The 51,941-nt window shown below is 61.6% G+C and carries 69 protein-coding genes, 1 tRNA gene and 1 pseudogene; 32 read left to right on the top strand and 39 right to left on the bottom strand.

Annotation, left to right across the window (positions count from 1 at the left end):
• Window positions 1–91: 91 nt before the first annotated feature.
• The 22 genes and pseudogenes from CAG34_RS14940 to CAG34_RS14840 form a co-directional block, all read right to left on the bottom strand.
• Complete coding sequence (locus tag CAG34_RS14940; protein WP_085590895.1) at window positions 92–391, bottom strand: phage tail assembly protein; 300 nt, start codon at window positions 389–391, stop codon at window positions 92–94.
• Window positions 392–423: 32 nt separating this feature from the next.
• Complete coding sequence (locus CAG34_RS14935; RefSeq protein WP_085590893.1) at window positions 424–933, bottom strand: phage major tail tube protein; 510 nt, start codon at window positions 931–933, stop codon at window positions 424–426.
• 12 nt (window positions 934–945) lie between these two features.
• Window positions 946–2,124 carry a phage tail sheath family protein gene (locus CAG34_RS14930; RefSeq protein ID WP_085590891.1) on the bottom strand — a complete coding sequence of 393 codons (1,179 nt, stop codon included), beginning with the start codon at window positions 2,122–2,124 and terminating at the stop codon, window positions 946–948.
• Window positions 2,125–2,206: 82 nt separating this feature from the next.
• Window positions 2,207–2,611, bottom strand: coding sequence for a phage tail assembly chaperone (locus CAG34_RS14925; protein ID WP_256573558.1), 405 nt, complete (start codon window positions 2,609–2,611; stop codon window positions 2,207–2,209).
• 954 nt (window positions 2,612–3,565) lie between these two features.
• Window positions 3,566–4,051: pseudogene (locus tag CAG34_RS29480) on the bottom strand (phage tail protein); the annotation flags it as partial.
• Window positions 4,044–4,652: a phage tail protein I gene (locus tag CAG34_RS14915; protein ID WP_085590885.1), complete on the bottom strand. Its 609-nt coding sequence runs from the start codon at window positions 4,650–4,652 to the stop codon at window positions 4,044–4,046. The pseudogene CAG34_RS29480 and the gene CAG34_RS14915, both read right to left, overlap by 8 nt.
• Window positions 4,652–5,533, bottom strand: a complete 882-nt coding sequence (locus CAG34_RS14910) for a baseplate J/gp47 family protein (protein WP_085590883.1) — start codon at window positions 5,531–5,533, stop codon at window positions 4,652–4,654. Before CAG34_RS14910 ends, CAG34_RS14915 begins: the two co-directional genes overlap by 1 nt.
• The gene (locus tag CAG34_RS14905) at window positions 5,530–5,856 is read right to left on the bottom strand and encodes a GPW/gp25 family protein (RefSeq protein ID WP_085590880.1); all 327 of its coding nucleotides are present in this window, start codon (window positions 5,854–5,856) and stop codon (window positions 5,530–5,532) included. Before CAG34_RS14905 ends, CAG34_RS14910 begins: the two co-directional genes overlap by 4 nt.
• A 4-nt stretch (window positions 5,857–5,860) precedes the next feature.
• Entirely contained in the window at window positions 5,861–6,070 is a 210-nt protein-coding gene (locus tag CAG34_RS14900; protein ID WP_143516490.1) for a hypothetical protein, read from the bottom strand.
• A gap of 59 nt (window positions 6,071–6,129) precedes the next feature.
• Window positions 6,130–6,270, bottom strand: a complete 141-nt coding sequence (locus CAG34_RS28890; protein ID WP_158091099.1) for a hypothetical protein — start codon at window positions 6,268–6,270, stop codon at window positions 6,130–6,132.
• Window positions 6,231–6,431 carry a hypothetical protein gene (locus CAG34_RS14895; protein WP_085590876.1) on the bottom strand — a complete coding sequence of 67 codons (201 nt, stop codon included), beginning with the start codon at window positions 6,429–6,431 and terminating at the stop codon, window positions 6,231–6,233. Before CAG34_RS14895 ends, CAG34_RS28890 begins: the two co-directional genes overlap by 40 nt.
• Window positions 6,432–6,438: 7 nt before the next feature.
• Entirely contained in the window at window positions 6,439–6,999 is a 561-nt protein-coding gene (locus CAG34_RS14890; RefSeq protein ID WP_085590874.1) for a phage baseplate assembly protein V, read from the bottom strand.
• The gene (locus tag CAG34_RS14885; RefSeq protein ID WP_085590872.1) at window positions 6,996–7,559 is read right to left on the bottom strand and encodes a hypothetical protein; all 564 of its coding nucleotides are present in this window, start codon (window positions 7,557–7,559) and stop codon (window positions 6,996–6,998) included. The genes CAG34_RS14890 and CAG34_RS14885 overlap by 4 nt, the downstream gene beginning before the upstream one ends.
• The gene (locus tag CAG34_RS14880) at window positions 7,534–7,884 is read right to left on the bottom strand and encodes a hypothetical protein (protein ID WP_256573557.1); all 351 of its coding nucleotides are present in this window, start codon (window positions 7,882–7,884) and stop codon (window positions 7,534–7,536) included. The genes CAG34_RS14885 and CAG34_RS14880 overlap by 26 nt, the downstream gene beginning before the upstream one ends.
• Before the next feature lie 35 nt (window positions 7,885–7,919).
• Entirely contained in the window at window positions 7,920–8,234 is a 315-nt protein-coding gene (locus tag CAG34_RS14875; protein ID WP_085590868.1) for a DUF2190 family protein, read from the bottom strand.
• A 66-nt stretch (window positions 8,235–8,300) separates the two neighbouring features.
• The gene (locus CAG34_RS14870) at window positions 8,301–10,385 is read right to left on the bottom strand and encodes a ClpP-like prohead protease/major capsid protein fusion protein (RefSeq protein ID WP_178080889.1); all 2,085 of its coding nucleotides are present in this window, start codon (window positions 10,383–10,385) and stop codon (window positions 8,301–8,303) included.
• Window positions 10,315–11,865 (bottom strand): phage portal protein, encoded by a 1,551-nt coding sequence (locus tag CAG34_RS14865; protein ID WP_085590864.1) that lies wholly within the window; start codon window positions 11,863–11,865, stop codon window positions 10,315–10,317. Before CAG34_RS14865 ends, CAG34_RS14870 begins: the two co-directional genes overlap by 71 nt.
• Window positions 11,862–12,092, bottom strand: a complete 231-nt coding sequence (locus CAG34_RS14860) for a primosomal replication protein PriB/PriC domain protein (protein ID WP_085591071.1) — start codon at window positions 12,090–12,092, stop codon at window positions 11,862–11,864. The genes CAG34_RS14865 and CAG34_RS14860 overlap by 4 nt, the downstream gene beginning before the upstream one ends.
• Entirely contained in the window at window positions 12,080–14,122 is a 2,043-nt protein-coding gene (locus tag CAG34_RS14855; RefSeq protein ID WP_085590862.1) for a phage terminase large subunit family protein, read from the bottom strand. Before CAG34_RS14855 ends, CAG34_RS14860 begins: the two co-directional genes overlap by 13 nt.
• Window positions 14,085–14,630, bottom strand: coding sequence for a terminase small subunit (locus CAG34_RS14850; RefSeq protein WP_256573556.1), 546 nt, complete (start codon window positions 14,628–14,630; stop codon window positions 14,085–14,087). Before CAG34_RS14850 ends, CAG34_RS14855 begins: the two co-directional genes overlap by 38 nt.
• A 179-nt stretch (window positions 14,631–14,809) precedes the next feature.
• A complete protein-coding gene (locus CAG34_RS14845; RefSeq protein ID WP_085590858.1) occupies window positions 14,810–15,541 on the bottom strand; it encodes a hypothetical protein in 732 nt (243 codons plus the stop codon).
• A gap of 12 nt (window positions 15,542–15,553) precedes the next feature.
• Window positions 15,554–15,874 carry a phage holin family protein gene (locus CAG34_RS14840; RefSeq protein WP_085590856.1) on the bottom strand — a complete coding sequence of 107 codons (321 nt, stop codon included), beginning with the start codon at window positions 15,872–15,874 and terminating at the stop codon, window positions 15,554–15,556.
• A 352-nt stretch (window positions 15,875–16,226) separates the two neighbouring features.
• Here CAG34_RS14840 and CAG34_RS14835 point away from each other — a divergent pair, with 352 nt between their 5' ends.
• Together CAG34_RS14835 and CAG34_RS28140 are read left to right on the top strand one after the other, a co-directional pair.
• A complete protein-coding gene (locus tag CAG34_RS14835; RefSeq protein WP_085590854.1) occupies window positions 16,227–17,282 on the top strand; it encodes a DUF262 domain-containing protein in 1,056 nt (351 codons plus the stop codon).
• A gap of 2 nt (window positions 17,283–17,284) precedes the next feature.
• Window positions 17,285–17,968: an MAE_28990/MAE_18760 family HEPN-like nuclease gene (locus CAG34_RS28140; protein WP_143516489.1), complete on the top strand. Its 684-nt coding sequence runs from the start codon at window positions 17,285–17,287 to the stop codon at window positions 17,966–17,968.
• A 54-nt stretch (window positions 17,969–18,022) separates the two neighbouring features.
• On the opposite strand, the gene CAG34_RS14825 is transcribed toward CAG34_RS28140, so the two are convergent.
• The 6 genes from CAG34_RS14825 to CAG34_RS14800 all read right to left on the bottom strand — a co-directional run bounded on the left by CAG34_RS14825 (window position 18,023) and on the right by CAG34_RS14800 (window position 22,098).
• The gene (locus CAG34_RS14825; RefSeq protein WP_178080888.1) at window positions 18,023–18,412 is read right to left on the bottom strand and encodes an antiterminator Q family protein; all 390 of its coding nucleotides are present in this window, start codon (window positions 18,410–18,412) and stop codon (window positions 18,023–18,025) included.
• Between the two features lie 4 nt (window positions 18,413–18,416).
• A complete protein-coding gene (locus CAG34_RS14820; protein ID WP_085591067.1) occupies window positions 18,417–18,746 on the bottom strand; it encodes a hypothetical protein in 330 nt (109 codons plus the stop codon).
• Window positions 18,709–20,034: a site-specific integrase gene (locus CAG34_RS14815; protein ID WP_085591065.1), complete on the bottom strand. Its 1,326-nt coding sequence runs from the start codon at window positions 20,032–20,034 to the stop codon at window positions 18,709–18,711. The genes CAG34_RS14820 and CAG34_RS14815 overlap by 38 nt, the downstream gene beginning before the upstream one ends.
• A 37-nt stretch (window positions 20,035–20,071) precedes the next feature.
• A complete protein-coding gene (locus tag CAG34_RS14810; RefSeq protein WP_085590850.1) occupies window positions 20,072–20,884 on the bottom strand; it encodes an ATP-binding protein in 813 nt (270 codons plus the stop codon).
• Window positions 20,874–21,731, bottom strand: a complete 858-nt coding sequence (locus CAG34_RS14805; protein ID WP_085590848.1) for a replication protein — start codon at window positions 21,729–21,731, stop codon at window positions 20,874–20,876. Before CAG34_RS14805 ends, CAG34_RS14810 begins: the two co-directional genes overlap by 11 nt.
• Before the next feature lie 136 nt (window positions 21,732–21,867).
• The gene (locus tag CAG34_RS14800; protein WP_080563748.1) at window positions 21,868–22,098 is read right to left on the bottom strand and encodes a YdaS family helix-turn-helix protein; all 231 of its coding nucleotides are present in this window, start codon (window positions 22,096–22,098) and stop codon (window positions 21,868–21,870) included.
• A gap of 30 nt (window positions 22,099–22,128) precedes the next feature.
• Between CAG34_RS14800 and CAG34_RS14795 the strand changes: the two genes are divergently transcribed.
• The 7 genes from CAG34_RS14795 (at window position 22,129) to CAG34_RS14770 (ending at window position 25,695) form a co-directional block, all read left to right on the top strand.
• Window positions 22,129–22,860, top strand: a complete 732-nt coding sequence (locus tag CAG34_RS14795; protein WP_084296955.1) for a LexA family transcriptional regulator — start codon at window positions 22,129–22,131, stop codon at window positions 22,858–22,860.
• A gap of 145 nt (window positions 22,861–23,005) precedes the next feature.
• The gene (locus CAG34_RS14790; protein ID WP_084296979.1) at window positions 23,006–23,254 is read left to right on the top strand and encodes a DUF1654 domain-containing protein; all 249 of its coding nucleotides are present in this window, start codon (window positions 23,006–23,008) and stop codon (window positions 23,252–23,254) included.
• Window positions 23,255–23,868: 614 nt separating this feature from the next.
• On the top strand, window positions 23,869–24,252 hold the full coding sequence (locus CAG34_RS14785) for a response regulator transcription factor (protein ID WP_085590846.1): 384 nt from the start codon (window positions 23,869–23,871) through the stop codon (window positions 24,250–24,252).
• Between the two features lie 17 nt (window positions 24,253–24,269).
• Entirely contained in the window at window positions 24,270–24,602 is a 333-nt protein-coding gene (locus CAG34_RS14780) for a hypothetical protein (RefSeq protein ID WP_085590845.1), read from the top strand.
• Entirely contained in the window at window positions 24,599–25,096 is a 498-nt protein-coding gene (locus tag CAG34_RS14775) for a single-stranded DNA-binding protein (protein ID WP_085590843.1), read from the top strand. Before CAG34_RS14780 ends, CAG34_RS14775 begins: the two co-directional genes overlap by 4 nt.
• A gap of 2 nt (window positions 25,097–25,098) precedes the next feature.
• Window positions 25,099–25,260: a hypothetical protein gene (locus CAG34_RS29030; RefSeq protein WP_178080887.1), complete on the top strand. Its 162-nt coding sequence runs from the start codon at window positions 25,099–25,101 to the stop codon at window positions 25,258–25,260.
• 81 nt (window positions 25,261–25,341) lie between these two features.
• Window positions 25,342–25,695 (top strand): hypothetical protein, encoded by a 354-nt coding sequence (locus CAG34_RS14770; RefSeq protein ID WP_085590841.1) that lies wholly within the window; start codon window positions 25,342–25,344, stop codon window positions 25,693–25,695.
• Here CAG34_RS14770 and CAG34_RS14765 read toward each other — a convergent pair.
• Window positions 25,685–25,912 (bottom strand): hypothetical protein, encoded by a 228-nt coding sequence (locus CAG34_RS14765; protein ID WP_085590839.1) that lies wholly within the window; start codon window positions 25,910–25,912, stop codon window positions 25,685–25,687. The two genes, CAG34_RS14770 and CAG34_RS14765, sit on opposite strands and share 11 nt — an antisense overlap.
• A 113-nt stretch (window positions 25,913–26,025) precedes the next feature.
• Between CAG34_RS14765 and CAG34_RS14760 the strand changes: the two genes are divergently transcribed.
• Both CAG34_RS14760 and CAG34_RS14755 read left to right on the top strand, forming a co-directional pair.
• The gene (locus tag CAG34_RS14760; protein ID WP_085590837.1) at window positions 26,026–26,571 is read left to right on the top strand and encodes a hypothetical protein; all 546 of its coding nucleotides are present in this window, start codon (window positions 26,026–26,028) and stop codon (window positions 26,569–26,571) included.
• 14 nt (window positions 26,572–26,585) lie between these two features.
• Entirely contained in the window at window positions 26,586–27,053 is a 468-nt protein-coding gene (locus CAG34_RS14755) for a hypothetical protein (RefSeq protein ID WP_085590835.1), read from the top strand.
• Between the two features lie 46 nt (window positions 27,054–27,099).
• On the opposite strand, the gene CAG34_RS14750 is transcribed toward CAG34_RS14755, so the two are convergent.
• The gene (locus CAG34_RS14750; protein ID WP_085590833.1) at window positions 27,100–27,756 is read right to left on the bottom strand and encodes a hypothetical protein; all 657 of its coding nucleotides are present in this window, start codon (window positions 27,754–27,756) and stop codon (window positions 27,100–27,102) included.
• 43 nt (window positions 27,757–27,799) lie between these two features.
• On the opposite strand from CAG34_RS14750, the gene CAG34_RS14745 reads away from it, so the two are divergent.
• Window positions 27,800–28,723, top strand: coding sequence for a DNA cytosine methyltransferase (locus CAG34_RS14745; RefSeq protein WP_085590831.1), 924 nt, complete (start codon window positions 27,800–27,802; stop codon window positions 28,721–28,723).
• Between the two features lie 3 nt (window positions 28,724–28,726).
• On the opposite strand, the gene CAG34_RS28135 is transcribed toward CAG34_RS14745, so the two are convergent.
• Window positions 28,727–29,404: a hypothetical protein gene (locus CAG34_RS28135; protein ID WP_143516488.1), complete on the bottom strand. Its 678-nt coding sequence runs from the start codon at window positions 29,402–29,404 to the stop codon at window positions 28,727–28,729.
• 38 nt (window positions 29,405–29,442) lie between these two features.
• Here CAG34_RS28135 and CAG34_RS14735 point away from each other — a divergent pair, with 38 nt between their 5' ends.
• A complete protein-coding gene (locus CAG34_RS14735; RefSeq protein WP_143516487.1) occupies window positions 29,443–29,970 on the top strand; it encodes a hypothetical protein in 528 nt (175 codons plus the stop codon).
• Window positions 29,971–30,025: 55 nt separating this feature from the next.
• Here CAG34_RS14735 and CAG34_RS29225 read toward each other — a convergent pair whose 3' ends face one another.
• Window positions 30,026–30,325, bottom strand: a complete 300-nt coding sequence (locus CAG34_RS29225; RefSeq protein WP_085590827.1) for a hypothetical protein — start codon at window positions 30,323–30,325, stop codon at window positions 30,026–30,028.
• 164 nt (window positions 30,326–30,489) lie between these two features.
• Between CAG34_RS29225 and CAG34_RS14725 the strand changes: the two genes are divergently transcribed.
• The 7 genes from CAG34_RS14725 to CAG34_RS14695 all read left to right on the top strand — a co-directional run bounded on the left by CAG34_RS14725 (window position 30,490) and on the right by CAG34_RS14695 (window position 33,883).
• Window positions 30,490–30,957, top strand: coding sequence for a hypothetical protein (locus tag CAG34_RS14725; RefSeq protein ID WP_085590825.1), 468 nt, complete (start codon window positions 30,490–30,492; stop codon window positions 30,955–30,957).
• Entirely contained in the window at window positions 30,954–31,205 is a 252-nt protein-coding gene (locus tag CAG34_RS14720) for a hypothetical protein (protein WP_069017417.1), read from the top strand. The genes CAG34_RS14725 and CAG34_RS14720 overlap by 4 nt, the downstream gene beginning before the upstream one ends.
• 193 nt (window positions 31,206–31,398) lie before the next feature.
• Window positions 31,399–31,794, top strand: coding sequence for a DUF2591 domain-containing protein (locus CAG34_RS14715; protein ID WP_085590823.1), 396 nt, complete (start codon window positions 31,399–31,401; stop codon window positions 31,792–31,794).
• Window positions 31,791–31,991 (top strand): hypothetical protein, encoded by a 201-nt coding sequence (locus tag CAG34_RS14710; protein WP_085590822.1) that lies wholly within the window; start codon window positions 31,791–31,793, stop codon window positions 31,989–31,991. Before CAG34_RS14715 ends, CAG34_RS14710 begins: the two co-directional genes overlap by 4 nt.
• A gap of 50 nt (window positions 31,992–32,041) precedes the next feature.
• Window positions 32,042–32,539 carry a hypothetical protein gene (locus CAG34_RS14705; RefSeq protein WP_085590820.1) on the top strand — a complete coding sequence of 166 codons (498 nt, stop codon included), beginning with the start codon at window positions 32,042–32,044 and terminating at the stop codon, window positions 32,537–32,539.
• A 39-nt stretch (window positions 32,540–32,578) separates the two neighbouring features.
• Window positions 32,579–32,815 (top strand): DUF4224 domain-containing protein, encoded by a 237-nt coding sequence (locus CAG34_RS14700; protein WP_085590818.1) that lies wholly within the window; start codon window positions 32,579–32,581, stop codon window positions 32,813–32,815.
• 3 nt (window positions 32,816–32,818) lie between these two features.
• Window positions 32,819–33,883, top strand: a complete 1,065-nt coding sequence (locus tag CAG34_RS14695) for a tyrosine-type recombinase/integrase (RefSeq protein ID WP_085590816.1) — start codon at window positions 32,819–32,821, stop codon at window positions 33,881–33,883.
• Window positions 33,884–33,985: 102 nt separating this feature from the next.
• Here the strand turns inward: CAG34_RS14695 and CAG34_RS14690 are convergent.
• Together CAG34_RS14690 and sohB are read right to left on the bottom strand one after the other, a co-directional pair.
• Window positions 33,986–34,059 (bottom strand) — tRNA-Cys (locus tag CAG34_RS14690).
• A 154-nt stretch (window positions 34,060–34,213) separates the two neighbouring features.
• The gene (gene sohB, locus CAG34_RS14685; RefSeq protein ID WP_023662815.1) at window positions 34,214–35,233 is read right to left on the bottom strand and encodes a protease SohB; all 1,020 of its coding nucleotides are present in this window, start codon (window positions 35,231–35,233) and stop codon (window positions 34,214–34,216) included.
• A 197-nt stretch (window positions 35,234–35,430) separates the two neighbouring features.
• Here sohB and CAG34_RS14680 point away from each other — a divergent pair, with 197 nt between their 5' ends.
• The 4 genes from CAG34_RS14680 (at window position 35,431) to CAG34_RS14665 (ending at window position 38,681) form a co-directional block, all read left to right on the top strand.
• A complete protein-coding gene (locus tag CAG34_RS14680; protein ID WP_085590814.1) occupies window positions 35,431–36,141 on the top strand; it encodes a histidine phosphatase family protein in 711 nt (236 codons plus the stop codon).
• 56 nt (window positions 36,142–36,197) lie between these two features.
• Window positions 36,198–36,515 (top strand): SCP2 sterol-binding domain-containing protein, encoded by a 318-nt coding sequence (locus tag CAG34_RS14675; protein WP_003257405.1) that lies wholly within the window; start codon window positions 36,198–36,200, stop codon window positions 36,513–36,515.
• 294 nt (window positions 36,516–36,809) lie between these two features.
• On the top strand, window positions 36,810–37,877 hold the full coding sequence (locus tag CAG34_RS14670; RefSeq protein WP_085590812.1) for a phosphotransferase family protein: 1,068 nt from the start codon (window positions 36,810–36,812) through the stop codon (window positions 37,875–37,877).
• 36 nt (window positions 37,878–37,913) lie between these two features.
• A complete protein-coding gene (locus CAG34_RS14665) occupies window positions 37,914–38,681 on the top strand; it encodes an SDR family oxidoreductase (RefSeq protein WP_015270905.1) in 768 nt (255 codons plus the stop codon).
• Here CAG34_RS14665 and CAG34_RS14660 read toward each other — a convergent pair whose 3' ends face one another.
• A complete protein-coding gene (locus tag CAG34_RS14660; protein WP_085590810.1) occupies window positions 38,682–39,503 on the bottom strand; it encodes a bifunctional 2-polyprenyl-6-hydroxyphenol methylase/3-demethylubiquinol 3-O-methyltransferase UbiG in 822 nt (273 codons plus the stop codon).
• 214 nt (window positions 39,504–39,717) lie between these two features.
• Complete coding sequence (locus tag CAG34_RS14655) at window positions 39,718–40,068, bottom strand: hypothetical protein (RefSeq protein ID WP_085590808.1); 351 nt, start codon at window positions 40,066–40,068, stop codon at window positions 39,718–39,720.
• Between the two features lie 114 nt (window positions 40,069–40,182).
• Between CAG34_RS14655 and CAG34_RS14650 the strand changes: the two genes are divergently transcribed.
• The 5 genes from CAG34_RS14650 (at window position 40,183) to CAG34_RS14630 (ending at window position 44,869) form a co-directional block, all read left to right on the top strand.
• The gene (locus tag CAG34_RS14650) at window positions 40,183–40,473 is read left to right on the top strand and encodes an RcnB family protein (RefSeq protein ID WP_025339702.1); all 291 of its coding nucleotides are present in this window, start codon (window positions 40,183–40,185) and stop codon (window positions 40,471–40,473) included.
• A gap of 125 nt (window positions 40,474–40,598) precedes the next feature.
• Entirely contained in the window at window positions 40,599–40,793 is a 195-nt protein-coding gene (locus CAG34_RS14645) for a hypothetical protein (protein WP_085590806.1), read from the top strand.
• 74 nt (window positions 40,794–40,867) lie between these two features.
• Complete coding sequence (locus tag CAG34_RS14640) at window positions 40,868–41,251, top strand: glycine zipper domain-containing protein (RefSeq protein ID WP_025339704.1); 384 nt, start codon at window positions 40,868–40,870, stop codon at window positions 41,249–41,251.
• Between the two features lie 224 nt (window positions 41,252–41,475).
• Window positions 41,476–43,305, top strand: coding sequence for an SLC13 family permease (locus CAG34_RS14635; protein ID WP_085590804.1), 1,830 nt, complete (start codon window positions 41,476–41,478; stop codon window positions 43,303–43,305).
• Between the two features lie 139 nt (window positions 43,306–43,444).
• On the top strand, window positions 43,445–44,869 hold the full coding sequence (locus tag CAG34_RS14630) for a GGDEF domain-containing protein (protein ID WP_085590802.1): 1,425 nt from the start codon (window positions 43,445–43,447) through the stop codon (window positions 44,867–44,869).
• A 1-nt stretch (window position 44,870) separates the two neighbouring features.
• On the opposite strand, the gene CAG34_RS14625 is transcribed toward CAG34_RS14630, so the two are convergent.
• The gene (locus CAG34_RS14625; RefSeq protein ID WP_085590800.1) at window positions 44,871–45,632 is read right to left on the bottom strand and encodes a TSUP family transporter; all 762 of its coding nucleotides are present in this window, start codon (window positions 45,630–45,632) and stop codon (window positions 44,871–44,873) included.
• Between the two features lie 97 nt (window positions 45,633–45,729).
• Between CAG34_RS14625 and CAG34_RS14620 the strand changes: the two genes are divergently transcribed.
• Complete coding sequence (locus CAG34_RS14620) at window positions 45,730–46,635, top strand: LysR family transcriptional regulator (protein WP_085590798.1); 906 nt, start codon at window positions 45,730–45,732, stop codon at window positions 46,633–46,635.
• Between the two features lie 573 nt (window positions 46,636–47,208).
• On the opposite strand, the gene CAG34_RS14615 is transcribed toward CAG34_RS14620, so the two are convergent.
• Window positions 47,209–47,562: an SH3 domain-containing protein gene (locus CAG34_RS14615; protein ID WP_085590796.1), complete on the bottom strand. Its 354-nt coding sequence runs from the start codon at window positions 47,560–47,562 to the stop codon at window positions 47,209–47,211.
• A gap of 207 nt (window positions 47,563–47,769) precedes the next feature.
• Here CAG34_RS14615 and CAG34_RS14610 point away from each other — a divergent pair, with 207 nt between their 5' ends.
• Entirely contained in the window at window positions 47,770–48,813 is a 1,044-nt protein-coding gene (locus CAG34_RS14610; RefSeq protein WP_085590794.1) for an alpha/beta fold hydrolase, read from the top strand.
• A 294-nt stretch (window positions 48,814–49,107) separates the two neighbouring features.
• On the top strand, window positions 49,108–49,293 hold the full coding sequence (locus CAG34_RS14605; RefSeq protein WP_025339711.1) for a hypothetical protein: 186 nt from the start codon (window positions 49,108–49,110) through the stop codon (window positions 49,291–49,293).
• A 301-nt stretch (window positions 49,294–49,594) separates the two neighbouring features.
• On the opposite strand, the gene CAG34_RS14595 is transcribed toward CAG34_RS14605, so the two are convergent.
• A partial coding sequence (locus CAG34_RS14595) for an immunoglobulin-like domain-containing protein (protein WP_143516025.1) occupies window positions 49,595–51,941 on the bottom strand: 2,347 nt, incomplete at its 5' end.

Genomic DNA, 51,941 nt, shown 5'->3' with positions numbered 1-51,941 from the left:
CATGTCCGCGAAGGACATGCCGGATATCTCAGCGGCCGAGAAATTCAGCTCGGCGGCCAGCCGCTTGGCCAGCCGCTTCTGCGTGGCCGCATCAAACGTCGTCGTCTTGCACCAGGCGAAAATACGCGGTCTGCAGGCGGGTGTAGTCCTTGAGGGCCATGCCCTCCAGGTCCTTGGCGCTTACCTCGGCCAGCGAGGCGAACAGGTTCAGCTCGCGCTGCTCGTCATCGTCGCCGGCGCCACGCTGCGCCGCGCGAATGTCGCGCACGGTTGGCGAGCGCAGGCTGATGGCGTCGACGAACACGCTATTGAGTTCGGTGGGCTTGCTCAGCGTTACGGTAACGCGATCAGCCGAAATGGCCAGCCAGGCCGGGGTTTTCTTGGTAGTCATGCGGGTACGTCCTTAAATTCGGGGAAAGGGAATTACAGGCCGAGCGCGGTGCGCTGCTCGGCCAGTTGGTCGACGCCATCAATGACGCGGCGCATGCCCAGCGCATCGATCTCGTAGACAGTGCGGCCGTCGACCTCCAGCTTGTAGTAGGTCAGGCTGGCGTTGTGCTTGATCTCGGCCTTATCGCCGGCCTTCCAGTCACCCATGTCGACTTCTTTGAGGCTACCGCGCAGGGTGACGATCACCGGGTTGATCCGGCCCTTGAGGCCCTTGAAGGCGCCCCGGAATACGCCGTTGAAGGCGGTACCATCGGCCAGGCCAAAGAACTTCAGCGACTCGCGGCGCACACCGGTGGTGGTGAAGCCGGCCTCCATCTTCTCCATGCCCTGATCCATCTCCACCGGCATATCCATACCACCGGGACGGTGCTCCTCCATCTTGAGGGTGAGCTTGGGCAGGGTCAGGCTGGGCACATCGCCCTGGAAGCTGATGCCATCCACGAACAGGTTCAGGTTGGCCAGGGTTTCGGGAATCATTGACATCTAAAACGCTCCTTATGCCGCCGAGTCGAGAACTTCGGTCAGCCATTGATTGGTGATTTCAACGCGGAAATTCGGGTTTTCCGCTGGCGGCACGTCGGTGAAACGGATGTTCCAGTACACCTTGCCCTGCTCCAGCTGGCTGGCGGTGTTCAGCTCGGTGTCCGCGTACACCTCGAAGTTGATGATCGCGCCCTGGTTCTTGAGGTCGCGCATGAACGCCTGCAGGCCCTCGGTCACATCCTTGATGTAAGTCGCGGTGATCGAGCGGTCGACCGCCCACTTGTGGCCGTACAGGATCGCGTCCATGACGATATCCATGGTCCGAACGCGGGTGACAAAGGCCCACTTCGGATCGCTCGACAACGTGCGGTTGCCCCACAGGCGGTAGCCGTCGTCGCGAATGATGGTGGTGATATTGGCGTTGTTCAGCAGGTTGGCCCGGCAGGTCTCGTCGCCGTCCAGGAACTCCACCGAGCGGGTGGTGCCGGTGATGCCGACAAATTCCTTGTTCGACGGCGAGGCCCAGAAACCGTATTCAGCATCGGTCCAGGCGAACAGGCCGGCCACCCAGGCCGACGCCGGGGCATCCACCGTGGCGGAGGCGGTGGTGTCCCAATACTTCACGCCCGGGTCGACCATGAACGCACGCCTGGCGCCGAACTCGGCGGCGTAGGCCTGGGCGGCCTCGTCGGTGGTACCGGGGCCGTCGATGATGGCGAGGCCGCGCAGCTTATCGGCCAGGGCCACCAGCGCGGTGCCGACCGCCTGGGTCGCACTGTGCTTGGGGGTCACCAACAGCCGCGGCTGGGCGTTGAAGCGGCTTTTGCCATCGAGCAGCGCCTGCAGGCCGGTACGGGCACCGCCGGCCAGCACGCCACCGATGATCGCGGAGGTTTGCGCGGCCGCATCCTCCACCTTGGTCACGCCACAGGCGACGATCACCGCCTTGGCGCGGGTGTAGATCGCCTGGCAGGCCTTGGCGATGGCCGAGCCCGCACCAAAGGCTGCGATGGCCTCGCGCTCGCTGGTGATCAGCACCAGCTCGTTCGCTTGGGCGGTGGGGGTGCCATCAGCACCAGGGCCAGGGGTGAAGGTGTCAACCAGACCAATGATCGAGGACGACGGCAAGGCGATGGTGCGCGCGCCGGCGTCGACGTTCGTTACGGTAACGCCGTGAAAGAAATCAGCCATGTTTACTCCAGATGTAAAAAGGCCCCGCAGAGCAGGGCCAGGTGGTACAGCGGAAAAGAAAACGCCCCGTCAGTGCGGGGCGTTATTGGGTGTACTGGTCGATCCAGTTGGGCGGCTCTGGCCGCTGCTGCATGTCAGGGAAGGCTTCAGTCTGGGGCCAGTCGCGCAAAGCTTGTCGGTAGACCAACAACTCAGCGAATTGCTCAGCAGTGATCGTGGTAGCTCGCTGCATGTCCAGCTCGTCGCGGTGACGGTTCACCAGCCACTCGCTCGAGCTTATCTCACCGTCCCGCCAGGCGCGCTCAGCGGCGATACGGTCTGTGGCCAGCATGGCTGGCGGCGCGAACTTCTCGCCATCAAACGACCACCCGACCTGGACGGCTTCTGGACATGGCGCCCAAACCAACGATTCATGAAAACGTCCCGCCGGGTCAATTTGGGCGATTTCACGCACAGCGCCATTGACAACTAATGCCCACATATTCATCACCATTCAATTGCAATGAGTCCGTCTCCGCCCTTAGCGGGGGCAGTGTTTCCACTTTGCCCAACTCCCCCCCCCGCCCGAGCCGTACTGCCCAGCATATGGCGGAGCCGTAGTAGTAGTTGAGCCCGCGCCGCCAACTCCAGACGACGATCCGCCGCCAGACGCTACCCCAGCACTTGGGGCATCGCCCAATCCGCCGAGCACGTTGATATCTCCGCCTACCCCATCGCCTGCAGCGGCGCGCCCAATAGACGCCGAACCGGTGATGCTGCCCGAGCTTCCTCCTGTAGCGCTGCAATACGCTCCAAATGAAGACGCACCGCCACTACCTGGGGCACTCATTGATCCGACGCCGCCAGCCCCGACCGTCACGGACACTGACGGCACGCCCGCAAGCGACTGCCGCTTGATCGCCGTGCCCGCCCCGCCGCCAGCACCATAAGCGCCACCGCCACCACCGCCCACGACAGTGAACTTGGCGACCCGGCGCCCACTGCGAAGCACCGGCGGCACGCTGAAGGTAAACGCCCCGGCCGCTTTGTACACGAACAGGCCCGTCGCAATATCGCCTGGCAACGGCGCTTGGCCAACGCACCACCACTTACCCGCGCCATCGGAGCGCAACCGCAAGTAATCCCCGGAAAACAGCAGCTCGGTGGTGGCCAGGCCATTCGGTGATGCCGACGTGTCCAGCATGATCTTGTCGGCGCCCGCCGCCGCAATGGTCAGCGCGTTGGTCGTTACGTCAATGCGGCGCAGCACACATTCATTGACGCCGAATTCAGCGTTAGCCACCGGCAGCGTGAACGTCCGCGCCCCAGCCGAGACATCCAGCAACACCAGGCCCATCTGCGTCGCCGTGATGGCTGCCGTCTGCTGCAGCGCCGTGACAGCACCCCGCAGCTGATACTGCGGATGCGGGTTGGCAGCCTGGACATGAATCAGCAACGCATTGTCGACGTAGGCCCGCGTCGCAAGCACAACGCTTGGGTCAATCTTGAGCAACACGTTGCTGGAACTGCTGACGATAAGGTTAAGGCGCACCACCTGGGTGCGCCCTGAGCCCTGACTCAGCAGCGGCTTGAAGGTCGGCGGGCAGTTGGCCACCGCCACCATGTCGCCGTCCGCATCGTAAAGCGCAATCTCGCGAATCCACTTACCGCCCACGTCGGCGGGAATGACCTGCTCGGCGATGATCACTGCCGCGTTGTTGGGGTCAACCGTAAGCTGATTGAGCGGCGCCCGGCGCCACTCATTGAGCAGCGCCGGCTGCGTGGCTGTCGGCAGGGGAAGCGGCGGATTATCCAGGCCGGTTGGATTGCCGTCGCCTACGGCCATCTGTGTAAACGTCCAAGGGATACCCAGGGCATCCGCATTGGCCTGCTTTGCGGCCCCGATATCAGTCAGGATCGCGTAAAACTGTGAAGTCTGGTCAACCATAGTTAATGTCCAGATAGTCAATGGTGTGGTCGCGACCGCCACGGCCAATTTCGCCGGAGACCTCAAGGTCAACCGATTGCAGCGGATACACGTCCAGCTCGTTGCCGTCGTAGACGGCCGGGGTCAGATACAGACCGCCGGTGGTTTCCAGGCTGATGGCCAGCCCGGTCATGTGCCGACTGACCGGCCGAGCGTCATCGATCAGCCACGACAGTTCCTGATAGGTTTCTTCGCTGATGCCCTGATCGGCTACGCCGACCTTGAGTGCGAAGGTGCCCGGCACGCCCTCGGGTACGGTCTGCCACCACTCGGTAACCTCGATCAGGTAGCCGAACGGCTCGACCACGCGGCGCAGCGCGCCGATGGTGCCCTTATGCGCGTGGATGTAGAACGACGAGCGGATCACCGAGCGCTTGACTGCCTCCGACCACCGGTCATCCCAGCGGTCAACCGACCACGCCCAAGCCAGCAGATACAGCAGCCCGGCCGGGCAGGTGTCGGGGTTGTAGAGACAGCGCAGCATGGTCGCCAGGTCCTCGGTATTGGCGGCCTCGATAGCGGCTTCCAGCGGCGTTCGGTTGAGCGGTAGCAGACTGCTCATCAGCCACCCCGCTCAACGGTAAACCCTGTACACCAGGCCGCTTGCGACTTGGTCGGGCGGATATCTGCCCACCCCGTCAGCTCGACGCGGCTCACCCCGTCAATATGCAACTGGGCGTCAACCGCCGACCGGGGCACCTCCACCCCCAGCCGGCGCCGGGGGTTGATCCAGGCGGCCAAGCGCGCCTCGCACTGAGCCAGTACGCCCTCGCTTTCCGGGCCCGTGCTGGCCATGTACAGCTTGGCGTTGATCTGATACGGCAGAATCTCGGCACTCTGCACGATCACCCGATCAGCCACCGGCCGCACATCGTCATCGCTCAGGTAAGCATCGACTGTCGCCAGCAGCTCGGCCGAGGCCGTGCCGTCTCCCTCCAAGGCCAGCACGGTCACCTCGACCACCGCCGGTGACGGGCTTTCGGCCGTGGCGTCGGCCACCAGCCCCGAGGCGTTACGCGCGTGCAGGATGTAGCTGTTACGGGGGCCGGCCGTGGTCAGCCCCTCGTAGACCAGCTGCACCCGCTCGCGCAGGGCGTCATCCTCCTCCAGCACCTCAGCCTGCGGCGGCACCGCCGTCAGGTCCTCGGCCTGGACCACCAGGCGCGACAGGTTGACGTTGGCCGCCAGCTGGTCGAGGTCCGCTTTTTCGGCATAAGCCAGCATCAGCGCCTTGGCCGCGTCGTTGACGCGCGAGCGGTTGAGCAGCTTGCGGTAGGCCCCGACCTCCAGCAGCTTGGTGACCGGGTCGCTTTCCAAGACCGCGCTCCAGTTGTCACCCATGTGCGCACGGAAGGTCGCCAGATCGGCCTGATACAGCTCCTCATAATCCAGGTCTTCCAGCACCTGCGGTACCGGCAACTGGGAAAGGTCGATTGCGCTCATGCACTCACCTCCAATACAACGCTGTCACCGAGGTAGATACCCGACAGCGACAGCGTGATTTGCCCGCCGACCACCGCCACCACGCGCACGCGCTCCAGCTTCAAGCGCGGCTCCCAGCGCCCCAGGGCGCGCGCCACCTCGGCCTGCACTGCGCTTTTCCAGCCCTCGTTAACCGGCAGGTCGACGTAACGGCGCAGGTGGCTGCCGTACTCCGGGCGCATGCGCCGACTGCCGACAGGCGTGGTCAAAATGTCCTCAATGGACTGTTTCAGGTGGGCAACGCCGGATAGCGGCTGCCCAGTGCGGCGATCCAGCCCGATCATGGCCTTACCCCGCCGGGGTCAGGCGCTCGAAGTCTGCGCGCGCATCCAGGTAGGCCAGCGCCTCGGTATCGCCCTCCTCGACCTGCAGCTGGCCGCCGGCCACATTCAGCTCACGCTTGCCCAGGATCAGCACGCGCGAGGTGTAGGTTTTGTCGCGGTAGGTCACGGCCGCCGACGCGCTGGGCGCGGCATCCGGGGTTTTCTTGGTAGCCATAGGGCCCTCCAGATATGAGAAAGCCCGCAAAAGCGGGCCTTTAGGGGTGGATGGTAGGGTTACAGGGTTGCGGCCGGGCTACCGGTCAGCGCGCTCTTGAGCGTGCTGGCCAGCACCTCGGGGTCGACGTTGCCCGATATGTTCAGCGTGACCTGCGGCGCTACCTGTTTGCGCGAGAAACCGCCGTGCGAAAGGGCCATACACATCCCCCGGCCATCTCGGCCGGGTCGATGTTGGCCACCACGCGCTCCCAGGCCTGGCGCATGCGAAAGCGGTCATACACCTGGTCAATCTGCTGCTCGATCAGCTTGGCCACCGTGAAGCGGTCAGGCTTCGCCGGCAACGTTTCAAGTTGGCTCATGAATCCCTCAGTGCGTGTGGTTGGCCGTGTTACCGGCCGTGTCGATGATCCGGCCGCCGCCATTGATATCGCCCGTTACTAGTAACGTGCCATTGATGGTGACGGGTCCGTTGATGGTGACCGCACCGGACTTGGCGACAATCGCGTTATCCGTAACGACCACCTCGCTGCCGCCAACCTTGACCGTGGCCGTGCCACTGGGGAGCGTGATGGTGTAGCTCTTGGCCTGCCAGTCGTAGACCAGCGAGCCGCCATCATCGAAACGCCACACCTCGACATGGTCGCGGTTATCCGGCGGCGCGCCGGCGTTGCCGTACAGCCCTGCCACGAATGTGCCTTGAGCCGGCTCACCGCTCGGACTGACCAACACGCCCTGCTCGTTCAAGCTTGGCGCACGCCAGTGGCGAGCCTTGCCGGCGGCCAGGGCATGCCAGCGCACCCAGGCGCTCGTCCAGTCGCCACCGTCGGAGACGCGCACGCGAGCGGCCACCAAGTCGACGGCCACCACATAGCAAGGAATCACCAGGCCGGCCAAAATGCGGTCGTGCTGCCCTGCCACATAGCTCATGCCATGGCCTCCGGCGACTGGTACTGATCTTCACTGCCAGGCCCGCTGTCGGGGTCGAAGGCGAACACCAGCGAGCCCGGCGGCTCGTCGGCCCAAGGCCAGGTGGTATCACCCAGATAAACGTCCTGCTGCCATTGCAGCGCCCACCCCACGCACCGCACCAGCTCGGGCAGCGCCTCGGCCGGCATGGCTTGGATGCTCTCGACGCCCCCGACAAAGTCGAGGTCCCAATATTGATCATCAAGCAGCTGCATGACCTTGGCCGCCAGAATGGCCGCCTGCAGCGGCGCTAGCGCCCGGCTGGACTCCAGCAGCACCACCGCCTCGAACGTCACCTTGATGCACAACCGGCCATCGCCAGGCTTGATGCCTGGGGCAAAGTTCGTCGCCGCGTACAGCAGTGCGGGCAGCTTCATGCCCTCTTTGAGCTTCGGGTAGGCCTCGACCACCTGGAACAGCGGCAAGCGCTCCCGCATGGTCGCGGTCATTACGTCGTGCAGCTCTTTCAACTCGCTGGGGATCACCGGCGGGTCGTCAGAAGATATCGGCGGTTCGTGCATGCTCTTGCTCCAGTACCAGGGCGACCATGCCGTCGCCGGTCGGCTCATGGCGCACCACCGTATAGCGACCGCCACCCTCGGCCGGCGGCAGCTCGATGGTCAGCGCCTCCCCCTCGGGCAAGCGCTGGGCAACATCAGCCAGCACCGAGAAACGCGGCTCGCCCAGCTCAGCCGCGTCGACCTGGGTAGCCAGGCCGCGACCCTTGCCGCCACTCTTGCCGCCAAACTGCGGATCAAGAAACGGGTTGTCGAATGTGCCCATGATCGCGGTACCGCCCTCCAAGGTCGCGCGGTCACCCACGCGATCAAGGATTCGGGCACTCATTACGGCCATGCGCTCGCGAAAGCTCGGCCTGCGCATCACTGCACAATCAACACATCGGCGAAGCCGTCGACGGTGTCGCTCAGCAGCTTGCCGTAGGGCAGCGAGTCGGCGGTGCCATCAGCGACCAACACCCCAGCCAACACGCTGACCTTGGCGCCGGCCTTGAGGCCTGCAGTCGACGGCACGCGCCAGGCATCGCAAGTGCGATAGGTAATGAGGGTATCTTTCGTACCGCTCTGCAGCGGAATCACTGCTAGGGCGCCGATCACCTGGGGCACACCCGCGACCGAGCCACCGGTGGGTGCCCTCAGGGTGATGCTGCTGCCAGTGCTGACATAGTTCTTGGCCATGGCCATTTTCTCCTGTCCAGAAACAACAAACCCCGCCTAAGCGGGGTGTTTGAGTGGGGTCTGCGGTTACGCGCCGACAGACTTGTTGAGACCGCGAGAATCCAACGCGGCAACGCCGGCGTCGATCCGCACCTTGGTGGCCACGCCGTCGACGGTGAAGCCCTCTTGCTGCTCCATGTACGGCTTGTCGACGCCATCCAGGTAGGAGACTTCGATAGTGTCGCGGCCTTGCGCGGCGGCCAGATACCACGACTTCGCGTTATCGTCGTCCAGGCGCGGCTCAGCGATTACCTCGGCAAAATTGCGGATCGGGTTATCGACGCCGGCGTTTACGTCGGCGCCTGGTACTGAGGCCGAGCGGATCAGCTGCTTGGCCTTGTCTTCCAGGGCCACCGGGCACAGCAGGAAGGCTGGGCGAATGTTCAGGGTGCGGGGCTTGCCACCTTCAACCTGCGATTTCTGCAGCGCCATGGCGTTCTTGGCAGCAATCATCGCCTCGATCGACAGGGCCGAGTTGGCACCGGTAAACAGGTTCTTGCGGGTGGCGTCAAACAGCGCCTTGCCGTCGCTCATCTTGGCATTGGTGGTCAGCACTGCGTAGACCAGGTCGCCGATGGTGCCGCGTGCAGCCAGCCCCATGTTGTAGGGAATGGTGCTCAGCAGGTCGAGGTCATCGTTGATGATGGCCTGACGGGTGATCGAGAACAGCTCGCCGTAGGTGGCCAGGCTGATGGTCTCGCCACGGTCGCCGGTGGTGATGTACTGGTACTCGGCACCTGGGCGAACCTCACGCAGGGACGGGAAGGCCCCCATGCCGACACGCTTAGCGACACGGAAGTCGCTCAGGCGACCACGGCGGGTCCACTGATCGAACGTCTCGGGCGCCTCGTCCCAGCCGGCCAGCACCGACACGGCGGCGGTGTCGATCAGGATATTGCCAAAGTCGCTGGTGTCGTGGGTGAAGGCCAGGCCAACCATCTGCATCGGGTTGAGCGAGGCGGTCAGAATGCCACGGTCATTCAGCGAAGCACGGGCCAGCTCGCGCAGGCTCATGTGGTTGTAGGCGTTGTCGACCTCGTTGGCCGCATGGCCGATACGCCCCGCCAGGGCGGCCCGCACCGAGTCACCGACCAGGTTGCCGTTGGTAATGTGGCCATGCTGGCCAGGCACTTGGCTGCCGGTCGGAGTGGTCGACTTGCCCATGTGGGCCAGCAGCTTGGCGTTGGCCGACTCCACGGTGCAGCTGGTGTCGTTCAGGCACTCGTCGCGCAGCGCTACAGAGCCCTCGACACTGGCGAACATGGCGAACGCGGCGGTGATCGCGGTGCGGCGAGTAGCGTCAGCGGCCAGCACGCGCGCCTGAATTTGTTCGGGGGTTTCGTTCGCCGGCGGCTGGGTCGGCTGGTTGACCGGCGGGGTCGGCTGGTTCACCGGCGCCGGTGGCTGGGTCTGACCGCGCGGGACGAACATCGGTTGTGCAGCGGTGGGCATGTTGGTGTACTCCTGCATGCGTTGAGAGTTGAGTGCGGCGAAGGCTTCCAGGGCCCCCACCAATTCATCGGCAAAACCCAGCTCGACAGCCTCAACGCCGGTCATCCAGGTCTCAGCGGAGAGCAGCGCCTTGATTTCGTCGGCGGTCTTGCCGGTCTTGTTGGTGTATGCCGCCACCAGGGAATCCTCGACCTTATCGAGCAAGTCGGCGTAACGGCGCATTTCGTCCGCGTCACCGCCCTGGATGCCCCAGGGCTTGTGCACCATGATCATGGCGTTTTCGGGAATGCGGATAACGTCGGCGGCCATCAGGATCACGCTGCCCATGGAAGCGGCCAGGCCGTCCACGGTGCCCTCCACGCGCGCCGGGTGGTTGCGCAGGAGGTTGTACATGGCCATACCCTCGAACACATCGCCGCCGGGGGAATGCACATGCAAATTGATCTGTGACACGTCACCGAGGGCTTTCAGATCGCGGGCGAACTGGTTAGCCGAGATACCCCAGGCGCCAATTTCGCCGTACAGCATCAGGTCGACCACGCCGCGCTGGCTCGATGCGCGCAGCGTGTACCAGGTCTGTGCAGCCGGGTCAGCTGTCGTCGCCACCGCCGCGCGCGGCCCCAGTACGGGCGGCCTTTCCCGCCTTCTTCGTTTGCTCATTGGGTTGGTTTCTCCCGTAATACTCGTGGTAGGCATCCGAACTGAACACCAGATCGTTTGCCCGGTTGTCGGCAATCTCCGACTTGCGAGACGCCTTAAGCTCGGACGGGTTGCGGCCACGCGAACGGGCCATTTCCGCCTCGTCGGCGCCGCCGATCTTGATCAGCGTTTCCCAGGCATCAGCCTCATGCACCGGGTTGATCCACGGCATCACAGGCCCCTGATAGAACGCGCCGTAGATGGTCCGAGGGTCCACATCTGCCGGCACCCTGAGCTGGCCGCTCAGAATCGCCATGCGTAGCCAGTTGCGGTACACACGGCGGCACCAGTAGTCGATGAACTCATGCTGCAGCAGGTCGTAACCCAGCTGGCCCTCCACCAGTTCCTGGCGTTGAGCCGAATAGGTGCCGTCGTAGCTGCGCGCCACGCTGGAATAGGTGCCACGCGTACCGGCCGCCACCGCTTTGAGCTGTCCGTTGCGGAACCCCTCAAGGAACGGGTTAGGCCGGTTACTTTCGATCATCCCAACGTCTTCACCCGGCAACAGGGTGTCGACCACTACGCCAGGCGCAATGGGGAAAGTCCGCTCGGTCCGCGTCTCGCCGGGACCGGCCGGCACATAGTCGTCTGGGGTGCCTTTCTTGATGTACATGGCCAGCGCCGCACTGATCCGCGCCGCCACCCGCTCGCTTTCCTCGTAGTCCTTGATATCCGCTAGGCGGATCAGGACCGCGTGGAGCAGCGGCTGGCCACGGCTCTGACCAATGCGCTTGCGGTAGGCAACATGAATCACCTGCTCGGCCGGCACGCGCTTGGTGTTTTGCGCCAAGCCGCCGCGAAGGCCGGCGGGGTGCGCCTTGTACAGGTGGTAAGCCAGAACGCGGCGCCACCCGTTGCGCTCGATGCCCTGGACAATGCCCTTGGAATCGTCGGTGTACTCAATGGGCAGATAATCCGCCTCCAGCAACTCCAGGGCATAGGGCACACCATGCAGATGCTGGTAATTCGGCACTTTGCCCATCAGCTCCTGGGCCAGCGCCTCGCCATCGCGCAGCCAGCTGCGGCACACCAGGCGCTCCATCTGCGGCCGGGTCAGCTCGCCCGAAGCCTCGGGCTTAAGCGACCACTCCCCCCACAGCGCATTGATGGCGGCGGCGAACTCACGGTGCACCGTGCCATCCAGGTGCAGCGGGATCGGCTCAACCGCAATGCCGGAACCGCCCACCACACGCTCCTCCAGGCGATCAAACAGGCCGGTGACAATGTCGTGGTCTTCGTCCAGCTTGCGGCACTGCTCACGCATCGACTTGAGCGTGTGATTTAGCGAGCGATCAGCGCTGCCGGCCTGCTTCTTGGCCTTGTGGGTCCGGGTGGGCTTGGCGGCTTCAAACGCCATGATCACGCTTCGCGCGTGCATCCTGGTCAGCGCCGTCTTGGGAAAAAACGGCGCAATGGCCTTGTCGATCAGCTCCCCAATCATTCGAACGTCGCCAGGGCGAAGCCCGGACGCCCCCCGCGTGCCTGGGCCGCTGCTCGGCGCTCCCAGTACAGTCGGCCGTCACGAATCTGGTTCAGCTCGGCATACACGAAACGGCGACCATTCAGGGTCACATCCTTTCCGCCTGCCACCAGGTCGGCCTCGGCCAGCATGTACAGCGCGACCATCTGTTGGGGGGTCAAGGTTTCTACGGCATTTACGTCAGCCATCCGCTTGCTCCTGTTTCAACCCAGCCGCCGGCGGCAGGCTGGTGGTCTGATTGCGGCGCCACCGGCGCCGGCGACGGCGGCAGTGCCGGCGCTGGTGGTTCGTCCGGCTCGGCCGTTGGTGGTGGTTCTGCTGGCACCTCCCAAACCCCGGTTTCCGGGTTCTGGCTCGCCAGCAGGTCGAGGTCGAGACCGAAACGCTCCTGACTGATGCGCAGCGCCGCCAGGGCGTACACCAGGCAATCGAGCGCCTCGTTTCGTTTCTTGCTGGCATCCCAGCGCAACACGCGCCGCCCTTTCACCAGCACCCATTTCTTGGTCTCGCTGGTCAGCTGCTTAAGCTCATCGTCGTCGCAGATCGAATCGTCGGCCGGGAAGTGGATCAGGCCCGGTACCGGACGATTGCCGTCCGGCTGCAGCTTGAGGCGGTTGTAAATGACCTCTTTGGCGTTGTCGGTACCAACCTCGGTCAGGTAGGTCTTCGACTTCTTGTCCTTCTTGCGCGGGAAGTTGGCGATGGGCTTGCCGTAGGTGCTGGCCCCGAAAATCGGGATCACCCAGTGCAGGCCATGGGCGCGGCTTTGCGCCCGGACCGTCTCCGAGTGGTGGCCGCCGGAGTCCCAGCACCACCGTAGAACGCCCATCTTGATGCCGTCGGCGCGGGTAAACTGGCGGTGTAGCTCCAGCCCGACTTGTCGCAACAGCTCGACGCTGGCCGGGTCGCCCGTCAGCACTCGACGGTAAACCAGCCACTTCTCCTCATCCTTGCCGAACGCCCACACCCGAAGCTCGTAACGGTCGTCTTGGGTGTCGATACCCCCTGTCAGCACCAGGGCGCGCGCCGGCACCTGGGCCGCGTAAACCTCGCGGCGGGCACGCAGCAGCTCCCAGTCGACTTTCTCGGCGAGGTTTTCCTCCCACACCTCGCCCAGCGTGGTGTTGACGAAGGTTTTCAGCTTGCCCCGGTCCTTGCCGACCTTCACAAAGTCGGTGGCGATATCCACCCAAGTGGTGAAGGTTGAATAGCCCGTCCACACGCTGAACGTTACCGAGCGCGGCGTTACGGTCGGCTCCCCCGAGGCGTCAAACCACTCCATGCTGTCGCGGGTCCAGATACCCGAACGCTCGCACACCCAGCGGCCCGACTCGGCGGCCGCCGTGACCATTTCGTGATACTCGAAAGTGCCACCCTGGCAGTGCGGGCACAGATACCATGCGGCCTCGACTTCGTGGCGGTCGTTGAGCCGCCACTTGATGCCCGATGGTTCATCCTTGCCACCCCACTGCAGTACCAGCTCGGTGCCGCAGCAAGGCGCCTTGATGTTGAGCCGCAGGTCGTGGGGCGACTCGATGGCAGCGCGGGTAATCTGGCATTTCTCGGCCTCGGTCGGCGTTGAACCACGTATCGACTTCTTGAAGGTGGCCCCTTCCAGGCGCTTGTCACCCAGGAAGGTCGGGGCGCCCTCGCCTTCGATATCCTCGTCAAACTTCGACAGCTCGTCGTAAATGACGGTGTCCGGGCTTTTCTCCCGGTAGTTGCGGGCCGCCTTGCCACCCAAACACCACAGCATTTTGCGGTTGGCAAAACACTTGGCCTCCAGGGTGTTGTCGCGGTGCTTCATGCCGTACCAGGGCGCCAGGTCGAGCACCACCGGCACATCACGGATCATGCCCTCAATGTGCCGCTTCATGACGCCCTCGGCGTCACCCTCGGTCGGGCAGTACATCAGCACGTTGCGCTTTTTGTGCTGCACCAGGTAGCCGATGAATGCCATCAGCATCTTGGTGTAGCCAAGGCGCGCCGACTTCACGAAATTGACTTCGCGGATCAGGTCATTGCCCATCGCGTTGAGAATGGCCACCTGAAACGGCGCCGTCGTCCAGCGCCCTTCCTGATAGGAGGACTCCGACGACAGATAAAAATGTTTGTCCGCCCATTCGACAACGGTCATCGGCGGCTCTTTGAACAACGCCGACAGGCCTACGCGAACCGCGTTAGCCAGATTCGTCATCCATGGCTGAAAGGAACTCATCAAGAATCTCCGGTAATCGCTGATCGAGGCTTGCCGCTTCGTTACGCGTAACGGCCACCTCGCGCTGTACCGCTTCCAGATGACGAGGCTCGATGTCGGGGTGCTTGCGCTTGACCTTGGTATGCACGGTGTCGAGGGTCGACCCGATCAAGTTGACTAGGCGGCTGATGGCAAACGTCATGAATTCGGCCGGCACCAGGTTGCGGCGCTTGACCTCGTTTCGCATCGCCTGGGCGTCGGCCTGCTCCCTGGTCAGGCGCAAACGCTCCTGCAGCAGCTTCGCCTCGGCCAAGGGGTCGATATCGTCGGCGCCGAGTTGTTGTTTCCCGCTTTGGTGCTGCAGGCGGTTATCCACCACCGAACGAACGTCGTAAAACGACTCGCGGCCGATCTTGGCGACCGGCTCGACGCCCCATTTGTCAAAGGCTTGAACCGAAATCCCGAGGCTTTCGGCCATGCGTTTTTTGTTCAGCCAGAACGGCTGTCGGGTAATCGTTGGATTTGTCATGGACTAAACAACAACCAACCTCCGAATTTGGGTCATACATAGCGAAAAGGCGGGGCCCGAATTACCCCCTAGCCCCGGTAGGCCCGGGAGGACCCGTCGGCCGCGGTGAGGGTGAGTCAGGGCCCGGGCCTGGCGGCCGCCCCGAGGGGTGGCGGGGGCTTGTCGCGCCTCGTGCGACCTCACTTCGCGGTCAGGATCGCTTCACGCAGCGCGCTGGCCAGCTCGGCCTGCCCGTGCGCCTTGGCGATGTTCTCGGCGATTTTGAAGAACGGGAAAATCACCCGGTACTGCGGCGCGCCATCGGTGTAGAGGAACACCGGCGCGATCTCTTTACGCGCCTTGCGCTCCCACACGCCCGAGTCATCACCAACCGTGCCGACGAAATAGCGCTCAGCATTACCCTTGCGCTTACTACGCTTGCTACCCGTGGCGTTGGCCTGATAGCCCCGACCACCCTCAGCAGCACCAAGGCCCGACAGGATGCGGGTCATCACACCGCGCGAGACGTTGCCGTATTGGTTCAACAGGTCAGCGTTGGGCACTGCGTACTGCCCGGCCTTCATCAAGCCCTGGGCAATCAGCGACTTCTCGAAACGCTGGTGCAGCCGCTGACCGCCCTGCACCGCCTGCTGCAGGTAGGTGTCGGCGGGTATGCCCGTGGTCCATTGATCCTTGAACCAGACCATGGCACCGCGACTCTTGGTCGCCGCCCGCGCAAACAGGCTGCGCATGGTGGTGGGGGTCGGCCGATCCAACCGCTTGGTCATCACCTCGGTGATTCCCGGCTTAATGCGGGTGGTGGCCAGCCGCGTCTGCGCGAGCATCAGGGCAAAGGGGACCTGCTTTCGCTGAATGTCCGAGATTTCGCGGGCTAGGGGCACACTGTCGATATCAAGCTTAAGGTCGATCATGCAGCACCCAGGTTACTTTTCGGACTGGACTCCAGCGCGCTTAGCCAGGAACTGGGTATATAGCCCTCCGGCTACATCCGCACCGATAACTGCAATGACAATGCCCAAGCCGGCGGCAAGATAGAGATTGCTCCAAAGAGCCATCGCAAGCAGCAGCGTTGCCATGCCAAGCAGGCCGGAAGCCAGGAAGCGCAATGCAACGCGCTGCAGAATCTGCCGTAGGCTTAAGTCAGCACCTGACGCCCGGAGCATCTCACCGGACAAGCCGGCCATACTCAGCAACACCAAGAGCCAAAGTGGCACATCGGCCAGAGCCTGATGCTCAGTGTCCATCTGTAGTCCTCAAGTAAGTCCGGCCTCCATGACGCTGGGATCCGCGAGAAGCAAAGAGCCGGGAATGGGGCCGAAAACGAAAAAGCCCCGCACGATGGCAGGGCTTGTAAGTTGGCACAAAAAGCCCGGCTTATTGGCCAGGCTTTGGAAAGCGTCGCGCTGCGTTCACAGCAACACACGCTGCTATAAAAACAGAACTATTCCGCGCGGAAAAGCCTTTTTTCACCGTAACTCGCAAGAATCCCTCACCGCCCCTCCCAATATGACTGGAAACCAAATCCAGCCCGCACCCGTTGCAGATTTTCTTTTTCCCTGTTAATTGGTATCCTCGCGCGCAGGATAAGGAGGGCACATGGCCAGAACCCCTGAGAACAAACCAACACTTCAAGATCAGCTTGACGGAGAACGACGCCTTGTTTCTTTCGATAGTTACGATTTGAGCGTCAGACAGCTGCTAGATATGTTTGAGTCAGGAGAAATCGAGGTACCTCCTGAGTACCAGAGGCAATTCATCTGGGATGAAGAAAGAGAATCCCAACTAATTGAATCAGTTCTCCTCGGCATTCCAGTCCCTAGTTTATTCATGGCAACCAATAGCGATTCGACATGGGAAATTGTCGATGGCGTTCAGCGGCTAGGAACGCTTGCCCACTTCCTGGGGACAGGAACACTTCTTGAAAAAGTATCCCGCACCCACCCTTTAAAAATAAGGGAACTGGAGAAGCTCTCGGCGTTAAACGGCACGGGGTATAAAAACCTCCCGAAATCTGTGCAGCTAATGTTTTCTACCCGCCCCATGAGGGTGACTGTTCTTAATGACAAAAGCGACCAGAATGTAAGATTTGATCTCTTTGAGCGCTTGAACACCGGCGGAATATCCTTAACAAATCAAGAAATAAGAAACTGTGTATTCCGCGGACCATTCAATGACGACCTCAAGAAGCTAGCTACAGAGGAAAATTTTTTATCCTGCATCAACCTAAAGGCTGGAGACACAAAAAACGGAACAGCAGAAGAATTTGTTCTGCGCTTCTTCGCATTCGCGGAAAACTACAAGTCTTTCGACCACAGCGTTAAAGATTTCTTGAATTCCTACATGAAAGAGCGCGCCCAAACTGGCATACCTCCAACTTTAGTAAGACTTTTCAAGCGAACATTTTCGGCTTTAAACGATGCATTACCTAAAGGAATCGTTCGAGGCAACAGAGGCGCAACTCCCGTTAATCTTTACGAGGGGATCGCAGTTGGGGCTGCTCTCGCATTGAAAACCGGCTCAAAGCTATCAACTGCAAAACTTGAAAAACTATTAGACGACCAGAAACTGCGCACCTTTACCATTGGCGCTACTAATAACAAAAAATCGGTCACTGGACGTATTGAGTACGTCCGCGATGCATTGAAGAGTTAACCATGCTGAGTGCAGTTAGAGCGGAAGTAACGGCACGCCTCGGAGAGGTATTTCAACTTTTGGACCATATTGCCAGATTGGAATCCGTCCCGCCGAACCCTGACCCAAACGAAGCTAAAATCCTCAGAGGGCTTTTTTACGTCCATCTGTATGCAGCGCTTGAATATACGGTCAATCAAGGTATCCAACGTTTCCTTCAAGGAATCATCAGCCTCAACGCTCCTCCCCAGCATTTTAAAGCTCGGTTCCACAGTGTCGCGCTCGAAGCCAATTTTTCTTCAATGCGTAATGTCGGTGAGGAAAAAACCTGGACAAACCGGGTAAAGCTTATTGATGCACAAGCATCAACGACACCGCAGCGAATCAACAGCGATGTTTTCGGGCTTTACCTCCAAAATGTGTGGCCGGAAAGATTAGAAACTCTTTTTTTGTGCTTAGACATCCAGCAACCCATAGTTCCAGATCCAACTTACAGGCTCTACGTAGACGAACTGGTAGAGCGAAGAAATGGCGTCGCTCATGGTCGTTACAGTGCGTTAGGTATTGGATCAGCAAGACGTTCGCCGGACCTCCGGATTCGACACCAAGCCATAGGCTCCACGTGTAGCCACATACTCGACTGCCTAGAACAGCATTACACCACTCGCGGGGTAATATTGGCACAGCATAGAGCCGCATACCCTTAACGCATGCCTTTCCCGCACTCTCACCACTAGGAGCTGCGGGAAAGGGATATAAGACTATGCCGCAATAAACACACAATTGATTGCGCAGTCAACCCAAGCCCCCCCAGCCCTAATCAACTCTCTAGCCTTCCCTTCGCTAATTCCATAGTATTTTCCAACACGCGCCATAGGCCACTTTGCTCCGTAGTACAGCCAAATTAGGTCCCCCATCTGCTGATCTCGTGACGTAAGTCGGGCCACTGCTTTGTCGACAGCAAGTGCCCAGTCGTCGGTGATGCAATAATTTTTACTCATCGACGGCTGGGGTACTGACTGCCGCATCAGCGCGAAGGTCGGAGAAGTGTAATTAGGCAGACCGGCACCATCCATTCGCCACCATCCCCATTGCTCCAATAGATACTCTGTATCTCCCAGCGGCCGACCTGCTGGCTTTCGAATCATCATTCTCTTAATCCCCTGTGTAATTTGTGCCGCCCGCCCCCAGGCGGTTCGGTTCTTGATACTGCTGCTGCGGGCCGACTACTTTGGCCGCCCCTTTCAGCGCTTCAATTTGTCTCTGTGCCAGCTGCAACTTGAAACTCAACTGCGTTACCAGCTCCTCAAGCGGAAGCACCAACCTGGATCCTTCAATAACCCAACCTGAGCCATTGCAGTCGGTGCACACCAACTCAAAAAACACCCCTTTCACGACCGCCCTCCCCCTGCATACCGGGCATTGAACTAGGTCAAAGCGCGGTCGTTTAAAGCCATCCTGAAGACGCTTTTTCACGTTCTGCATTCTCCCCTGTAACTAATTCGTGGATTGGGCTGCGCGTCTTGCGTGGCTTGGGCTGCGGCCTGTTGTGAGAAATTGCGGATTGCACGCCCGTCAACCCGTGAATGGCAGCAAAGCCGATGCCGTCTAACCAGGCGTGCCACTGCTCGAGCGCTTCGCGACGAAGACCGTTGCCCTTCGATTTGATGTAGGTATCCGCAACCTTGCCCAGCGAGTGGTTGAGCAACATTTCACCGATAAACCCATCCACCCCCATGTCCAGCCAGGCGGTACGGGCCACCTTGCGCAGGTCATGGCTGGACCATTCACTTGAAGCCAGTCGTCGGAATACTGCCGAGGCCTGACTGGGGCTCAACGGCTGCCCCTTGCGGCCTGGGAACAGGTATTTGCCGCTGTAGCCGTTTTCTACTTGGACGGCGCGGTACCTTTGCAACAAAGCGCACACCTGCGGCGTCAGCGGCAGCCGGTGCTCGGTGCGGGTCTTTGTGTGCTTGGCAGGTATGAACCACTCTGCATGACCCAGTGCGAAATCAGCCCATTCGGCCCGCCGCGTTTCGCCCAAGCGGGTGCCGTGGCAAATCATGAGCAATGGCAGCATCGCGTTTGCAGGTGACCGCCCGAACAGCCCACCGAGGACGGTAATCACCTCCTCCAGGTGGTCAGCTCGCAGCCTGCCATCCTTCGGCACAATCTTGGTCTTGATGAACTGGTTGAACTTCATTTCGGCCATGGGGTTGCTGCCGATCAGGCCGAGCTCACGCGCTTTGCCTACGGCCAGGTTCAACACGCGGTAAATCTGCCTGACATAGGAGGTCGAGCATTCGGCCTGGGCAGGCCACATCAAGCGCTTATCCAGCGTTGCGGCTGTCAGCGTAGCAATCGGCAACTCGCCAATGCGCGGTTGTAGGTGTCGCTCGATGACTGTCCTCACGGTACGCTTCCATGAATCCGACACGCTGGCATCACCGCTCACCCGCTCTTTGAACCAGCCCAACAAATCGTTGAAGGTCACCATTCCAGCCAACGCGATCACGTCATCCGGCTGGGTGATTAGGCGCTGCCGCAGAGTCGGCAGCTCAGCCAGAATCGCGGCCGAGCTGTACTCCGGAAAGCGAGCGAGTCGGTTCCACTTCCGGCGCGCCACCAGGAACCAGGTGCCACCCTGGCGGCTCTGGTCGAAGCGAAACCGAAGCCCCGGGTGCCTTGGGTCGCGCAGATCACGCACCCCGGCCTGGGCAGCCTGTCGACGAATTTCGGCATCCGATAACTTCACCGCGGCGGTCGCGCTCATACCGACCCCAGCCCCATTTTTAGCCATTGCCGCACAGTTAAAATTCCTCCTTGCCGCGGTGCGACTCCCACTCGAACGGCACCACCACCCCGCCGCCCTCGCGCAGGCGGTCATAGCATCGCTCGCCCATGGCGTGGCGCAGCTGGCTGGCCTCCAGGTTGGAAATCACCACCGTGGGGCGCATCTGCTCGTAGCGCCCGTTGATGATCGAAAACAGGGTGGTCAGCTCGAACTCGCTCGGCTGCTCCTTGCTGACCCCGACCTCGTCCAGCACCAGCAGCGAAGGTTCGATCAGGCTGGACAGGATGTCGGCTTCGGACTGTTCGCTGTGGCGGTCGTAGGTGGCGCGGATGGATTGCAGGACGGCGCCCACCGTGCGGTACACGGCCGTTGCCGAGGTGTTACGCATCAGTTCGTTGGCCATCCCGGCGCCCAGGTGCGTCTTGCCGGTACCGACCTTGCCCAGCAGCATCAGGCAGCGCCCAGTGCGCTCAATTTCCGAGAAAGCCGCCACGTAACGAGTGCAGTAGGCCAGGGCCTTGCGCTGCCCTTCGTGCTCGACGCGGTAATTGGCCAGGGTGCGGTCGGCGAAGCGCTTGGGGATCAGCGCCGAACCCAGCTTGCGGGTCATAGCCTCACGCTTCAGGCGGGTGTCCTCCGCCAACTGCTTGGCTTCGCGCTCGGCAACGGCCGCTTTCTCGCACACAGGGCAGCGCCCGACGATTTCGCGACCCATCAGCATGGTTACACGCTGCTCGAAGTCGCCGTGATGCTCGCAGTGAGCGGGCTGGACGCGGAAACCCGCGGCGTTTCGCACCTCGGACATGGTGATCACCGATTCAGATCGCATAGGTGCCGTCCTCTCGCGCGGCCAGGCCGGCGGTGTAGTCGCGGTCGTCGAAGCCGTGGTGACGGCTGTGCGGTTTGGCCTGGGCAGGCAACTGCGCACTGATGCGCTTGGTAACCCACTCCACCTCAAAGCCGCGCCAGCCGTTCTCGACGGCGACTTCCAGGGCTTGGGCGGGCTGGATGCCGAACGCCTTGCACTGCTCCAGCTTGAAGTTGAGGCCTGCCCAAATGCGGGCCGTCACTGGGGCCTTGGCGGCCCTGCGAACAGTCAGGTAGTCAGCGATCAGCAACTCATCCAGGCCGTGAGGGTTGTCAGCCAGCATGGCGGCCTTCCCGAACGGTGCTTTGCGGTCAGCTTTGGCCGGAGCCGGCTGCTCATCGCTGGGGGGGCATGTATTTTCTTCCGAAGGAAGAAATACATAGGGGGTTAGATTCTTAGAATAAAGAAGGGAGTCGGCGGTTTTGGTCTGTTTCGACTCATCGCCGATTCGGACCACTTCAGCCGAGTCGGCTGTTTTGGTCTGTTTCGGCTCAATGACGTAGACCCAGTCTTTCGGGTCATTCACGCCGATGTCACCCCGTGCACCGCCCTCGCGGAACAGAACCCGACGACGCAGCAGACTAGAAACCGCCTTGGATACGGTGTCAGGGTGGGCATGGATGGCTTTCGCGATGTCGGTCGCCGGGATGCGTTGAGCGCCCGTGCCGTAGTTGATGGTGGCCTTGGCCACATACAGCACAATCTTCATCTCCCGGGCCGGGAGATCGATAGCCAGCAGGCCATCCATGAGCTGGTTGTCCATCCGGGTAAACCCCCTGGACTTGTCAAGTGGGACGATGTTTGTCATGCTTAAACCCGTTGAAATGCTGTAGAGAAAGCCGCCCTGCCAGGCGGTTTTTTTTCGTCCGCGATTCCGGTACTGGATGGATTCGCAGGTGTTTCGGTCATCTACTGGCGAAAAGCCCTCAGATGCATAATGCTCATCACGAAGCCGCCTTATCTTCTGCCGGATAGAGATCCGGCCTCAGCTGATGGCGGGTAACCTGACCACCAACCGCCTTCTCAAACGGAATCACCAGATCTGCCGGCACCTTCTGGTTCCGGTGCACGCACTGCCAAATACGCGGCTGGCTGGTGTTGCATCTTCGGGCGAGCTCTGCTTGGCCTCCGGCCAACCGCACGACCTCGTCAATTGGTCTTTCTGTATTCGGCATGTCTGCGTGCCTCAATGGATCGTGCACCCGATGATAACTCAAGTTATAGATAAGGCAAACACATGTTATTTGAAGGCTAATAACGTGTGTTTTACCCTTGCAGGCATGAACAAACCTTCCGAAATGCTCAAAGACCGAATCCTTGAACGTCGCACGGCGCTTGGCCTAAGTCAGGCCCAGCTGGCGGAGAAAGCCGGGGTAAGCCAGGTCACGATCCAGCACCTCGAAAGTGGTCGAAACTCGACCTCCAAAAAGCTGCTTGAAATAGCGAGGGCTCTTGGAGTGACTGCCGAATGGCTGGCGTCCGGACAGGGGGCGCAGCGAGAGCCGAGCAATGTCAGGGCGCTGAAAGAGCAGCCCGAATCATTTAGGTATCCGGTGATTAGCTGGGTCGCAGCGGGAGCCTGGGCGGAAGCGGTCGAACCATTCCCACCCGGGTTTTCTGACCGCTACGAAATGTCTGATTACGACTCCAAAGGGGCAGCGTTTTGGCTGGAGGTCAAAGGAGACTCGATGACTTCACCGGTCGGCACAAGCATCCCTGAGGGGATGCTCATCCTGGTCGACACCGAAGCTGAGGCCGCTCCTGGAAAGCTTGTCGTTGCCAAGCTGGCCGACAGCAATGAAGCGACGTTCAAAAAACTTGTGGAAGACGGCGGGCGGAGGTTCTTGAAGCCACTCAATCCCGCATACCCTATGGAGATGTGCATGGAGGGCTGCAGAATCGTGGGTGTCGTGGTACGCGCTACCATCAAGCTCTGACGATACTTGGCCCAGATAGCCCGGCGGAATGCTGGGCTTTTTTTTGCCCGAAGAATGCAAGCTAAAAAAAATTAGCTCTCGGCTATTGAAAATTCCTACAGCAAAGGATAACTGTATGCACATACAGTACAAGGAGTTTCATGCCATGCCCCACCCTGCCTTTTCGCATTCCCCATCGTTGTCCTACGAACGGCTCGGATACCGTATCCAGCAAGCAATCGCATCACCCCACGTACAGAAAAGGCAGTTTGTTGAGGTCAAGCCTAGCGCGGATGAATCCCCTGCCGACTGGCAGCGATTGCTCGCCGACCTGGAAGAGACTTCAGGTATCACGATCGACACCTTGGACTCAGGCCTCATCAGGATTGGATGGCGAGGATTTACCGAAGCATGAACAAGCGCCCGCATAACGCGGGCTTTTTTTTGGTCGGATTTATAACTTGAGTTATTGACACAGAGAAAACCTACGTTATGATTCGATCCATAACACAGGTTATAGGCAGCTACGGCAGCCACCGCTCTTTACACAACTCGACGCAATACACCACCAGGTGGGAAAGGTAGCTAGCACGCTCATAGGCAGGAGCCTCCCTGCGCGATGCCGTATCGACCTCGGATCCTGGTGGCAAATCATCAACCAATCGAAGAGGAGAACCTTGGCCATGAAGTAGGTACCGCTTCACCAGTGAGGCGCAGCAAGCCTGAAGGCTTCGCCCGTAACCCTGACAGGCAGCGGCAAGTTGTGGCGTCGATGTCACCGCGCATTGGCCGGAACCCGGTAGCCCGCCCGTAACGACGAATCACCGCTGATGCAGCATCCCCGGCCTGTCGCCAGTAGCGAGGCCGGGGCGCCATACCGTAAAGCTCACCAGCGCGTGCCTTACACCGCCTAAAGGGCACCCCCATGCACATTAAGTCGGCTGAATTGGTCGTGACGTTCGCCCTCCCCTGGTCCGGGAGGTAGCGGCAGCGAGCGTCACGACCAATGCAGCCCACCGAGGACTCTTCATGGAAACGATCACTTGTGGCTCATGGATTGGCCAGCTCGGCAAGGCGCTGGCTCCCCGTGAACTCGAAGCACTGTTGTGGGTGGCTCAAGGCCTCACCACCAAAGAAATCGCCCGCCAGATGTCGGTCAGCCCGGGCACGGTGGCCAACCGCATCGAAGCCGCGCTGTTCAAGCTGGAGGCCGGCCGCCGCATCGAGGCGGTCACCAAGGCCATGCGCCAGCAGATCATCAGCCCGATCTGCATCGCCCTCGCCGGCCTCATCGCCATGCATGCGGTGATCGACGACAGCGACCCGATGCGCCGCGATCGCCGCGCGCCGGAGCGACGCACCGCCCAAGTTCGAATCGTTCGCAAGGCAGAAGCCTTGGAACTCCATGCCTGACCAACAAGGACCAACCCATGAACGCAGCCATCCGCAATAGCCGTATGCAATACGACCAGGTGCAGCAGCAGGCCGAAGCCGCAGCCGCTCAGTTCCGCAGCAACTCCCGCTTCTTCGTCCAGCAGGGTGAGAACAACAGCTGGGCCATCGTCGGCTCCGACGATAACCGCCTGTACGGACAGCGCCGCCGCTACTTCGACGCGGTGACCTACGCCGAGAGCCTGGAGCGCGCGGTGAACGCAAAGTCGGTGCCGGTGCTGAAGGTCAGCCCGCCTGACGACACCCGCACTCGCTGGGCGGCCCTCTGGGCGCTGCTATTGATCGTCATGGCTGGAGCGTTTTCGTCATGAGCCGCGGGGTAAACAAGGTGATCCTGGTCGGCACCTGCGGCCAGGACCCGGAAGTTCGCTATCTGCCCAACGGTAACGCGGTGGCGAACCTCAGCCTGGCCACCAGCGAGCAATGGACCGACAAGCAGTCAGGGCAGAAGGTCGAGCGCACCGAGTGGCACCGTGTGTCGCTGTTCGGGAAGGTGGCCGAGATCGCCGGCGAGTATCTGCGCAAGGGCTCGCAGTGCTACATCGAGGGCAAGCTGCAGACCCGCGAGTGGGAGAAGGACGGCATCAAGCGCTACACCACGGAAATCATCGTCGACATCAACGGCACGATGCAGCTGCTGGGCAGTCGGCCGCAGGGCCAGCAGCCCGGGCAAGTGCCAGATAGGCAGCCGCGGCAACAACGGCCGGCGCGCCCACAGCAGAGCCAGCAGGCCGCACCGCCCGATCACGACAGCTTCGACGACGACATACCGTTCGCCCCCCTCCACCACCTGGCCGGTGCGTAACCATGAAGCGCCGGCAGCTGGTCCACCCCGCCGCGTACTACCTCGGGCGGGCCTGCCGCGACAACAGCCAGTCACGCGACGCCCAGCCATACGGCTGGATGACCGTGGATTGCGGCTGGTGGCTTGCCGGCTGGCATGACCGAGACATGGAGCTTTCCGCTTGAAACGCATCACCGCACGCGTCCGGCACGGCCGGCGCCAGCAGCACATCAATCTGCCGCCCAGCGGCTTGGGAGGTACCTGCGATGACCGAGCAAAAGACCGGTGTCGCGAAACACTCTGCGGACTACCGGGCCCGGCAGAAGGCCCAAGCGAAGAAGCTCGGTATCGAGAAGGTGTTCTTCAACATGCCGGAAGGGATCAAGGCTGCAATGGCTGCGGAGATCGAACGCCACGGGTACGACCAGGTGCAAGAACTCTGGCAGGACCTGGCCTTGTCATGGATCGCGCAGGATCCCGAGGAGCGGGCGCGTCGTCTTGAACGACCTGACGCGCCAGCTTTTTACATCTCGCCAAAACTAGCGCGTCAGTTCGAAGAGCAGAGCTTGCGGGACCTACGTCGCGACCCGGGCGACGAGATCGTTAGGCCTAATCCTTGAGAGTGATTTTGCCTGGAGCCGCAGATGCGATCCTAATCAAATCCAAAACAGAAACGCCTTCGACGTCTGTAACAGTCAGCTGACCGCCGCCCTGATTGGCCGCAGTGGCCAGCCGTATGAGGTCTAGCACAGACGTTCCACGCGCTGACACCTCGAAGGTCGCTCCAGCATTAAGAACTCTGATTTTGTCCAGCACTGACATTGCCCTGATGCTCATTCAACTCTCCTTGTGGCCGGCCCCTGCCGGTCACCCGTAATACCCCATCCAAAACCAAATTGCCACCATGCCGCATCCGGCCACGGAGGGCGGCGCATGCATGGAGTACCGTAATGCAAGTCGAGACCTCGACCGTCACCAAGCTACTGATCACCGGCGCCGAAGGCCTGGACCCGATCAGCGTCTACCTCGAAGACTTCGCGCCCTGCAAGGGCAAGATCACCGTCAGCTGCTTCGACAAGACCTGGCACGCCTACTGGGGTGGTATGTGGGATGGCCTGACCATCGGCCAGTTCTTCTGCAAGCTGCACGACGCCTACATCATCGGCTATTTCGACCGGTCCCTGAGTTCTCGCCGGTTCAGTGCTGAGGCCCTGGCCGACAAAGCGCGGAAGGTGATCGTGCAAATGCGGCGTGACCGGGATCTCGACGCAGAAGACGCCCGGAGCCTGCTCGACGAGGCAGAAGATGTTCGCTACACCAGCTCGCTCGATGAGTGCGGCGGCGCCCACCGCGAGTTCATGCACCGCGTGTTTGGTGACGACTGGTGGAACCAGCCGGCAGATGCGATGGAGCCAAACCCTGATTGGGCCTACCTCTGCCGCATCATCGAAACAGTGCAGCAGGCCCTGGCCAAGCAGTTCCCGATTGCCGCCTGACCAAGGAGAAAGCCATGCTCGGCACACCCTGCGAGTACGTGCAGCAGTATTACCAGGTCCCGGCGTGCATCGGCCGCCGCGTGATCGCCTACGGCAAACCTGGAGTGATCACCGACGACTTCGGGCACTACATCGGTATCACCCTCGACGAGAGCACCAAGCGTCATCCAGGCCGCTACCACCCCGTAGACGGCATCGAGTACGGCGAGATGGCTGAAGCGCTGCCTAAGCAACCACGCCGCACCAACTACGACCGGTACTACGACGAAGAGTGGAACTGCGATTTCCACGAGTTCTTGGGTATCAACCGGCCTCATCGCGAGAAGCGCAAGCATGAAGGCCAGTGGCAGTACCGGATGTACCGATCTCGCTCAGGCTGGCGAGGATCCTGCGACCGAGACATCGAAGGCGAGTGGTGTCCCACTGCGCCCCTGGCCAAAGCGAGCTACAAGGCTGCGCTGCTCAAACGCAAAACCGCCTGACCCCGCGCTGCCCGCCAGCGCCTTCCCCTCTCAAACGATGAACGCCTCAAGTTTGAGAGTTCATGAAATCTCGCTTGACGGCAAGCGCGACCTTGTACCTTTCAAGAGCATCTTGGACAACTTCATTATCTCCCGTAATTTCGGAATACTGATATTTCACCCAGGGTTCCTGAACTTTCTTGTAACGCTCATCTGCTTCGCGCAAACCGCGAATCACACCCTGAATCCGTATCATCTTCGTCATAACAACTGAATGGGATACTACAAGCTCGTAACTTCCCAGCTCATGGGCCGGAATTCCTTTCAGTATCTCCATATTGCTTTCAAAAAGCCCGCCAACGTGATAATCCCACATCAATAAGAAAGCATTCAACGTTGGCCCGCCATCAACAAACTCAGACAGCTTCCTGACATTTTTGCAAGCGCTTTCCATTACCGCCAAATAGGCACCATCACGAAGTTCCGCCCTCTTCGCATCCGCGTTTGCTTGCATAGTAATTTGTCTTCGGCTTACTGCTAAAGCACCCCAAATGGCACCGATAGAGCCAAAGGCTTGGACCCAACTTGCAAGCTCACTCTTATTAAGATCGTACGTCCTGATCAAAAGAACAGTCACAAAGCAAATCGCAAGAGCCAAGCAGATATTTTGAACTGACAACCACGGTTTCAGCAGACTCTTGCCGTACTCGTTCAGCATTTTCATAACCCATCCTTGTTTTTTGAAATCATACGCGCGAGATATCTTCATGCCCACAGCAATCGACCTGTTCGCCGGCCTCGGCGGATGGAGCACCGGCGCGCGCGCCGCAGGCGTCCAGGTTCTCTGGGCGGCAAACCACTGGCCGGTAGCCGTTGAATGGCACAGCGCCAACCACCCCGACACGCAGCACGTTTGCCAGGACTTGCACCAGGCACGCTGGGAGCAGGTGCCGGCGCACGACATCCTGCTTGCCTCACCCTGCTGCCAAGGGCACGCAAAGGCCCGCGGCAAGAAATCGGGCAATCCTGAGCACGACGCATCGCGCTCGACGGCCTGGGCGCCGGTATCGGCCCTTGAGTTCCACCGGCCGCAGGCGGCGGTGATCGAGAACGTGCCTGAGTTCACCGACTGGCTGCTGTACCCGGCATGGCTGCAGGCCATCCAAGCGATGGGCTACCAGTGTGCGCCGCACATCGTGGACTGCGCGGACCTCGGCGTTCCGCAGCACCGGGTGCGCCTATTCATGGTCCTGACGCGCAGCAGGGCCCCGCTGATGCTTCAACTGCAGCGCGAGCGGCATGTGCCGGCAAGCAGCTTCCTCGACTTCGACGCCGGCCGCTGGTCGGCGATCGAGAAACCAGGCCGGGCCCAGGCCACGCTCGACCGGGTGCGCAACGGGCGCCAGCGCTTCGGCGACCGGTTCATCATGCCCTACTACGGCAAAGGCTCCGGCACCACCGGCCGCGACATCAACCGGCCGATCGGCACCATCACCACCCTGGACCGCTGGGCCCTGGTCGATGGCGACCGCATGCGGATGCTCAGCGCCGACGAGGCCTTGGCCGCCATGTCGTTCCCGGCAGACACCCTGCGCCCGGACAACCACCGGCTGACCATGCACATGGCCGGTAATGCGGTACCGCCGCTAGCTGGACAACGAGTAATCGAGGCGTTGCTGAAAGCGGCATGACGGTTAAAGCTCCGGAACTCGCTTATCAACGGCCACAAACCAACTATCCCCATCTTCGTATGCTGTTGGTACGAGCTCGAAAACCTGGGTTCCGGGGACCCCATTGAATTTTATATAGGTAACCCGCAGTTCTTCGCGGTCATGGCCACCAATAGCATCTACAAAGTCGACCCTGACAGATTCACCTCTGGCAATTAGCGGGAACTTTAAAAATCGAGATTCGGATCCGTCTTCCATCATCAAAGAAGCCCGCACTTGCTCGCAAGCTGCCCCTCCGTTGAGCATTACAAAACTACAAACTTCGCAGGCACCACTTTCATCATGCACTTCTCTTAGCCCGTTAAATGTAACCTGAAATACCGGCTCAAATGAAATTTCCTGATTCCTTAAGGATAACTTAGTAGCTATCGCCAACTCAGTTTGCTGAGTGACTGACTCACGTAGCTCCTGAGCTTGTAATTTCAAAGCGTCGGAGCTAATCCTTAGCTCTAGACCCTGTTGGATAAATCCAAGTACGAGCCACAAGAACGCTAAGGGACTGAACACGCCTGCAAGAAAATCGCCAATAGAATTCAACTCCATTGCCTTTAATGTAGCAAATCGATCACCGACAGCCCACCACATTAAAAAACAGTATGAAGTACTCAGTCCGAGCCCAAGCCAAAAGAGTGATCTACGCATTTCATTCTCAAATAAAGACCCACTAAGCGAGGCATACCATGCCCACAAAAGAACAATCCCGCAACACAGAAATGGTCAGCGTGCCGCGCGAGCAGCTGCAGGCCTGGCAGCAGCGCTTCTCGAAGGCGCAGATGTTCCAGCAATCGACCGAGGTCCAAGCGGCACTGGCCCTGCCAGCAGCACAGCACCACGCAGACCCAATAGCCTGGATGGTTGGTACTGCCTTCTGGTGGACCAAAGAAGAGGCAGAGAGGGATGCGGCGGCGACTGGGCTGCCGATTGTCCCTGTTGGACCGTTGGCCCCCATCCCTGACGGATATTGCCTGATGCCCAAGCGGCTCACGGCCGAGAACGGCGCCAAGGCACTGCTGCTCGGTGAGTTCAAGCTGGAGGTCGCGCGCGAATGCCCCGAATGCCTTGAGTTGGACGAACCAGCAGAAGGCTGCGAAATCTGCGATGGAGATGGTGAGTACGCCCAACGCCACACGATACCGTGGGACATGATTAAGTTCATCTACAGCGAGGCTGTGAAGGGTCTCGCTCTCCAGCCGAACACCGCCCGATAGAGAAAAGCCAAACGGAGCACATTTGTACTCCACCCAGCACTAGCCTCTCTATGCTCTAGTTCGAGCAGGCGACCTGGTCGAATTTTGGGAGAGTGTCTGTGGCAATGCGGCGAGCCCGTACTACGCCCCAGGCCAAAGCCCTGGTCATTGATTCACCGGGACGGGAATCAAACGCCTCTTCGTGAAGGGCCATGCCCGTCGAGGCATAGACCCCAATGAACATCTGCGTGTTACCTGCCCGCGACAGTCGCACCTGGACATCTATGTGCGTTCCATCGCTAAGGGTCTCGTCATGAGTGCGGTGGTGAAGCGAAGGATCAGCCCATTGCCAGAAAACTTCACCGCGAATCCTCATGTCGGTCTCCTACGACTTTAGTTGTAGTTAGGTGTTGTATTGCCACCATAGCGAACACCCAGTTTTACGCAAATCCGCCGAGCTGATCTGTGAGCTGAATCGGACAGTCGGCATTCCCATCTCCCCTCTGTTCACTGCCGCGATATGTCGGCCAAGGAATCGTCATGCCCGAAAAAATTGAGTTGGACCTCGACACGATCGAGGCGGCGGCCAAGGCTGCAACCCCGCAAGACTTCGTCAGCGCCCAAGTCGGTGGTGCCGAAGAAGGATGGATAGAATGCCCTGGGTGTGGCGGTGAAGGCTCTGTCGAACTGACCGCCGACTACCTGAACTACGACGGCGTGGCACTGGGTGTCCAGTTCTATGGCATTGGTGAGCCGCACGTTCATGCTGAGGCGTACTACCGCGCCGCGCGGCCTGCCGTCATGTTGGCCCTGATTGCAGAAGTCCGCGCTCTCCGGACTGACGCAGAGCGGTACCGCTGGTTGCGCGACCCGGACGGACAGGAGGACTTGGGCAGCGAGTACAACATGCCTCCCATAATCTGCGGTTACGCCGAGCATGAGGACATTCTCGCCAATGGTGCGTTAGACCGCGCAATCGACCAAGGCATGGAGGCGCTTAAGCCATGACCCGCCTCGCCCTCTGCCTCCTGCTGCTGGCCACCGGCGCCAGCGCAACCGAGAACGTCATCGACGTGCAGCACGACAGCCAGCGCGGCGTCACCTGCTACCTGCTGAATGGGGTCGGCATCAGCTGCATCCCCGACAGCCAGCTGCAGGCAGGCAACCAGCGCCAGCTCTCCCCGCACGAAACCCAACCCGAACCTACACCCGCTCTGGCGCCTGGGCGCTGGATTGATGAGAGGTATGAGCTGTGAGCAAACCGCATTGGATCGACGCGCCAGCGTGGGCCGAATGGCTCGCCCAGGACAGCGACGGTGAATGGCTCTGGTGGGAGTCGATGCCGATCCTGATTCCTGGCAAGGCTGGCTGGACTGGCGGTGGCTGTCATAAGTGGGCGCGGAAAACGCCCAATTACGAACCCTTTGGACTGACTTTGGAGAGGCGTCGATGACCGACCTGATCGAAGTGAAGACCGCCGACCTGGCCGGCGAGGCCTTGGGCTGGGCGGTAGGCAAGGCAGAAGGCCTGGACCTGCAGCTGGCACCGCCCGGCTACAACGGCGTGCCGTGGCGGGTGTTTGCCCTGTATCGCGCCGCAGTGACCGAGCGCAACGAGCGCTTTAACCCGTGGGAGGACTGGGCGCTGGGCGGGCCGCTGGTCGGGAAGCGCATGGTCAGTCTCCATTGCCCACAGAGCACCGACGACATCTGGGCCGGCTGGGTGATCACCGACAAGGGGGAGTTTTGCCAGGCCGGTGAGAATGCCCTGATCGCCGCCTGCCGCGCCATCGTCGCTGCCAAGCTCGGCGATACCGTCCAGGTTCCGAAGGAGCTGATGCCGTGAGGAAGCTGATCTATCGCATCAATCGCTGGCTTCCATTCGGCGGCTTGCCGATCGCTCAGGTTCAGCTGGGCCGCAACACCTGCACCCTCTACAAGAACGGCTGGGTGCTGATCAGCGACGGCAGGAACACCGACGCCTTCCCAATCAACTTCACCAGCCAGGCCTTGGTCGACGCATTCGCGGCTGAACTCGCCTAACCCCTCCCCAACTACTCAAGCCCGCCGAAATGCGCGGGCGAGGATTCCCTATGTCCGCAACTCAGCAATTTCATCAAACCGCCAATGACTGCCTGGAGCGCATCGCGGCCGACCTCTGGCCCGAAGCCAAGCTTGCCCTGGTCATCTACACCCCGAACAAGCCAGAGCTCGACATTGTGCTCAAGGATAGCGGCCTGAACGCCGACGAGGTCGTGAGCACTCTACGTCGGCGCGGAGGCCTGGGCCTTGATGGCGAGAACATCTACAAGCGTCTGCTCTGTGACGCCATCATCGGCGCCATGGCCTCCGGCAAGCAGAACAGCAACCCGCCGCCGGAAGGCCATTGGGGCAAAGAGTTCTGGGATATCGGCCACGCCGAGGGTGCGCTGAAGGAAGAACTGACCCAGGCGCTGCGCCTGGCGCGCAAAGAACTGGACGCCTGCCAGCGCGTCATCCACTACGCCGGCGGCTTCGACCCGGCCTATGTCAACGACGCCCAGGTCGCAATCAAGGTCGCCGACACGGTGCTCGAAATGACTGCCGCCTGACCACCAACCTGCCGCCACCGGCGGCGTGGAGACCATCCCATGGAACATGCAAGCGAGTTTCTCGATGAGGAAGAGGTGGTGCGGGTGACCGGCTACCAGCTCCCGAGCAAACAGATCGCGTGGCTGGCCAATAACGGCTGGCAGTACACGCTCACCCGGGCCAGGCGGCCCATTGTCGGTCGGGTGTATGCCCGACTCAAGATGGCAGGCGTCAAGCCAACGGCAACGAATGCCACGACTGAAACATGGACATTGGACTTATCGCGCGTGGGGTAACAGATGCGCACCAGGAAGGCATCGAACAAGGACCTGCCGCCGCGGATGTTGCGGCGGGTCCGCAAGTTGAAAAGCGGCAAGTTGTGGGTTGGGTACTACTACGACGGGAGGGATGCAGACGGGAAGCGGCAGGAAGTGCCGCTGGGGACTGACCTCGCAGAGGCCAAGTTGGAATGGGCGCGCCTGGAGCATAAGGCGAAGCCGAAAGTGATGGCGACGATGGGCGAGCTGTTTGACCGGTACGAGCGGGACATCATCCCGGGCAAGTCGCCACGCACGCAGAAGGACAACAAGTACGAGCTGGAGCGCCTGCGCAAGGCGTTCGCTGACGCGCCCATCGAGGCCATCAGCCCGCCGGTAATTGCCCAGTACCGGGACGCCCGCAGCGCAAAAACCCGGGCAAACCGGGAAATCGCCCTGCTCTCGCACGTTTTTACCATGGCCATGGAATGGGGGTTTGCCGAGCGCAACCCATGCCTGGCGGTTCGCCGCAACAAAGAGAAGGTGCGCGACTTCTACGCGGCTGACGAAATCTGGGATGCGGTGTATGCCGAAGGCGATCAGGGCCTGAAGGATGCCATGGACCTGGCCTACCTGGCCGGCCAGCGCCCTGCGGACACCCTGAAGTTCAGCACCGTCGACCTGGACGAGGACTACCTGTGGGTCGACCAGAACAAGACCGACAAGAAGTTGCGCATCCGGCGGCACGTCAACGGCGAACTGACCGGCCTCGGCCTGTTCATCGAGGCGCTGCTCGAGCGGCGCAAGCTTCAAGGTGTGCGCAACTCACGCCTCATTACCAACGACTCAGGCCTGCGTATGAGTTGGGAAATGCTGAGGAACCGCTTCAGCGAAGCGCGTGACAAGGCAGCTCGGAAGCTGACCGCCGATGGCAACACAGACCTGGCCACGAAGGTTCGGCAGTTCCAGTTCCGCGATATTCGACCGAAGGCAGCGTCGGAAATCGAGGACATCAGCCACGCCAGCCGGCTGCTTGGGCACTCCAAGGAGGAAATCACCAAGCGCGTTTATCGCCGCGTCGGCGAGGTGGTCAGCCCGACCAAGTAGCGGGCTGATGCGGAAACGATGCCTAAAGATGCGGAAACGATCCGGGTTTTCTGCGCACAAAGAAAAACCCCGCAGACGTTAATCTGCGGGGCTTTCGAATGGTGGAGGCCGAGGTCGGAATCGAACCGGCGTAGACGGATTTGCAATCCGGAGCATAACCACTTTGCTACTCGGCCTCAAAGGTCGGATCTAGCAGCTTGCGCTTCGCTATCTCCTTGAAACGCTGAACCTTTTTCAAAGTTTGCTGCGTTTCGATGGGCGCCATTATGTCTTCATTCCTTTAACCTTGCAACCCCCTGAACGAAAAAAAATTTCAACGGGTTCAAGGTGTTAGCGCAGGCGGCCGAGTTTACTCCACAAGCCCACCACTGTGTTCTCCACGGTGCCACTGGCAGCCATGCCGATTCGCTCCTGCAGGCTCTTGCGTTCGGCGTAGTGCAGGTGGAACAGGTTGGCGTTGCGCGCGCGTTCGCTGAGGTACTCGTCGCTGGTCTGCAGCTCGTCTACCAGCTTGCGGTTGAGTGCCGCGACGCCCAGCCAGACTTCGCCGGTGGCCACTTCGTCGATGTGCAGCTGCGGACGATAGCGGGCAACGAAGTCCTTGAACAGCTGATGGGTGATGTCCAGGTCTTCCTGGAACTTCTCCCGGCCCTTCTCGGTGTTCTCGCCGAACACGGTCAGGGTGCGCTTGTACTCACCGGCGGTCAGCACTTCGAAATCGATGTCGTGCTTCTTCAGCAGGCGGTTGACGTTGGGCAGCTGCGCCACCACGCCGATGGAGCCCAGCACGGCGAACGGTGCGCTGACGATCTTCTCGCCGATGCAGGCCATCATGTAGCCGCCGCTGGCGGCCACCTTGTCGATGCACACGGTCAACGGGATGCCGGCCTGGCGAATGCGCGCCAGCTGCGATGCAGCCAGGCCGTAGCTGTGCACCAGGCCGCCACCGCTTTCCAGGCGCAGCACCACTTCGTCACGCGGGGTGGCGAGGGTCAGCAGCGCGGTGATTTCGTTGCGCAGGCTTTCGGTGGCAGAAGCTTTGATGTCGCCATCGAAATCCAGCACGAAGACCCGGCCCTTTTCCTCGGCCTTGCCCTTCTTCTGCCGCTTTTCCGCCTTGGCCTGCTGCTTGCGCAAGGCCTTGAGCTGGGCCTTGTCGAGCAGGCCGGATTCCAGGCGCTCGCGCAGGTCCTTGTAGAACTCGTTCAGGCGAGTGACCTGCAATTGCCCACCCGATTTGCGCCGCCCCTTGCCGCGCAGCCCGGCGATGGCCGACAGCACTATCAGGATGGCGATGACCAGGGTGGCGGTTTTGGCGAGAAAGCTTGCGTATTCAGCAAGAAACTCCACGTTGACTCCTTAAAGACTTGCGCCACTACGGCGCGTAACTGTAGCAAGCATACCGTTGCGCCTGAGGTGCTGCCAGCCGTGGCAAACGCTGGCAACACCTTTCAAACAACCTTTTCAAACGCTTGTATGTTTTTTCGTTGACAGCCCGTGTGCCGCATCCTAACCTCGCAGCAACCTCCAACAGGCCGGAACCTTTCGTGGGCAACCTCTACCTGATCCGACATGGCCAAGCCTCCTTCGGCGCCGATGACTACGATGTCCTCTCGCCCGTGGGCGTGCGCCAGAGCCAGGCCCTGGGTGAGCACCTGGCCCAGCTCGGTGTAAGGCTGGACCGCTGCGTGGCAGGCGACCTGCGCCGCCAGCAGGATACCGCGCGCCTGGCCCTGGATGCATTGCACGCCAATGGCTGCCCGGTGCCGGCTGTTGAGACCGATGCAGCATTCAATGAGTTCGATGCCGATGGTGTGATCCGCGCCTTGTTGCCCGGGCTGCTACCGCAGGAGCCCGACGCCCTGCACATCCTGCGCAATGGCGCGCAGCACCGCAGCGAGTTCCAGCGCCTGTTCGCACTGATGGTGCAGCGCTGGCACGATGGCGAACATGCCGACAATGGCCTGGAGACCTGGCAGGCGTTCACCGTCCGCGTGCAAGGCGGCCTGCAGCGCGTACTGGATGCCGCCGGTAGCGGCGACAATATCGCCATCTTCACCTCGGGCGGCACCATTGCCGCCCTGCTCCACCTGGTTACCCGTATTACCCCCGGCCAGGCGTTCGCGCTGAACTGGCAGATCATCAACACGTCGCTCAGCCAGCTGAAGTTCCGCGGCCGCGACGTGGCACTGGCTTCCTTCAACAGCCAGGCCCATGTGCAGCTGTTGAGGGCGCCGGAGCTTGTCACCTATCGATGAGCCCGGCTTGTTGTGTCCCTGCGGGGACGTGTAAATCACTCTATAAGGAATGCGCCATGACCTCCGTAGCTGATGCCGTCAAAAAGATGCAAGAGAAGTTCAACCCATCCGCTGCCGCCGGCCTGGACCTGGTGTTCGGCTTCAACATCACCGACGAAGACAAGCACTACGCGCTGATCGTCAAGGACGGCACCTGCGATCTGCAGGAAGGCGAAAACCCGGATGCCAACTGCACCCTGGTAATGGACAGCGAAACCCTGAAGGGTATCGTCAGCGGCGAAACCGACGGCATGCAGGCATTCATGGGCGGCAAGCTGCGCGTTGAAGGCGACATGATGCTGTCGATGAAGCTCAGCGAGCTGTTCCCGTCCTGAGGGCTGGAAATAGCGGATGATCAAAAAACCGAAGCCTGACCGGCTTCGGTTTTTTTTTGCCCGCCTGTTCGGACCCTATCGCCGGCAAGCCAGCTCCCACAGGTACAGCGTTGCACTCGAGGTTGTCGCTGTACCTGTGGGAGCTGGCTTGCCGGCGATAGCGGCAGTCGCTTCATCAAGGCAGTTGATCAGGCAGCAACACCCTCACCTATATGGCATCTGGCACGCTTGTCCCATCCCCGGCGGACCATTAGATTAGCCAATAGTCCTTGCGATCGAGAATAAGGAAAACGCATGACGCTCACCGACCAGTCCACCCAGGTACGCCCCGGCGAAGAACTCGACGCGGCTGTCATCGACCCTTACCTCAAAGCCAACATCCCCGGCCTGGATGGCCTGCCGAGCATCAGCCAGTTCCCTGGCGGCGCCTCCAACCTTACCTACCTGGTCAGCTACCCGGGCCGCGACTTCGTGCTGCGCCGTCCACCGTTCGGGCAGAAGGCCAAGTCAGCCCATGACATGGGCCGCGAGTTTCGCATCCTCAACCAGCTGAACAGCGGCTTCCCCTACTGCCCCAAGGCCTATGTGCACTGCACCGACAGCAGCCTGATCGGCGGCGAGTTCTACGTGATGGAACGGGTCAAGGGCATCATCCTGCGCTCGGACATCCCGGCCGAGCTGGACCTTGACGCCAACCGCACCGAGGCCTTGTGCAAAAGCTTCATCGACCGCCTGGTGGAACTGCACCAGGTGGACTACAACGCCTGCGGCCTGGCCGACCTGGGCAAACCGGAAGGCTATGTGCAGCGCCAGATCGAGGGCTGGACCAGCCGCTATGAAAAGGCCCTGACCCCTGACGCCCCGCGCTGGGAACAGGTGACCGCGTGGCTGCACGAGAAAATGCCCGCCGACCACCCGCGGCCCGGCATCGTGCACAACGACTACCGTTTCGACAACGTGATCCTCGATGCCGACAACCCCATGCGCATCATCGGTGTGCTGGACTGGGAAATGGCCACCCTCGGCGACCCGCTGATGGACCTGGGCAACAGCCTGGCCTACTGGATCGAGGCCGACGACCCGGCGCCGGTGCAGCTGATGCGTCGCCAGCCGAGCAACGCACCGGGCATGCTCACCCGCCGCCAGTTCGTCGATTACTACGCCGAGCGCGCCGGCATCCGCCTGGACAACTTCGATTACTACTATTGCTATGGCCTGTTCCGCCTGGCCGGCATCGTCCAGCAGATCTACTACCGCTATTACCACGGCCAGACCCAGGACAAGCGCTTCGCCCAGTTCATCCACATGAACCGCTTGCTGGAGCAGATGACCTTGCAGGTCATCGCCAAGTCCAGCCTCTGAGCCCCGACCTCGACGACGGATAACAAGGAAAACAGCATGTCCAAGACCCACCTGTTCGACCTCGACGGCAAGATTGCCTTCGTTTCCGGCGCCAGCCGTGGCATCGGCGAGGCCATCGCCCACCTGTTGGCCCAGCAAGGTGCCCATGTGATCGTGTCCAGCCGCAAGCTCGACGGTTGCCAGCAGGTGGCCGATGCCATCATCGCCGCCGGTGGCAAGGCAACGGCAGTGGCCTGCCACATCGGTGAACTGGAGCAGATCCAGCAAGTGTTCGCCGGCATCCGCGAACAATTCGGGCGGCTGGACATCCTGGTCAACAACGCCGCTACCAACCCGCAGTTCTGCAACGTACTGGATACCGACCCAGGGGCTTTCCAGAAGACCGTGGACGTGAACATCCGTGGCTACTTCTTCATGTCGGTCGAGGCCGGCAAGCTGATGCGCGAGCATGGTGGCGGCAGCATCATCAACGTGGCGTCGATCAACGGGGTTTCACCCGGCCTGTTCCAGGGCATCTATTCGGTGACCAAGGCGGCAGTCATCAACATGACCAAGGTCTTCGCCAAGGAGTGCGCGCAGTTCGGGATCCGCTGCAACGCCCTGCTGCCAGGCCTGACCGACACCAAGTTCGCCTCGGCACTGGTGAAGAACGACGCCATCCTCAATGCCGCGCTGCAGCAGATCCCGCTCAAGCGCGTGGCCGACCCCAAGGAAATGGCCGGCGCCGTCTTGTACCTGGCCAGCGATGCTTCCAGCTACACCACCGGTACCGCACTCAATGTCGACGGTGGTTACCTGTCCTGATCAGGCTTTTACTGCAACCAGGGTGTAGCTCAGGGGCAGGCGTGCGGGCTGCTCGCGCAGGCGATATTCACCGTCGTCGCCCTTGACCATCTGCCCCGGCAGCGCCTCCCAGGGGATGCTCTGGTGCTCGACCAGGGCGGTCAGCTGCAGACCGTGGGCCAGCAAGGCGCTGATCACCTCGCCCAGGCCGTGGTTCCACTCGTGGGTTTCGGTGTGGGAAAGGCGCCGCTCGGTTTCGACGTATGTCTGGTCGTTGTGCCACACCGTCGGTTCTTCGTGCTCGAAATACGGGTATTCGAGTTGCAGGCGGTCCTGGTGGTCTTCGTTGACTGCCATCAGCATCGGGTGCCCGTCGCGCAGGAACAACCGCCCGCCCGGCTTCAGCAGGGCCGCGACTGTACGCGCCCACGGCTCGATGCGAGGCAGCCAGCAGAGCGCGCCGATGCCGGTGTAGACCAGGTCGAACGTGCCGGCCGGCAACACCTTGTCGGCGTCGTAGACATCGGCCTCGACATACGCGATGGGTGCCGCACAGCGCTGGGCCAGCACCCGCGCCTCGGCCAGCGAAGCCGCGGAATAGTCCAGGCCACAGACCTTGGCGCCAAGGCGCGCCAGCGAGAGGGTATCGGTACCGATGTGGCACTGCAGGTGGACGGCGTTGAGCCCGTCGATATTGCCAAGCAACGGCAGGTCGAAGCGTACGGTTTCGGAAAGGTGTTCGGGATGCTGGACGAGCCGTTCGACTTCGTAGTCGTTGGAAGCAGCGTGCAGCGGGGCACGTTCATCCCAGCTGGCGCGGTTGAGTTGCAGTGAGCGGTCCATGGTGTCTTCCTTGATTCGTGGGGGCTCATGCTAGCCTCCACCAATCTCCCTGCGACAGGACTGCCTTGCTAAAAATTGTAAAGCTCGCGCGGTCACTGTGGGAGCGGGCGTGCCCGCGAAGAAACAACGCGCTGGCTGGCACCGGCTACGCCGGTGTTCGCGGGCGCGCCCGTTCCCACCCGACCCCACAGAGCCCCTGCCAAGTCGCCAGCCGTTACAGGCAGGTCGCCGCCGCCGCCCGGCGCTGCAGGGCCACACCGTCGTTCTTCTGCGCGTAGTAATCCACCCGCGCCCCACCCGCCTGCGGGTACACATCCACGAACGCCTCGGCTTCACGGGTATACACCGTGAACCCACCCTGCTTGCGTGGTTCCAGATAACCACTGGCGTCGTCACCGAACACCTTCTCTTCCTGCCAGCTGAACTGGATGCACTGGGCCACCAGTTCCGGCGCCTTGTGCGAGTCGAGCTGCGTGGTCGGCTTGCCGCCGCGGGCCGTTTCCATGGTCGCAGAAGCACAACCGACCAGCATCAGCGCCGCGGCCATCGGCAGAATCGCACGCATGTTCCATCCTCAGGGTAAAAAAGAAGGCGACTCTAGCACTGGCAAGCATCGCGAGTGAATTGTCACGCGCAGGTGGCTGTCGCAGATAAGGCATTCCGCCACAAGGAGAACGTCATGAAATTGCACTACCTGCTGTTCGCCGCCCTTCCCTGCCTGCCCCTCGCTGCCACCGCAGCCCCCTCCGGCGAAGAAAGCATCACCGCGCCAGAAACCCACAACCGCGAGCTCAAGGTCGGCGACAAGGCACCCGACCAGTACAAACGCGATGACCAGGCAATCAAGGACTGGAAAACCAAGGGCCTGCCAGCGCCGGAAAAGGAAAGCCACTGGGTAAACATGGGGGGGCGCTACGTGCTGGTGCAGATCACCAACGGCGTGGTGCTGGCAATTCAGCCAACCCACTGATTCCACATTTCCCCGCCGCTCATCGCTGGCACGACAAATTTTTGCCTGCCAGCGAAACCAAATGGATCCTTTCCAGTCTCAGAGGGTGTGCCGTAAACCTTTGCGGATCAAGGACCTATATCGTGATGACCCGTCTTGCAAGCCTTTCGCTGATTGCCGTTGTCCTGCTGACCGCAGGGTGCCATAGCCATCGCTACCATGACGACGACGATGGCTGGCGTGACCGTGATCGCGATCGTGGCCATCGCCACCACCATCGGCATGACCGCGACGACGACGATGACAATCGTCAATACCGTGGTGACCGCTACTACCGCTGAAGCGTCTTTTTCAACCCTGGCCCGCCGCCCGTTGCGCGGCACCTTAACCTGATGATTCCTTTGAGGTTCGTATCATGCGTCTGACTCTGCCTTCCCTTGCCCTTGGCCTGCTGCTGTGCCAGGGCGCTTTCGCCGGTGACGGTACCGCCGCCATTGGCGGTGGCCTGGGTGGTGTTCTGGGTAACGTTGTCGGTCAACAGATCGGCGGCAAAACGGGGGCGGCCATCGGCGCCGGCCTCGGCGGCGCAGCCGGCAGTGCGGTAGGTGCACGCAAGGGCAACCGTACCGAAGCCGCCATCGGCGGTGGCCTGGGTTCGGCCGGCGGTTCGCTGCTGGGTGGCGCGGTAGGCGGCAAGACCGGCTCCACCGTGGGCGCTGGCCTGGGTGGCGCAGCCGGTGGTGCCATCGGCAACCACCTGGGCGACAACAACGGCAAGCACCGCCGTCACCGTCACTGATCCGGTGACCTGGGGGGCTGCGCAGCCCATCGCCGGCAAGCCAGCTCCCACCTCGACCGCATTGACCTCAAGCCATGCGCAGTCATTGTGGGAGCCTGGCTTGCCAGCGATGGGCCGCCTAGCGGCCCTTTTTGTTGCAGCACATCAACACACCCTTCACCGCAATCCGGCACACTGGCTGCTACTGTCTATCGTGCCCCCGTGTGAAGGAACACCCCCTCCCCATGAACCAAGAGCTGCTCTGGGTCCTCGGCCTGCTGGCCATCGTCATCACCCTGTTCGTCATCAACCGCCCACGCATGGACGTGGTCGCGCTGCTGGTGATCCTCGCCCTGCCGCTGTCGGGCATCCTCACCGTGGAGCAGGCGCTGGCCGGCTTCAGTGACCCCAACGTGGTGTTGATCGCCGCCCTGTTCGTGATCGGTGAAGGCCTGGTGCGCACCGGCATTGCCTACCGTATCGGCGAATGGATGAGCGAGCGGGCCGGCAACAGCGAGGCGCGCCTGCTGGTGTTGCTGATGGTGGCCGTGGCGGGGCTGGGTTCGATGATGAGTTCCACCGGCGTGGTGGCCATTTTCATTCCGGTGGTGCTGAGCATCGCCGCACGCCTGCAGCTATCACCCGCCCGCCTGATGATGCCGCTGGCTTTCGCCGGCCTGATCAGCGGCATGCTCAGCCTGGTGGCCACACCGCCCAACGTGGTGGTGCACAGCGAACTGGTGCGCCATGGCGAAGCGGGCTTCAGCTTCTTCAGCTTCACCCCGTTCGGCCTGGTGGTACTGGTGCTCGGCATCGGCTACATGCTGCTGACCCGGCACTGGCTGAATGGCGAAGTGCGCAAGGACGGCCGTGTGGAAAGCCGCCGCACCCTGCTGGACCTGGTGCTGGACTACAAGCTCAACGGCCGCGAACGGCGCCTGCGCATCCGCCCCCACTCGCCGCTGATCGGTCATACCCTGGGCGAGCTGGAGCTGCGCACCCGGCATGGCGCCAACGTGATCGGTATCGAGCGCCAGCACAAGTTCACCACGCGGGTGATCGCCGCCGACTCCAGCACCGTGCTGCATCAGGGCGATGTGCTGCTGCTCGACCTGTTCGCCAACCGCGACGACCTGCGCAGCCTGTGCCAGACCATGCAACTGGAGCCGCTGCACTTCAAGGCCGCCTACTTCATCGACCAGTCCCAGGAGCTGGGCATGGCCGAAGTATTGCTGCCACCAGGCTCGAAACTGCTCGGCAAGAGCATCCTCGAACTGGCCTTCCGCACTCGCTTCGACCTCAACGTGGTGGGCTTGCGCCGCGAGCAGGTGGCGATCGAAGAACAGCTGGTGGAAGAAAAGCTGCGCCTGGGCGACACCTTGCTGGTAGTCGGCCCGTGGAAAGCCGTGCGCCAGTTGCAAGGCAAGCCCAAGGACTTCCTGGTACTGAGCCTGCCCGCGGAAATCGACATGGTCGCGCCCGCCCGCACCCGCGCACCACAGGCGCTGCTGAGCCTGGCGGTGATGGTCGGGCTGATGGTCACCGGCGTAGTACCCAATGTGATTGCCGCGCTGATCGGCTGCCTGCTGATGGGCGCAGGCCGCTGCATCGACATGAACAGCGCCTACCGGGCCATCCACTGGCAAAGCCTGGTGCTGATCGTCGGCATGCTGCCCTTTGCCCAGGCACTGCAGAAAACCGGCGGCATCGACATGGCGGTGAGCGGCCTGGTCAGCGTGCTGGGCGGTGCCGGCCCCAGCGCCATCCTCGCCTGCCTGTTCGCGGTCACGGCGGTGATCGGCCTGTTCATCTCCAACACGGCCACTGCAGTACTGATGGCCCCCGTGGCCGTCAGCACCGCCACGCAGCTGGGCATGTCGCCCTACCCGTTTGCCATGACCGTGGCGCTGGCCGCCTCGGCGGCGTTCATGACGCCGGTGTCATCGCCGGTCAACACGCTGGTACTGGGCCCGGGACAATACCGCTTCGCCGACTTCGTCAAAGTCGGCGTGCCGTTCACCGTACTGGTGATGCTGGTAACCGTGTTGATGGTGCCGTGGTTCTTCGGGCTGTGAGGTGACACATCTTGAATGAAGGCAATTTGGCATTATCTCGACCGATCGCGGCAGATTGACATCAAGTCCTCTGACGAAACACACTTATGCGCAATTGCCCCAGGTGCTTCAAGCCGTTGTCCTGGATTTCGTTTCCGCTTTGCCGGTCGAGCCCATGGTTTTTCCAGCCCAATCGCGCTTGTTGCACTACGTCGTTCTACTCGGCCTGACCTTCGCCCTGACGCTGGGCGGCATCCTGGCCCGCCCGATCGAATCCCTGTCGCTGTTCTGGCCGGTCAACGCGGTATTGGCCGGCGTGCTGCTGCGCTACCCCCGCCAGGCCACGCTGACGGGCTTTGCCCTGGTCTGGCTGGCCATGGTCGGCGCCGACCTGCTGTGTGGCAGCGCCTGGGTACCGGCCCTGTGGTTCAACCTGTGCAACCTGGGCGTGGTGGTCACCCTCTGGCTGCTGCACTCGCGCTTGCCGCGCCTGCACCGGCGCATGCGTACCCCCCACGGCGTGCTCAGCGTGTTCGGCGCCTGTGCCGCCGGGGCGATAGTGGCGGCCAGCATGGCGGCGGCAATGGCCGCGCCGTGGTTCGAACAGTCCTTGCGCGCCACTTGGCTGGCCTGGTTCAGTGAACAGTTCTCGACCAGCGTGCTGGTGCTGCCAGTGCTGCTGACGGCACCCTCGGCGCGAGCCCTGGTGCGCGGTGGCGCCCAGGCCATCCGCCTGGCGCCGTTGTTGACGCTGCTGGCCTCGCTGGCGTCCAGCATTGCCTTCGGCGGCCCCGGGGCCATTGCCTTCCCGATTGCCGCGCTACTGTGGTGCGCCTGGACTTATTCACCGTTCCTGGTCTCACTGCTGACACTCACCGCCGGCAGCACGCTGATCGTGGCGGTGGCGCAAAACCTCATGCATTTCAGCGTGCCGCAAAGCGAGCCCGGGGTAACCACGCTGATGTCGGCGCGCCTGGGCATCGCCATGCTGGTGCTCGGGCCGCTGGTGGTGGCCTGCGTCAGCCAGGCCAACCGCAGCCTGATGGCCCGCCTGGCGCATCAGGCCACCATCGACCACCTCACCGGCGTGCTCACCCGCAGCGCCTTCACACGCCGCGCCAACGCGCTGCTGGAAAGCCGCCAGCAACACGCCCAGGCGCTGCCGCTGACCCTGATGATGCTGGATATCGACCATTTCAAGTCGATCAATGATGCCCACGGCCATGCGGTCGGTGACCAGGTGCTGCGCCAGTTCGCCGGCACCCTGCAGGACCAGCTGCACGATGGCGAACTGTTCGCCCGCCTGGGCGGCGAGGAATTTGTCGTGATCCTCCCAGGCCTGGCACCAGACCGGGCCAAGTTCACTGCCGAACGCCTGCGCCGCGCCGTGCAGGACCTGCATGTGGTGCAGGCCGACCAACACCTGCAAATTACCGTGAGTATCGGCCTGGCAGGTTGTGCCGCCGACATGCCGGCCCCCACCCTCGACGAACTGCTGGCGCGCGCCGACCAGGCGCTGTACCGAGCCAAGGCCCATGGCCGCAACCGCGTCGAGCAGGCCGAGCCGCAACGCCAGGTGATGTGAACTAGCCGGCCAGCAAGTCCCACGTCAACTTGGCGATCAGCACGCACAGCAGCACCAGGAACAGCCCGCGTACAAAGCCCGCGCCCTTGCGCACCGCCAGCCAGGTACCGGTCAACGCGCCGAGGATATTGCACGCCGCCATGGGCAAGGCGATGGCGTACAGCACGTTGCCCGATGGCACGAAGAACACCAGTGCCGCCAGGTTGGTGGCGATGTTCACCACCTTGGCCGACGCCGAGGCGTGCAGGAAGTCCAAAGCGAAGAAGCGGATGAACAGGAAGATCAGGAAGCTGCCGGTGCCCGGCCCGAACAGGCCATCGTAAAAGCCGATCGCGCCACCGATCAGCACCGCCAGGCACTGCTCCTTGCGGCCGATCCTTGTGGGTTTGTGCAACGTGCCGAAGTCCTTCTTGCAGAAGGTGTAGATGGCCATCAGCACGACCAGCACCAGCACCGCCGGGCGCATCACGCTGGGCGGCACCAGCGACACCGTGGCGGCACCGGCGAACGACATGACGAAGGCACTGAGCGCGGCCGGCACGATCACCCCCCAGTCCAGCGTCACCCTGCGGATGAACGAACGCGCAGCGAAGGCCGTGCCACACACCGACGCCAGCTTGTTGCTACCGAGCAATGCCGCCGGTTGCGCGGTGGGCAGCACGTTGAACAAGGCCGGGATCTGGATCAGCCCACCGCCACCTACGGCGGCGTCGATCAGCCCAGCGGCGAAGGCGAACACGGAAAGCACAGCGATATCCATCATGACGCGGTTCCAGGCAGTGAAGACGCTGCAAGGCTAATCAAAGTGCCGCGCTTGTGTTGAAATGCCATATTGCGAAAACTGCAACGAGGAGCAGGCAATGGCATTGGACATGCTGCGGGAAATCCAGGCGTTCGTCAGCGTGGCGCACAAGCGCAGCTTCGTCGCCGCCGCACGCGCCCTGGGGCGCTCACCCAGCGCGGTCACCCGCGCGGTACAAACCCTGGAAGACAACGCCGGGAGCAAACTGCTCAACCGCAACGCCAATGCCGTGACCCTGACCGAAGCCGGCGAGCGCCTGCTGCCACACGCCGAACGCTTGCTGGATGTGCAACGTGATGCCGCCGACGAACTGGCCGCGCTCAGCGGCAGTGCACAAGGCTGGATCCGCTTCGCCGTGCCGCAGGTACTGGGTGAACATGTACTGCCCCAGGTGCTGGCCGAGTTTTCCCGCTGCCACCCCCAGGTAACCCTGGACGTGCAGTACAGCGACGGGGCTCTGGACCCGCTGCAAGGCAAGTTCGACTTCGTGGTGCGCGGTGCCTTTCCGCAGTCGAGCGAGCTGATCGGCTACCCGCTGTGGGATTACCAGCGCCACCTGTATGCAAGCCCTGAATACCTGGCCCTGGCCGGCACGCCACAACAACCCGAGGACCTCGAAGGCCACGCGCTGATCCTGCACACTGCCCCGCGCATCCTCAAGGCCTGGCACTTCTGCCGCGACGGCCAGATCACCAGCCTGCGCCCCAGGCCCAGGCTGCGCCTGGACTCAGGTGACGCGGTGTACCACAGCACCCTGGCCGGCGCCGGTATCGCCCGCCTGGCCGCCTGGGTCGGCGAAGCGCAGGTCAAGGCCGGGCGGCTGGTGCGGGTATGCCCGCAGTACCGCCTGACTTCCAGCAACGGCCAGGACCCGCAGATGCATGCCGTGTACCCCGCCGGCGAACTGCCGGCGCGGGTACGCGACCTGCTGGCTGCCCTGCGCCGCGCAGGCCTGGCCTACTGAAACAACGCCCTGAAACGTCTGTTCAATTTCTGCTCAATTTAACAGAGCCCGCCGCGGGCCTGGCTTGCAGCACTTTATCCACAGACCTACCCACGTTTTTTGTGGACAGTTTTCCCAGTGCAAAGAATGACTTATCGTACAAATCGGTAGGGTGAATCGGCCAACAACGAAGAGGAATGGGCCCGCCCGAAGGACAAGCAGGCCGCGAGGGATATAGGTGGTTAACGTCAGCTTGGCGGAATGGTGCCAAGAATACCGATCAGAATGGTCAGCAGCAGAAAACCACCCAGGAATAGCGCGAGCTTGCCCATTGGAACCTCTACAAGTGTGATGCGGGAATGGGCATATTGTCGGGCTTGGGCTGATACCGTTACAGATTCAGGTTTATGGAAAAAAAGCGGATCAGATGTGAGGCACCGGTTCTTTTGTGGGAGCGGCCTTGCGTCGCGAAAGGGCCGCGCAGCGGGCCCAGGGTTTCGATGCATCCCGCAAAATTGCCGGGGCCGCTTTGCGGCCCTTTCGCGACGCAAGGCCGCTCCCACAAGAGCTGCGTACTTGGAGCGAACGCGTATATCAAGTCAGTTGCTGAAGCTTCTGCGCAGGCAACCAGCCGTACTCGTCGTTGCCATGGCGCCTGCACCAGACCCAGCCATTGAGCGGGCGCACCATCTGCACCAACTGCCCTGGGTCGGCATCCAGTTCATGCGCCGAGTAGTGGTCCAGCGCCCTGCCCTGGCACACGCTGAGCCGCTCGATCAGTTGGGCCGGCACCCAGCCGGGCTCCTGGCCGGTGCAGGTGCACAGGTACCAGTCCTGCCAACCTGGCTCGCCCTCGTAGCGTGGGCCAATGTTCAGCAAGGTGCCCTTGGCGAAGCGGATGGGCCGCGGGTACTCACTGCGGTGAGGTTCAATCACAACGTAATGCATAGGCCTCTCCTTGGCCGGAAAACTTATCGATCGTAGCAGAAGCGGCAAAACCCGCTGCCAGCCGGTGTTTGTATCTTCATGTGTACAAATTGAGACCTGATACACAAGAACGTTTCCTACGGGCCGAGCGGACACATCCGCGATACAGCCGTCATCTTTACTGGCACCCATCAACCCGCACCGATGGCTTCGCCAAGGAGATGCCCAATGTCTGCCCGCCACTCGACCACCGCCCTGCCACGCCGCTTCAGCCGTACGCTGCTCGCCTGTGCCCTGCTGCCACTTGGCCTGCTGGCGGCGAACATGGCCACGGCTGCACCACAGCAGCCCCAGCCAGCCGCCGCAGCGGCGGATGACTTTGGCCCGCTGAAACACGTCAACGCTGGCGTGCTCGATGTGGCTTACGTAGAGCAAGGCCCGGCCGATGGCCCGGTGGTGATCCTGCTGCATGGCTGGCCGTATGACATTCACAGCTTCGAGCAAGTTGCACCCGCCCTGGCGGCAAAAGGCTACCGGGTGTTGGTGCCCTACGTACGTGGTTACGGGCAGACCCGCTTCCTGTCTGCGGTAACCCCACGCAATGCCCAGCCCTCGGCACTGGCCAGCGACGTGATCGCCTTCATGGATGCGCTGCATATCCAGCGTGCCGTGCTCGCCGGCTTCGACTGGGGCGCACGCACCGCCGACATTGTCTCGGCGCTGTGGCCAGAGCGGGTAAAGGCACTGGTATCGGTCAGCGGCTACCTGATCAGCAGCCAGGAAGCCGCCAAGGCCCCCCTGCCCCCCAGTGCCGAGTTGCAGTGGTGGTACCAGTACTACTTCGCCACCGCGCGCGGCCAGGCCGGCTATGAAAAGAACCGCCATGCCTTCGCCAAGCTGATCTGGCAAACCGCCTCGCCCAAGTGGGCCTTCGACGACGCCACCTTCGAGCGCAGCGCCAAGGCCCTGGACAACCCCGACCAGGTGGCGATCACCGTGCACAACTACCGCTGGCGGCTGGGGCTGGCCCAAGGCGAAACGCGCTACGACCCGCTCGAGGCCAAACTGGCCAGCTTCCCCAGCATCGGCGTACCGACCATCACCCTGGAAGGCGACGCCAACGGCGCCCCGCACCCGCCAGCCGAAGCCTATGCGCAGCGCTTTACCGGCAAGTACGAGTACCGACTGATCAGCGGCGGCATCGGCCACAACCTGCCGCAGGAAGCGCCGCAGGCGTTCACCCAGGCGGTGGTGGATGCGGACCACCTGTAGCTTGCGGGGCGGCAATTGCTACATAAGGTTTCGAAAGGAGCGGCAGGCCCTGGTTTGAGCCGCGTCGAGGGCCTGCATTGTCGAAAACCGGTTGTGCCCAGCTACCGCGCGGTGTTTAGGCGAATTTGAAAGACACGATTTGAAATGCGGCTTGTAGGATCTTTTACCTCGCAATGTAGGAAGAATCGAAGCAGTGAGATTTGCCTGTATGAAACATCAGTTTCTCCAGCAAATTCGAGCTGCTACGGTCCAGTTTTCCTACAACGGCACGGATGCCTACAGCGTGAGAAAAGCATGGATCCGTTCAATACCTCGGCCCTGAAGCTGCAGAAGAATTTGCTTAACCTGCGCCTTGAGCGTGATCGCCTGAGAAGGGAGGGCAAGGACAAGGAAGCGGACGAACTCGCGGCACCGATCGCGCGGATGGAGGCAGCTATTCAAAAGCTGCCGGATGGCATGAAGCCGGTGACCCTGCAGTAAAACCTGTGGGAGATGTCTAGCGAGACCCGGACTTTGCGCCAAGCCATGAGAGGTGTGTTGCCTGTGCTGGCCCTTTCGCGGGCACGCCCGCTCCCACAGGTACTGTGCAAGTCTTGAGTACTGTGAAGATCCTGTGGGAGCGGGCGTGCCCGCGAATGGGCCAGCACAGGCAGTCGAGAAACTTAAGTTGATTCAGCAATAACCACAGAAGACACCTGACTCACCATCGGCAAGCCCACTCTGACGGCCTACAGCCTGAGCGTCACGCCCTTCATCGAAACAGGCCGCCGCGGGGCGTGGCTCATTGCCCGGAGTGGTCGATCTTGATGGTTGGATCACCACCACTGACCAGCGAACTGACCGTGGTGTTCGACCAGTTCACACCTTCAAGCTTGATCGACACGTCAGCGCTGCTGGTGTCACCGCCGGGAGTGAACTTGCCCTGGGTGCTGACCTGCAAGGTCGACTCGCCATCGACCGTGGTGATCTTAAGGTAGCTGTCGATGGCCGACAGCGATTCGCCCTGCAGCAGGGCACTCAGGTCCAGGCGGTCGCCTTCTTCAGCATTGAAGTTCCTGACCACGTCATGGCCGGTATCACCTGCCGTCCACACAAAGGACTCGGCGATGCCGCTGCTGCCGGTGACGGTGCTGTCCCCTGCCCCCACGAACACGATGTGGTCCTCGCTGCCAAGCAGGGACGTGGAGGCGCTGTCCGATGTGTCGCTCGCCATCAGCGACATCGCGCTCATCGACGCCGACGAGGCTGCGTCACCATGGGATGTCACCACGAACGAGCTGCTTGCCGAATCACCATCGTGGTCGGTGCCGATGACATGGACCGTGAAGTTCAGGTCGCTGGCAGGCTTCTCCTCTACATAGGTCAGTTTGGTGAAGGTGGTGTCAAGCGTACTCTTGCTCGGGGCCGCCAGGGTAATCGTGTCGAAGGCGTGCCCGGCAAGGCCCGCGAAGTCACTGGCCAGAATCTTTATGGCCTCGGAGCCAGAGGTGATGGTGTACGTCTTCGTTGCTTCATGCACAACACCATTGGCGTCCTTGTAGGAGGCGACGATATTGACGTCACCGCTGACCTGAAGCCGCGCAATGCCTAGCGTGACTTCTTTCATCGAGACGGCGTGCTGCAGGGCATCGGTGAACGCCACGGAGAACTTTTCGTTGGCAGAGAAGTGGTTGTTACCCACCCCCAGCCCATTGCCGACGTTGATCGTCGGCTTCCCTGTAGCACTGGCCAAGGCTTCGAAGGTAGCCGTTATGCCACTGTTGAACGTTACAGGCAGGGTTGAGGTATTCCCGGATTTCAAACTTTCCAGGTTGAACGTATCTCGGCTACCTTCGCGCACGGCGTTCTGGGTGACGGTGTAGTGCCCATCCGCTCCCAAGGCAAGCGTGAACACCTTCGTGGTACCGTCGAAGACTTCCACCGTGGTGCCGCTTGCATCCGTTGCCTTGCTGCTCCAGCCCGAAGGCAGGCCAACGATGGTGCCGAACTTCAGCGTGCCCACGCCATCACCGCCCGCCAGGAAGTGCGTGTCGCCAACCGCCGTGTACCCGACAGTGTTCCACATGCCGGCATTGTCACTGGTGGCGAAGGTCGGGCTGTCGTCCTCGACACTGATCGTCAGCGTGCCGGTCGATGAGGTGCTGCCGTCGGAAACGCTGACACCAACGTTGAGGGACAGTACATCCTCGGCCGCCTGGTTCGGATGGTCGAGCGGCCCCTTCAGCTCCACGGTGTAGTTGCCGGCGTTGTCGATCCTGATTTCGATCACGTCCTTGCCACCGGCCGTGCCGGTCAGGGTCTTGCCGCCATTGGACAACGCCCATTGCACACTCTGGCCAGAGGACGTCAGCGCTGTCGATGGTGCTGCCAGGCTGACCGAGAGGTTGGCCGACGGCGTATCGATATCGCTGACCGTCAGCTTGCCAGCGTACAACTTGCTGTCGCTTTGGTCGGCTGGTGAACCGACGGTGTCTTTGTTCCCGCCGATCAGCCCCTCCTCGGACACCAGCGCGGCACCCGAAGTGATGGTTGGCGTGGCATTGGTCATGCCCACCGCAACGCTGGCGCCCGGGACCAGGTTCTCGAACACCTTGCTACCCGTGCCATTCTGCGTGATCTGGTCGATGCCCACGGACACGCTGCCACCACCCACGAAGACACCGTCGGGAATGGCACCTTTCACCGTGCCGGTGGTGCCGCCCGCCGCCACCATGATGGTCAGGCCATTGTCCAGCTTGATGGTCAGGCCGCCATGGTTGCTTGCGCTCATGCCAGCCGGCGCTTCCAGATTGACCGTGTAGGTCACCTCCTGGCCCTTGGCTGCCGGGTTGGGCGAAGCGCTCAGCACGACCGTCACGGTGTTGATGGTGTCGGTGACCGTGAGGGTCGTGGTGGCACTGGTGTTCAGGTTTTCGAAGTTGTGGTTGCCTGCATTTGTCACGCTGATGGTCTGGGTTTCGCCATCACGGAATACGTCATCGCTCTGCGCCACGAACGGTGCGGTGGTCGCGGTGGTGGCGTCCTTGGCGAAGCTCAGGGTCTGGCCGTTGCTCAGGGTGACAGTGAACGCCTGGCCCGCTGGGTGGCTCAGGGTGCCGGTGATGGTCGTGGTGTTGCCTTCCTGCACG

The organism is Pseudomonas sp. B14(2017), from assembly GCF_002113255.1.
Lineage (GTDB): Bacteria > Pseudomonadota > Gammaproteobacteria > Pseudomonadales > Pseudomonadaceae > Aquipseudomonas > Aquipseudomonas putida_Z.
Note: the sequence above shows the minus strand (reverse complement) of the source record. Positions and strands in the feature narration are given on the sequence as shown.

What these genes read in the sequence shown, in the direction of transcription:
- CAG34_RS14625 (WP_085590800.1), bottom strand. Translation starts at nt 45,632, where the DNA reads ATGATGGATATCGCTGTGCTTTCCGTGTTCGCCTTCGCCGCTGGGCTG.
- CAG34_RS14930 (WP_085590891.1), bottom strand. Translation starts at nt 2,124, where the DNA reads ATGGCTGATTTCTTTCACGGCGTTACCGTAACGAACGTCGACGCCGGC.
- CAG34_RS14780 (WP_085590845.1), top strand. Translation starts at nt 24,270, where the DNA reads ATGAACGCAGCCATCCGCAATAGCCGTATGCAATACGACCAGGTGCAG.
- CAG34_RS14890 (WP_085590874.1), bottom strand. Translation starts at nt 6,999, where the DNA reads ATGAGCTATGTGGCAGGGCAGCACGACCGCATTTTGGCCGGCCTGGTG.
- CAG34_RS14810 (WP_085590850.1), bottom strand. Translation starts at nt 20,884, where the DNA reads ATGCGATCTGAATCGGTGATCACCATGTCCGAGGTGCGAAACGCCGCG.
- CAG34_RS14915 (WP_085590885.1), bottom strand. Translation starts at nt 4,652, where the DNA reads ATGAGCAGTCTGCTACCGCTCAACCGAACGCCGCTGGAAGCCGCTATC.
- CAG34_RS14715 (WP_085590823.1), top strand. Translation starts at nt 31,399, where the DNA reads ATGACCGACCTGATCGAAGTGAAGACCGCCGACCTGGCCGGCGAGGCC.
- CAG34_RS14855 (WP_085590862.1), bottom strand. Translation starts at nt 14,122, where the DNA reads ATGAGTTCCTTTCAGCCATGGATGACGAATCTGGCTAACGCGGTTCGC.
- CAG34_RS14790 (WP_084296979.1), top strand. Translation starts at nt 23,006, where the DNA reads ATGCCCCACCCTGCCTTTTCGCATTCCCCATCGTTGTCCTACGAACGG.
- CAG34_RS14760 (WP_085590837.1), top strand. Translation starts at nt 26,026, where the DNA reads ATGCAAGTCGAGACCTCGACCGTCACCAAGCTACTGATCACCGGCGCC.
- CAG34_RS14765 (WP_085590839.1), bottom strand. Translation starts at nt 25,912, where the DNA reads ATGAGCATCAGGGCAATGTCAGTGCTGGACAAAATCAGAGTTCTTAAT.
- CAG34_RS14700 (WP_085590818.1), top strand. Translation starts at nt 32,579, where the DNA reads ATGGAACATGCAAGCGAGTTTCTCGATGAGGAAGAGGTGGTGCGGGTG.
- CAG34_RS14800 (WP_080563748.1), bottom strand. Translation starts at nt 22,098, where the DNA reads ATGCCGAATACAGAAAGACCAATTGACGAGGTCGTGCGGTTGGCCGGA.
- CAG34_RS14755 (WP_085590835.1), top strand. Translation starts at nt 26,586, where the DNA reads ATGCTCGGCACACCCTGCGAGTACGTGCAGCAGTATTACCAGGTCCCG.
- CAG34_RS14835 (WP_085590854.1), top strand. Translation starts at nt 16,227, where the DNA reads ATGGCCAGAACCCCTGAGAACAAACCAACACTTCAAGATCAGCTTGAC.
- CAG34_RS14840 (WP_085590856.1), bottom strand. Translation starts at nt 15,874, where the DNA reads ATGGACACTGAGCATCAGGCTCTGGCCGATGTGCCACTTTGGCTCTTG.
- CAG34_RS14720 (WP_069017417.1), top strand. Translation starts at nt 30,954, where the DNA reads ATGACCCGCCTCGCCCTCTGCCTCCTGCTGCTGGCCACCGGCGCCAGC.
- CAG34_RS14940 (WP_085590895.1), bottom strand. Translation starts at nt 391, where the DNA reads ATGACTACCAAGAAAACCCCGGCCTGGCTGGCCATTTCGGCTGATCGC.
- CAG34_RS28140 (WP_143516489.1), top strand. Translation starts at nt 17,285, where the DNA reads ATGCTGAGTGCAGTTAGAGCGGAAGTAACGGCACGCCTCGGAGAGGTA.
- CAG34_RS14620 (WP_085590798.1), top strand. Translation starts at nt 45,730, where the DNA reads ATGGCATTGGACATGCTGCGGGAAATCCAGGCGTTCGTCAGCGTGGCG.
- CAG34_RS14665 (WP_015270905.1), top strand. Translation starts at nt 37,914, where the DNA reads ATGTCCAAGACCCACCTGTTCGACCTCGACGGCAAGATTGCCTTCGTT.
- CAG34_RS14660 (WP_085590810.1), bottom strand. Translation starts at nt 39,503, where the DNA reads ATGGACCGCTCACTGCAACTCAACCGCGCCAGCTGGGATGAACGTGCC.
- CAG34_RS14905 (WP_085590880.1), bottom strand. Translation starts at nt 5,856, where the DNA reads ATGATCGGGCTGGATCGCCGCACTGGGCAGCCGCTATCCGGCGTTGCC.
- CAG34_RS14770 (WP_085590841.1), top strand. Translation starts at nt 25,342, where the DNA reads ATGACCGAGCAAAAGACCGGTGTCGCGAAACACTCTGCGGACTACCGG.
- CAG34_RS14805 (WP_085590848.1), bottom strand. Translation starts at nt 21,731, where the DNA reads ATGACAAACATCGTCCCACTTGACAAGTCCAGGGGGTTTACCCGGATG.
- CAG34_RS14850 (WP_256573556.1), bottom strand. Translation starts at nt 14,630, where the DNA reads ATGACAAATCCAACGATTACCCGACAGCCGTTCTGGCTGAACAAAAAA.
- CAG34_RS14650 (WP_025339702.1), top strand. Translation starts at nt 40,183, where the DNA reads ATGAAATTGCACTACCTGCTGTTCGCCGCCCTTCCCTGCCTGCCCCTC.
- CAG34_RS14645 (WP_085590806.1), top strand. Translation starts at nt 40,599, where the DNA reads ATGACCCGTCTTGCAAGCCTTTCGCTGATTGCCGTTGTCCTGCTGACC.
- CAG34_RS14795 (WP_084296955.1), top strand. Translation starts at nt 22,129, where the DNA reads ATGATAACTCAAGTTATAGATAAGGCAAACACATGTTATTTGAAGGCT.
- CAG34_RS29225 (WP_085590827.1), bottom strand. Translation starts at nt 30,325, where the DNA reads ATGAGGATTCGCGGTGAAGTTTTCTGGCAATGGGCTGATCCTTCGCTT.
- CAG34_RS14785 (WP_085590846.1), top strand. Translation starts at nt 23,869, where the DNA reads ATGGAAACGATCACTTGTGGCTCATGGATTGGCCAGCTCGGCAAGGCG.
- CAG34_RS28135 (WP_143516488.1), bottom strand. Translation starts at nt 29,404, where the DNA reads ATGCGTAGATCACTCTTTTGGCTTGGGCTCGGACTGAGTACTTCATAC.
- CAG34_RS14750 (WP_085590833.1), bottom strand. Translation starts at nt 27,756, where the DNA reads ATGAAAATGCTGAACGAGTACGGCAAGAGTCTGCTGAAACCGTGGTTG.
- CAG34_RS14615 (WP_085590796.1), bottom strand. Translation starts at nt 47,562, where the DNA reads ATGCATTACGTTGTGATTGAACCTCACCGCAGTGAGTACCCGCGGCCC.
- CAG34_RS14745 (WP_085590831.1), top strand. Translation starts at nt 27,800, where the DNA reads ATGCCCACAGCAATCGACCTGTTCGCCGGCCTCGGCGGATGGAGCACC.
- CAG34_RS14935 (WP_085590893.1), bottom strand. Translation starts at nt 933, where the DNA reads ATGTCAATGATTCCCGAAACCCTGGCCAACCTGAACCTGTTCGTGGAT.
- CAG34_RS14640 (WP_025339704.1), top strand. Translation starts at nt 40,868, where the DNA reads ATGCGTCTGACTCTGCCTTCCCTTGCCCTTGGCCTGCTGCTGTGCCAG.
- CAG34_RS14705 (WP_085590820.1), top strand. Translation starts at nt 32,042, where the DNA reads ATGTCCGCAACTCAGCAATTTCATCAAACCGCCAATGACTGCCTGGAG.
- CAG34_RS14775 (WP_085590843.1), top strand. Translation starts at nt 24,599, where the DNA reads ATGAGCCGCGGGGTAAACAAGGTGATCCTGGTCGGCACCTGCGGCCAG.
- CAG34_RS28890 (WP_158091099.1), bottom strand. Translation starts at nt 6,270, where the DNA reads ATGGCCCTTTCGCACGGCGGTTTCTCGCGCAAACAGGTAGCGCCGCAG.
- CAG34_RS14895 (WP_085590876.1), bottom strand. Translation starts at nt 6,431, where the DNA reads ATGAGCCAACTTGAAACGTTGCCGGCGAAGCCTGACCGCTTCACGGTG.
- CAG34_RS14725 (WP_085590825.1), top strand. Translation starts at nt 30,490, where the DNA reads ATGCCCGAAAAAATTGAGTTGGACCTCGACACGATCGAGGCGGCGGCC.
- CAG34_RS14845 (WP_085590858.1), bottom strand. Translation starts at nt 15,541, where the DNA reads ATGATCGACCTTAAGCTTGATATCGACAGTGTGCCCCTAGCCCGCGAA.
- CAG34_RS14605 (WP_025339711.1), top strand. Translation starts at nt 49,108, where the DNA reads ATGGATCCGTTCAATACCTCGGCCCTGAAGCTGCAGAAGAATTTGCTT.
- CAG34_RS14675 (WP_003257405.1), top strand. Translation starts at nt 36,198, where the DNA reads ATGACCTCCGTAGCTGATGCCGTCAAAAAGATGCAAGAGAAGTTCAAC.
- CAG34_RS14865 (WP_085590864.1), bottom strand. Translation starts at nt 11,865, where the DNA reads ATGATTGGGGAGCTGATCGACAAGGCCATTGCGCCGTTTTTTCCCAAG.
- CAG34_RS14610 (WP_085590794.1), top strand. Translation starts at nt 47,770, where the DNA reads ATGTCTGCCCGCCACTCGACCACCGCCCTGCCACGCCGCTTCAGCCGT.
- CAG34_RS14670 (WP_085590812.1), top strand. Translation starts at nt 36,810, where the DNA reads ATGACGCTCACCGACCAGTCCACCCAGGTACGCCCCGGCGAAGAACTC.
- CAG34_RS14655 (WP_085590808.1), bottom strand. Translation starts at nt 40,068, where the DNA reads ATGCGTGCGATTCTGCCGATGGCCGCGGCGCTGATGCTGGTCGGTTGT.
- CAG34_RS14910 (WP_085590883.1), bottom strand. Translation starts at nt 5,533, where the DNA reads ATGAGCGCAATCGACCTTTCCCAGTTGCCGGTACCGCAGGTGCTGGAA.
- CAG34_RS14735 (WP_143516487.1), top strand. Translation starts at nt 29,443, where the DNA reads ATGCCCACAAAAGAACAATCCCGCAACACAGAAATGGTCAGCGTGCCG.
- CAG34_RS14900 (WP_143516490.1), bottom strand. Translation starts at nt 6,070, where the DNA reads ATGGCTACCAAGAAAACCCCGGATGCCGCGCCCAGCGCGTCGGCGGCC.
- CAG34_RS14880 (WP_256573557.1), bottom strand. Translation starts at nt 7,884, where the DNA reads ATGAGTGCCCGAATCCTTGATCGCGTGGGTGACCGCGCGACCTTGGAG.
- CAG34_RS29030 (WP_178080887.1), top strand. Translation starts at nt 25,099, where the DNA reads ATGAAGCGCCGGCAGCTGGTCCACCCCGCCGCGTACTACCTCGGGCGG.
- CAG34_RS14860 (WP_085591071.1), bottom strand. Translation starts at nt 12,092, where the DNA reads ATGGCTGACGTAAATGCCGTAGAAACCTTGACCCCCCAACAGATGGTC.
- CAG34_RS14635 (WP_085590804.1), top strand. Translation starts at nt 41,476, where the DNA reads ATGAACCAAGAGCTGCTCTGGGTCCTCGGCCTGCTGGCCATCGTCATC.
- CAG34_RS14925 (WP_256573558.1), bottom strand. Translation starts at nt 2,611, where the DNA reads ATGAATATGTGGGCATTAGTTGTCAATGGCGCTGTGCGTGAAATCGCC.
- CAG34_RS14875 (WP_085590868.1), bottom strand. Translation starts at nt 8,234, where the DNA reads ATGGCCAAGAACTATGTCAGCACTGGCAGCAGCATCACCCTGAGGGCA.
- CAG34_RS14820 (WP_085591067.1), bottom strand. Translation starts at nt 18,746, where the DNA reads ATGCAGAACGTGAAAAAGCGTCTTCAGGATGGCTTTAAACGACCGCGC.
- CAG34_RS14870 (WP_178080889.1), bottom strand. Translation starts at nt 10,385, where the DNA reads ATGAGCAAACGAAGAAGGCGGGAAAGGCCGCCCGTACTGGGGCCGCGC.
- CAG34_RS14885 (WP_085590872.1), bottom strand. Translation starts at nt 7,559, where the DNA reads ATGCACGAACCGCCGATATCTTCTGACGACCCGCCGGTGATCCCCAGC.
- CAG34_RS14815 (WP_085591065.1), bottom strand. Translation starts at nt 20,034, where the DNA reads ATGAGCGCGACCGCCGCGGTGAAGTTATCGGATGCCGAAATTCGTCGA.
- CAG34_RS14695 (WP_085590816.1), top strand. Translation starts at nt 32,819, where the DNA reads ATGCGCACCAGGAAGGCATCGAACAAGGACCTGCCGCCGCGGATGTTG.
- CAG34_RS14825 (WP_178080888.1), bottom strand. Translation starts at nt 18,412, where the DNA reads ATGATGATTCGAAAGCCAGCAGGTCGGCCGCTGGGAGATACAGAGTAT.